The organism is Corynebacterium sp. CMW7794, assembly GCF_001563605.1.
In the GTDB taxonomy this organism is placed as follows: domain Bacteria; phylum Actinomycetota; class Actinomycetes; order Mycobacteriales; family Mycobacteriaceae; genus Corynebacterium; species Corynebacterium phoceense.
This window is the reverse complement of sequence record NZ_KQ961730.1, coordinates 1-54,553: the sequence shown is the minus strand read 5'-3', so window position 1 is coordinate 54,553 and position 54,553 is coordinate 1. Positions and strand designations below refer to the sequence as shown.

The 54,553-nt window shown below is 65.4% G+C and carries 59 protein-coding genes (1 of these 59 cut by a window edge); 38 read left to right on the top strand and 21 right to left on the bottom strand.

Translation table 11 applies throughout. From position 1 onward, the window contains the following. The 10 genes from purH to HMPREF3227_RS04710 all read left to right on the top strand — a co-directional run. On the top strand, positions 1–292 hold the 3' end of the coding sequence (gene purH / locus HMPREF3227_RS04755) for a bifunctional phosphoribosylaminoimidazolecarboxamide formyltransferase/IMP cyclohydrolase (protein ID WP_066510658.1). 1,241 nt of this gene lie to the left of the window's left edge; only the last 292 of its 1,533 coding nucleotides appear in the window; its start codon lies beyond the left edge, outside the window; it ends in the stop codon at positions 290–292. A 146-nt stretch (positions 293–438) separates the two neighbouring features. Next, a complete protein-coding gene (locus HMPREF3227_RS04750; RefSeq protein WP_066487772.1) occupies positions 439–1,038 on the top strand; it encodes a TetR/AcrR family transcriptional regulator in 600 nt (199 codons plus the stop codon). Positions 1,039–1,338: 300 nt separating this feature from the next. Then, a complete protein-coding gene (locus tag HMPREF3227_RS04745) occupies positions 1,339–2,937 on the top strand; it encodes a carboxyl transferase domain-containing protein (protein ID WP_066487774.1) in 1,599 nt (532 codons plus the stop codon). A gap of 12 nt (positions 2,938–2,949) precedes the next feature. Further along, a complete protein-coding gene (locus HMPREF3227_RS04740; protein ID WP_066510654.1) occupies positions 2,950–5,010 on the top strand; it encodes an ATP-binding protein in 2,061 nt (686 codons plus the stop codon). A 69-nt stretch (positions 5,011–5,079) separates the two neighbouring features. After that, on the top strand, positions 5,080–6,261 hold the full coding sequence (locus HMPREF3227_RS04735) for an acyl-CoA dehydrogenase family protein (RefSeq protein ID WP_066510652.1): 1,182 nt from the start codon (positions 5,080–5,082) through the stop codon (positions 6,259–6,261). A gap of 10 nt (positions 6,262–6,271) precedes the next feature. Further along, positions 6,272–6,784, top strand: a complete 513-nt coding sequence (locus tag HMPREF3227_RS04730; protein WP_066487787.1) for a MaoC family dehydratase — start codon at positions 6,272–6,274, stop codon at positions 6,782–6,784. After that, the gene (locus HMPREF3227_RS04725) at positions 6,781–7,608 is read left to right on the top strand and encodes an HpcH/HpaI aldolase/citrate lyase family protein (RefSeq protein ID WP_066510651.1); all 828 of its coding nucleotides are present in this window, start codon (positions 6,781–6,783) and stop codon (positions 7,606–7,608) included. Before HMPREF3227_RS04730 ends, HMPREF3227_RS04725 begins: the two co-directional genes overlap by 4 nt. Positions 7,609–7,626: 18 nt before the next feature. Beyond that, a complete protein-coding gene (locus tag HMPREF3227_RS04720; protein ID WP_066487797.1) occupies positions 7,627–9,333 on the top strand; it encodes an AMP-binding protein in 1,707 nt (568 codons plus the stop codon). Positions 9,334–9,336: 3 nt separating this feature from the next. Further along, entirely contained in the window at positions 9,337–9,645 is a 309-nt protein-coding gene (locus HMPREF3227_RS04715) for a hypothetical protein (RefSeq protein ID WP_066487799.1), read from the top strand. A 31-nt stretch (positions 9,646–9,676) separates the two neighbouring features. Further along, positions 9,677–10,468 (top strand): thioesterase family protein, encoded by a 792-nt coding sequence (locus tag HMPREF3227_RS04710; protein ID WP_066510649.1) that lies wholly within the window; start codon positions 9,677–9,679, stop codon positions 10,466–10,468. 243 nt (positions 10,469–10,711) lie between these two features. Here HMPREF3227_RS04710 and HMPREF3227_RS13685 read toward each other — a convergent pair whose 3' ends face one another. Beyond that, positions 10,712–11,605, bottom strand: a complete 894-nt coding sequence (locus HMPREF3227_RS13685) for a cytochrome b/b6 domain-containing protein (protein WP_066510646.1) — start codon at positions 11,603–11,605, stop codon at positions 10,712–10,714. Between the two features lie 49 nt (positions 11,606–11,654). Between HMPREF3227_RS13685 and HMPREF3227_RS13680 the strand changes: the two genes are divergently transcribed. Next, a complete protein-coding gene (locus tag HMPREF3227_RS13680; protein WP_231732321.1) occupies positions 11,655–12,287 on the top strand; it encodes a hypothetical protein in 633 nt (210 codons plus the stop codon). 230 nt (positions 12,288–12,517) lie between these two features. On the opposite strand, the gene HMPREF3227_RS04695 is transcribed toward HMPREF3227_RS13680, so the two are convergent. The 8 genes from HMPREF3227_RS04695 to rpmB form a co-directional block, all read right to left on the bottom strand. After that, the gene (locus HMPREF3227_RS04695) at positions 12,518–13,462 is read right to left on the bottom strand and encodes an electron transfer flavoprotein subunit alpha/FixB family protein (RefSeq protein WP_066510637.1); all 945 of its coding nucleotides are present in this window, start codon (positions 13,460–13,462) and stop codon (positions 12,518–12,520) included. Positions 13,463–13,471: 9 nt separating this feature from the next. Further along, complete coding sequence (locus tag HMPREF3227_RS04690) at positions 13,472–14,281, bottom strand: electron transfer flavoprotein subunit beta/FixA family protein (RefSeq protein WP_230384253.1); 810 nt, start codon at positions 14,279–14,281, stop codon at positions 13,472–13,474. Positions 14,282–14,417: 136 nt separating this feature from the next. Beyond that, the gene (locus tag HMPREF3227_RS04685) at positions 14,418–15,146 is read right to left on the bottom strand and encodes a TetR/AcrR family transcriptional regulator (protein WP_066510634.1); all 729 of its coding nucleotides are present in this window, start codon (positions 15,144–15,146) and stop codon (positions 14,418–14,420) included. Positions 15,147–15,215: 69 nt separating this feature from the next. Then, positions 15,216–15,986 carry a hypothetical protein gene (locus tag HMPREF3227_RS04680; RefSeq protein ID WP_066510627.1) on the bottom strand — a complete coding sequence of 257 codons (771 nt, stop codon included), beginning with the start codon at positions 15,984–15,986 and terminating at the stop codon, positions 15,216–15,218. A 175-nt stretch (positions 15,987–16,161) separates the two neighbouring features. Then, complete coding sequence (rpsR, locus tag HMPREF3227_RS04675) at positions 16,162–16,410, bottom strand: 30S ribosomal protein S18 (RefSeq protein ID WP_066487956.1); 249 nt, start codon at positions 16,408–16,410, stop codon at positions 16,162–16,164. 21 nt (positions 16,411–16,431) lie between these two features. Then, positions 16,432–16,737: a 30S ribosomal protein S14 gene (rpsN, locus tag HMPREF3227_RS04670; RefSeq protein WP_066487833.1), complete on the bottom strand. Its 306-nt coding sequence runs from the start codon at positions 16,735–16,737 to the stop codon at positions 16,432–16,434. Positions 16,738–16,740: 3 nt separating this feature from the next. After that, positions 16,741–16,905, bottom strand: a complete 165-nt coding sequence (rpmG, locus tag HMPREF3227_RS04665) for a 50S ribosomal protein L33 (RefSeq protein ID WP_066487835.1) — start codon at positions 16,903–16,905, stop codon at positions 16,741–16,743. Between the two features lie 3 nt (positions 16,906–16,908). Beyond that, positions 16,909–17,145, bottom strand: a complete 237-nt coding sequence (gene rpmB / locus HMPREF3227_RS04660) for a 50S ribosomal protein L28 (RefSeq protein ID WP_010187623.1) — start codon at positions 17,143–17,145, stop codon at positions 16,909–16,911. A 456-nt stretch (positions 17,146–17,601) separates the two neighbouring features. On the opposite strand from rpmB, the gene HMPREF3227_RS04655 reads away from it, so the two are divergent. The 7 genes from HMPREF3227_RS04655 to HMPREF3227_RS04625 all read left to right on the top strand — a co-directional run bounded on the left by HMPREF3227_RS04655 (position 17,602) and on the right by HMPREF3227_RS04625 (position 23,008). Next, entirely contained in the window at positions 17,602–17,874 is a 273-nt protein-coding gene (locus tag HMPREF3227_RS04655) for a type B 50S ribosomal protein L31 (RefSeq protein WP_066487837.1), read from the top strand. Between the two features lie 15 nt (positions 17,875–17,889). Next, positions 17,890–18,063 (top strand): 50S ribosomal protein L32, encoded by a 174-nt coding sequence (gene rpmF, locus HMPREF3227_RS04650; protein ID WP_066487839.1) that lies wholly within the window; start codon positions 17,890–17,892, stop codon positions 18,061–18,063. A 229-nt stretch (positions 18,064–18,292) separates the two neighbouring features. Then, positions 18,293–18,994 carry a response regulator transcription factor gene (locus HMPREF3227_RS04645; RefSeq protein ID WP_066510620.1) on the top strand — a complete coding sequence of 234 codons (702 nt, stop codon included), beginning with the start codon at positions 18,293–18,295 and terminating at the stop codon, positions 18,992–18,994. Further along, the gene (locus HMPREF3227_RS04640) at positions 18,991–20,529 is read left to right on the top strand and encodes a HAMP domain-containing sensor histidine kinase (RefSeq protein ID WP_066487844.1); all 1,539 of its coding nucleotides are present in this window, start codon (positions 18,991–18,993) and stop codon (positions 20,527–20,529) included. The genes HMPREF3227_RS04645 and HMPREF3227_RS04640 overlap by 4 nt, the downstream gene beginning before the upstream one ends. A gap of 111 nt (positions 20,530–20,640) precedes the next feature. Further along, entirely contained in the window at positions 20,641–22,131 is a 1,491-nt protein-coding gene (locus tag HMPREF3227_RS04635; protein ID WP_082723224.1) for a S1C family serine protease, read from the top strand. A 121-nt stretch (positions 22,132–22,252) separates the two neighbouring features. After that, the gene (locus tag HMPREF3227_RS04630) at positions 22,253–22,789 is read left to right on the top strand and encodes a MogA/MoaB family molybdenum cofactor biosynthesis protein (RefSeq protein WP_066487966.1); all 537 of its coding nucleotides are present in this window, start codon (positions 22,253–22,255) and stop codon (positions 22,787–22,789) included. 9 nt (positions 22,790–22,798) lie between these two features. Then, positions 22,799–23,008, top strand: coding sequence for a hypothetical protein (locus tag HMPREF3227_RS04625; RefSeq protein ID WP_066487847.1), 210 nt, complete (start codon positions 22,799–22,801; stop codon positions 23,006–23,008). Positions 23,009–23,249: 241 nt separating this feature from the next. On the opposite strand, the gene mscL is transcribed toward HMPREF3227_RS04625, so the two are convergent. The 3 genes from mscL to HMPREF3227_RS04610 form a co-directional block, all read right to left on the bottom strand. Then, the gene (gene mscL, locus HMPREF3227_RS04620; RefSeq protein ID WP_066487850.1) at positions 23,250–23,720 is read right to left on the bottom strand and encodes a large conductance mechanosensitive channel protein MscL; all 471 of its coding nucleotides are present in this window, start codon (positions 23,718–23,720) and stop codon (positions 23,250–23,252) included. 189 nt (positions 23,721–23,909) lie between these two features. Next, positions 23,910–24,635, bottom strand: coding sequence for an SAF domain-containing protein (locus HMPREF3227_RS04615; protein WP_066487858.1), 726 nt, complete (start codon positions 24,633–24,635; stop codon positions 23,910–23,912). A gap of 53 nt (positions 24,636–24,688) precedes the next feature. Further along, positions 24,689–25,267 (bottom strand): 5-formyltetrahydrofolate cyclo-ligase, encoded by a 579-nt coding sequence (locus HMPREF3227_RS04610; RefSeq protein WP_231725038.1) that lies wholly within the window; start codon positions 25,265–25,267, stop codon positions 24,689–24,691. A 58-nt stretch (positions 25,268–25,325) separates the two neighbouring features. On the opposite strand from HMPREF3227_RS04610, the gene HMPREF3227_RS04605 reads away from it, so the two are divergent. From HMPREF3227_RS04605 to glpR, 4 genes are all read left to right on the top strand, one after another. Further along, the gene (locus tag HMPREF3227_RS04605; protein WP_066487861.1) at positions 25,326–26,252 is read left to right on the top strand and encodes a UTP--glucose-1-phosphate uridylyltransferase; all 927 of its coding nucleotides are present in this window, start codon (positions 25,326–25,328) and stop codon (positions 26,250–26,252) included. A gap of 27 nt (positions 26,253–26,279) precedes the next feature. Next, positions 26,280–27,596, top strand: coding sequence for a molybdotransferase-like divisome protein Glp (gene glp / locus HMPREF3227_RS04600; protein WP_066487870.1), 1,317 nt, complete (start codon positions 26,280–26,282; stop codon positions 27,594–27,596). Continuing rightward, the gene (locus HMPREF3227_RS04595; RefSeq protein ID WP_066510617.1) at positions 27,597–28,280 is read left to right on the top strand and encodes a GNAT family N-acetyltransferase; all 684 of its coding nucleotides are present in this window, start codon (positions 27,597–27,599) and stop codon (positions 28,278–28,280) included. A 164-nt stretch (positions 28,281–28,444) separates the two neighbouring features. After that, the gene (glpR, locus tag HMPREF3227_RS04590; protein WP_066510613.1) at positions 28,445–29,734 is read left to right on the top strand and encodes a divisome protein SepX/GlpR; all 1,290 of its coding nucleotides are present in this window, start codon (positions 28,445–28,447) and stop codon (positions 29,732–29,734) included. 77 nt (positions 29,735–29,811) lie between these two features. On the opposite strand, the gene HMPREF3227_RS04585 is transcribed toward glpR, so the two are convergent. Both HMPREF3227_RS04585 and HMPREF3227_RS04580 read right to left on the bottom strand, forming a co-directional pair. Continuing rightward, positions 29,812–30,552 (bottom strand): DNA-3-methyladenine glycosylase I, encoded by a 741-nt coding sequence (locus HMPREF3227_RS04585; protein ID WP_231732320.1) that lies wholly within the window; start codon positions 30,550–30,552, stop codon positions 29,812–29,814. A 51-nt stretch (positions 30,553–30,603) separates the two neighbouring features. Next, positions 30,604–31,080, bottom strand: a complete 477-nt coding sequence (locus tag HMPREF3227_RS04580; protein ID WP_066510610.1) for a methylated-DNA--[protein]-cysteine S-methyltransferase — start codon at positions 31,078–31,080, stop codon at positions 30,604–30,606. 43 nt (positions 31,081–31,123) lie between these two features. Between HMPREF3227_RS04580 and HMPREF3227_RS04575 the strand changes: the two genes are divergently transcribed. Further along, complete coding sequence (locus HMPREF3227_RS04575; protein ID WP_066487980.1) at positions 31,124–31,537, top strand: DoxX family protein; 414 nt, start codon at positions 31,124–31,126, stop codon at positions 31,535–31,537. After that, a complete protein-coding gene (locus tag HMPREF3227_RS04570; RefSeq protein ID WP_066487882.1) occupies positions 31,524–32,216 on the top strand; it encodes a zf-HC2 domain-containing protein in 693 nt (230 codons plus the stop codon). The genes HMPREF3227_RS04575 and HMPREF3227_RS04570 overlap by 14 nt, the downstream gene beginning before the upstream one ends. Before the next feature lie 56 nt (positions 32,217–32,272). Here HMPREF3227_RS04570 and HMPREF3227_RS04565 read toward each other — a convergent pair whose 3' ends face one another. Continuing rightward, complete coding sequence (locus tag HMPREF3227_RS04565) at positions 32,273–33,877, bottom strand: dolichyl-phosphate-mannose--protein mannosyltransferase (protein WP_066487884.1); 1,605 nt, start codon at positions 33,875–33,877, stop codon at positions 32,273–32,275. A 56-nt stretch (positions 33,878–33,933) separates the two neighbouring features. Here HMPREF3227_RS04565 and rsmI point away from each other — a divergent pair, with 56 nt between their 5' ends. The 3 genes from rsmI to metG all read left to right on the top strand — a co-directional run bounded on the left by rsmI (position 33,934) and on the right by metG (position 38,933). Then, entirely contained in the window at positions 33,934–34,800 is an 867-nt protein-coding gene (gene rsmI / locus HMPREF3227_RS04560) for a 16S rRNA (cytidine(1402)-2'-O)-methyltransferase (protein WP_066487886.1), read from the top strand. A gap of 257 nt (positions 34,801–35,057) precedes the next feature. Next, positions 35,058–36,965 (top strand): BCCT family transporter, encoded by a 1,908-nt coding sequence (locus HMPREF3227_RS04555; protein WP_082750261.1) that lies wholly within the window; start codon positions 35,058–35,060, stop codon positions 36,963–36,965. Positions 36,966–37,085: 120 nt separating this feature from the next. Then, positions 37,086–38,933 carry a methionine--tRNA ligase gene (metG, locus tag HMPREF3227_RS04550; protein WP_066487891.1) on the top strand — a complete coding sequence of 616 codons (1,848 nt, stop codon included), beginning with the start codon at positions 37,086–37,088 and terminating at the stop codon, positions 38,931–38,933. Between the two features lie 82 nt (positions 38,934–39,015). Here the strand turns inward: metG and HMPREF3227_RS04545 are convergent, their stop codons facing one another. Next, entirely contained in the window at positions 39,016–39,516 is a 501-nt protein-coding gene (locus HMPREF3227_RS04545) for a GNAT family N-acetyltransferase (RefSeq protein WP_066487894.1), read from the bottom strand. Positions 39,517–39,525: 9 nt separating this feature from the next. Next, entirely contained in the window at positions 39,526–40,014 is a 489-nt protein-coding gene (locus tag HMPREF3227_RS04540; RefSeq protein WP_077210047.1) for a GNAT family N-acetyltransferase, read from the bottom strand. Between the two features lie 26 nt (positions 40,015–40,040). On the opposite strand from HMPREF3227_RS04540, the gene HMPREF3227_RS04535 reads away from it, so the two are divergent. Then, positions 40,041–40,868: a TatD family hydrolase gene (locus HMPREF3227_RS04535; RefSeq protein ID WP_066510606.1), complete on the top strand. Its 828-nt coding sequence runs from the start codon at positions 40,041–40,043 to the stop codon at positions 40,866–40,868. Here the strand turns inward: HMPREF3227_RS04535 and HMPREF3227_RS04530 are convergent. Continuing rightward, complete coding sequence (locus tag HMPREF3227_RS04530) at positions 40,858–41,571, bottom strand: sulfite exporter TauE/SafE family protein (RefSeq protein WP_066487907.1); 714 nt, start codon at positions 41,569–41,571, stop codon at positions 40,858–40,860. The two genes, HMPREF3227_RS04535 and HMPREF3227_RS04530, sit on opposite strands and share 11 nt — an antisense overlap. A gap of 369 nt (positions 41,572–41,940) precedes the next feature. Here HMPREF3227_RS04530 and HMPREF3227_RS04525 point away from each other — a divergent pair, with 369 nt between their 5' ends. From HMPREF3227_RS04525 to HMPREF3227_RS04515, 3 genes are all read left to right on the top strand, one after another. Then, positions 41,941–43,089, top strand: coding sequence for a resuscitation-promoting factor (locus HMPREF3227_RS04525; RefSeq protein WP_066510601.1), 1,149 nt, complete (start codon positions 41,941–41,943; stop codon positions 43,087–43,089). A 63-nt stretch (positions 43,090–43,152) separates the two neighbouring features. After that, complete coding sequence (gene rsmA / locus HMPREF3227_RS04520) at positions 43,153–44,013, top strand: 16S rRNA (adenine(1518)-N(6)/adenine(1519)-N(6))-dimethyltransferase RsmA (RefSeq protein ID WP_066510598.1); 861 nt, start codon at positions 43,153–43,155, stop codon at positions 44,011–44,013. After that, a complete protein-coding gene (locus HMPREF3227_RS04515) occupies positions 44,013–44,924 on the top strand; it encodes a 4-(cytidine 5'-diphospho)-2-C-methyl-D-erythritol kinase (protein ID WP_066510596.1) in 912 nt (303 codons plus the stop codon). Before rsmA ends, HMPREF3227_RS04515 begins: the two co-directional genes overlap by 1 nt. 75 nt (positions 44,925–44,999) lie before the next feature. On the opposite strand, the gene HMPREF3227_RS04510 is transcribed toward HMPREF3227_RS04515, so the two are convergent. Next, positions 45,000–46,304, bottom strand: a complete 1,305-nt coding sequence (locus HMPREF3227_RS04510) for an NHL repeat-containing protein (RefSeq protein ID WP_066510594.1) — start codon at positions 46,302–46,304, stop codon at positions 45,000–45,002. Here HMPREF3227_RS04510 and HMPREF3227_RS13850 point away from each other — a divergent pair. The 6 genes from HMPREF3227_RS13850 (at position 46,303) to HMPREF3227_RS04490 (ending at position 51,235) form a co-directional block, all read left to right on the top strand. After that, positions 46,303–46,428, top strand: a complete 126-nt coding sequence (locus HMPREF3227_RS13850; RefSeq protein WP_255357123.1) for a hypothetical protein — start codon at positions 46,303–46,305, stop codon at positions 46,426–46,428. The two genes, HMPREF3227_RS04510 and HMPREF3227_RS13850, sit on opposite strands and share 2 nt — an antisense overlap. Next, on the top strand, positions 46,421–48,229 hold the full coding sequence (abc-f, locus tag HMPREF3227_RS04505) for a ribosomal protection-like ABC-F family protein (RefSeq protein WP_066487932.1): 1,809 nt from the start codon (positions 46,421–46,423) through the stop codon (positions 48,227–48,229). The genes HMPREF3227_RS13850 and abc-f overlap by 8 nt, the downstream gene beginning before the upstream one ends. Continuing rightward, positions 48,196–49,905, top strand: a complete 1,710-nt coding sequence (locus tag HMPREF3227_RS04500; RefSeq protein WP_066510590.1) for an alpha/beta-hydrolase family protein — start codon at positions 48,196–48,198, stop codon at positions 49,903–49,905. Before abc-f ends, HMPREF3227_RS04500 begins: the two co-directional genes overlap by 34 nt. A 46-nt stretch (positions 49,906–49,951) precedes the next feature. Further along, a complete protein-coding gene (locus HMPREF3227_RS13845) occupies positions 49,952–50,077 on the top strand; it encodes a hypothetical protein (protein WP_255356849.1) in 126 nt (41 codons plus the stop codon). Positions 50,078–50,313: 236 nt separating this feature from the next. Beyond that, positions 50,314–50,892 carry a hypothetical protein gene (locus HMPREF3227_RS04495; protein ID WP_066487936.1) on the top strand — a complete coding sequence of 193 codons (579 nt, stop codon included), beginning with the start codon at positions 50,314–50,316 and terminating at the stop codon, positions 50,890–50,892. A gap of 19 nt (positions 50,893–50,911) precedes the next feature. After that, positions 50,912–51,235: a putative quinol monooxygenase gene (locus tag HMPREF3227_RS04490; protein WP_066487938.1), complete on the top strand. Its 324-nt coding sequence runs from the start codon at positions 50,912–50,914 to the stop codon at positions 51,233–51,235. A gap of 60 nt (positions 51,236–51,295) precedes the next feature. On the opposite strand, the gene HMPREF3227_RS04485 is transcribed toward HMPREF3227_RS04490, so the two are convergent. Further along, positions 51,296–52,345, bottom strand: coding sequence for a hypothetical protein (locus HMPREF3227_RS04485; protein ID WP_066510581.1), 1,050 nt, complete (start codon positions 52,343–52,345; stop codon positions 51,296–51,298). Between the two features lie 255 nt (positions 52,346–52,600). Continuing rightward, positions 52,601–53,392 (bottom strand): HAD family hydrolase, encoded by a 792-nt coding sequence (locus tag HMPREF3227_RS04480; protein WP_066510578.1) that lies wholly within the window; start codon positions 53,390–53,392, stop codon positions 52,601–52,603. Between the two features lie 46 nt (positions 53,393–53,438). On the opposite strand from HMPREF3227_RS04480, the gene HMPREF3227_RS04475 reads away from it, so the two are divergent. Then, positions 53,439–54,443, top strand: coding sequence for a 3-hydroxyisobutyryl-CoA hydrolase (locus tag HMPREF3227_RS04475; RefSeq protein ID WP_141628981.1), 1,005 nt, complete (start codon positions 53,439–53,441; stop codon positions 54,441–54,443). Positions 54,444–54,553 lie beyond the last annotated feature (110 nt).

Below are 54,553 nucleotides of genomic sequence, written 5' to 3'. Positions count from 1 at the left end.
GAACAACGCCTCCGTGGGCGTGGGTATGGGGCAGGTCAACCGCGTTGACTCCGCCAAGCTGGCCGTCGAGCGCGCCAACACCCTCGGCGAGGGTGAGGAGCGTGCCCGCGGCGCATTCGCGGCATCGGATGCTTTCTTCCCGTTCCCGGACGGCCTGGAGGTCCTCACCAACGCTGGCGTCAAGGCTGTCGTGCAGCCGGGCGGTTCGATTCGTGACGAGCAGGTCATCGAGGCTGCCAAGGCAGCCGGCGTGACCATGTACCTCACCGGTACCCGCCACTTCTTCCACTAATCCGCATTCCGGACTAGAGGAAGGCGAGGAGAGCTACGAACCCCGGTCCCACGCGTCGTTGCTGCGGCGCGTGCGGTCGGGGCTTTGTGCATGGCTATGATCGAACACTAAGACCACAGCCACGCCCGGTGAAAGGAGACCCCGCGATGACCACGGAGCGTGAGAAGGCGAAGCAACGCAAGCGCCAGGAGCTGCTCGCGGCGGCCTCTGAAATCATGGCGGACGTCGGCTTTGCGCGCACCCGCCTCAGTGACGTGGGCGCAGCCGTGGGAATTTCGGGGCCTGGGCTCTATCGCTACTTTGACAGCAAGGAGACTCTGCTTTCGGAGGTCCTCGTCGATATCTCCACGCGCCTGCTCGACGGCGCGTTGGCTATCCTTGCCGAGCACTGCACGGGGGAGGACGCGGTGCTCGATGATCCGAGCGCAGTGCTCCAGGACCTCATCGATTTCCACGTGGAGATTTGTATGACGGAGCCCGACCGCGTACGCGTGCAAGAGCGCGAGCGGTGGAATATCGTGGCCGTCGACTCGGCGAAGATTCGTTCGCTGCAGCGCAGTTACATGAACGTGTGGACCGATGTCCTTGTCCAGGTGCGCCCGGACTTGGAGCGTTCGACCGCGCGTATGCGTGTGCAGCTTACGGCGGGACTCATCGCATCGTCCCGCTACGTCAACCACTGGGCCGTGCCCGACGTGCTGCGCGCCCAGCTGCGCCAGATGGCCGTCGCTGCCATCTTGGTCTAACCGAGAGGACGCGTGCCAGCCGCGGTCCAGCCGGCAGGGGCGAGGGGGAGCGCGCGTACACCCCCGCGCAGGGGTGTAAATCTATGCCACGGATTTGTTAACTTTTGTAAATTCTCACGCAAACACGCTGATGGGGGACGTTTGGGGGATGGTGTGTCCACATTGGCAGGTGACGCATTGTACATTCTGGAAGAAAAGTGTTGAGCGACACACATAGGCGCGGTACTCTCTGGTTCTAGTTAATTGGGATTAACTGAACTTCACCAAGTTCACTCATCGAGACTTCTAGGGAGCTCATTCATGACTGCACCTACCGCCCCCGCAGCGTCGCCAGCGGCCACGAACCGCGAACGGCATGAGGCCCTCGTCGCGGATTTGCGCGAGTTGCTTGCCACCACGGCGCGCGGGGGATCGGACAAGGCTCGCGAGCGTCACCTCTCGCGCGGCAAACTGCTGCCCCGTGACCGCATTAACCAGCTGCTCGACCCGGGCAGCCCGTTCCTGGAGGTGGCCCCGCTCGCCGCGCACGCCATGTATGGCGGCAAGGTGCCTGCCGCAGGCGTTATCGCCGGCATCGGGCTCGTGGAGGGGCGCCGCTGCATGGTGGTCGCGAACGACTCGACGGTCTCCGGAGGCACGTACTACCCGCTCACCGTCACTAAGCACCTGCGCGCACAGGAGATCGCGGGAGAGAACAACCTACCGTGCATCTACCTCGTGGATTCCGGCGGCGCCATGCTGCTCAACCAGGAGGACGTGTTCCCCGGCCGCGACCACTTCGGTCGCATCTTCTTCAATCAGGCGAATATGTCCAAGCACGGCATCCCACAGATTTCCGCCGTCATGGGCTCGTGCACGGCGGGCGGCGCTTATGTCCCCGCGATGAGCGATGAGACCGTCATCGTCGAAGAACAGGGCACCATCTTCCTCGCCGGCCCGCCGCTCGTGAAAGCTGCGACGGGTGAGGAAGTCACCCCAGAGGAACTCGGCGGCGGCGCCCTTCACGCGCGAACTTCGGGTGTGGCGGACCACCTCGCCACGGATGACGCAGATGCGCTGCGCCGCGTGCGTGCCATCATTGCGACGACCCGCCCGGACCCGCAGGCCCCCTGGGACGTGCAGCCGGTGCGCGAGCCGCAGCGCCCGCAAACGGATCTTTACGACATCGTGCCGGTCGACGCGAAGGTGCCCTACGACGTCCACGAGGTGATCGAGGTCCTCTCTGACGGTGGCGAATACCAGGAGTTCAAGGCCGAGTACGGCACGACGCTCGTCACCGCCTTCGCCCGCATCTACGGCCATCCGGTGGGCATCATCGCGAACAACGGCGTGCTCTTCGGCGAGTCCGCGATCAAAGGCGCGCACTTCATTGAGCTGTGCGACCAGCGCGGCATCCCGCTGCTCTTCCTGCAGAACACCACCGGCTTTATGGTCGGCCGCGAGTACGAGGCCGGGGGCATCGCTAAGCACGGCGCCAAGATGGTCAACGCCGTGGCCACCACGCGCGTGCCCAAATTCACCGTCGTCATCGGTGGCGCATTCGGTGCTGGCAATTACTCCATGGGTGGGCGCGCCTACAGCCCGCGCTTTCTGTGGATGTGGCCCAACGCGCGCATCGCCGTCATGGGCGGACCGCAAGCCGCGATGGTCATGTCTACCGTTAAGCGCACCCAGATTGAGAAGTCAGGCGGGACGTGGTCCGCGGAAGAACAAGAGGACTTTGAGCGCCCCATCCGCGAGAAGTTCGAGGAAGAGTCCCATCCGTACTATTCCTCGGCGCGGCTCTGGGATGACGGCGTCATCGACCCGGCTGATACCCGCCGCGTCGTGGGCTTGGCCCTCGGCGCCGCGTCCAGCGCCCCACTCGGCGACCCCGGCTACGGCATCTTCCGCATGTAAGAGGAGCACATCATGACTAACCACATCGATACCGTCCTCGTCGCCAACCGTGGCGAAATCGCCTGCCGCGTCATGCGCACCCTGCGCGCGGAAGGAGTGCGTTCCGTCGCCGTGCACTCTGCTGCCGATGCCGCCGCGCGCCACACCCGCGAAGCCGACCTCGCCGTCGCCATCGGTCCGGCGCCCGCGCGTGAGTCCTACCTTGTCGCCGAGAAGCTTCTCGATGCCGCCCGCCGCACCGGCGCCCAGGCCATCCACCCCGGCTATGGCTTCCTCTCCGAGAACGCCGAGTTTGCCAAGGCCTGCGAGGACGCCGGCATCATTTTCATCGGCCCGCCGGCCAGTGCGATCGAGACGATGGGCGACAAGATCACGGCCCGCGCCGCCGTCGAGGCCCGCGGCGTGCCCACCGTGCCGGGGATCTCCCGCCCGGGACTTACGGACGAGGAGATCATCGCCGCCGCGCCGGGCATCGGCTTCCCCGTGCTCATCAAGCCGTCCGCGGGCGGCGGCGGCAAGGGCATGCACCGCGTCGAGAACCCGGAGGATCTGCCGGCCGCTCTCGTTACCGCCCGCCGCGAGGCCGCGAGCTCGTTCGGCGACGATTCGCTCTTCCTCGAGCACTTCGTCGACACCCCGCGCCACATCGAGGTTCAGATCATCGCCGATGCCCACGGCAACGTGGTCCATCTCGGCGAGCGTGAGTGCTCCCTCCAGCGCCGTCACCAGAAGGTCATTGAGGAAGCCCCCTCGCCGCTGCTCGACGAGGCGACCCGCGCCGAGATTGGCCAGGCCGCATGCGACGCCGCACGCTCGGTTGGCTACGTCGGCGCCGGCACCGTGGAGTTCATCGTCCCCGCCGCGCGCCCGGACCATTTCTACTTCATGGAGATGAATACCCGCCTTCAGGTCGAGCACCCTGTCACCGAGGAAGTAAGCGGCATCGACCTCGTCGCCACGCAGCTCGCTGTCGCCCGCGGCGAGGAGTTGCCCTTTACCCAGGACGGTATTGTGCTGCGTGGCCACTCTATCGAGGCGCGCATCTACGCCGAGGATCCTGCGCACGACTTCCTGCCCACCGGCGGCACGGTCACCCGCGTCGTCGAGCCCACCGGCCCCGGCGTCCGCGTTGACTCCGGCATCGTGGACGGCTCCGAGGTTACTTCGCTCTATGACCCGATGCTTATGAAGGTCATCGCGCACGGCGCGGACCGGCAGGAGGCCCTGGATCGCCTCGACGCCGCACTCGCCGGCACCGTCGTCGCCGGCGTGGGCGTCAACACCGACTTCTGCCGCTTCCTGCTTAACGTGCCCGAGGTTCGCGCGGGCGACCTCGACACGAGCCTGCTCGAGCGCGTCGCGCCCGACTACGCACCCACGCCGGTGCCGGCAGAGGACCTCGCCGCCGCGGCCCTTATCCTCGCCCAGCCAGGCACCGGTTCCGCTGAGGCCGCGGACGCTTGGGTCGCCGATGGCTGGCGCCTGCGTCACCCCGCCGAGCGCCACGTCCGCTTGGCCGAGGGCACCTCCGGCGTCCCCGGTACCGATGGTGTGGGCACAGTCGTCACCGTCGACCCCGCCGAGTCCACCGTCACGGTTGGTGATACCCCAGCCTTTCAGCGTGCGCTTGACATCAAGGCCGACCGCGAGCCGGAGCAGACCGAGGAAACCACCTTCACAGCGTCTATCGCGAACCTCGGAGCAGGGCAGTGGTCCGTGAACCTCGACGGCACCACGAGCCGCTGGGCGCTTGAGCGCCACGCTGACCAGATTCTGCTCACCGGACCGCGCGGTACGTGGGCGCTCACTGAACAACCCGCGGCGCGCTCGGTCTCGGCAGCGGCCGAGGACGACCACGGCACGCTCGCATCGCCGATGCCCGGCACAGTTGTGGCGCTCGCCGTCGCGGAGGGAGACCACGTCGAGCCTGGCGATGCCGTCGTGGTCGTCGAGGCCATGAAGATGGAGCACGTCCTCCGCGCCGCCGAGCCCGGCACGGTGATCTTCCACTGCGCGGCGGGCGAGACCGTGCCCGCGGGCCAGCCGCTGGCCACGGTGGAGCCAGATACATAAGCCACCACCACGGACCAATCACATCCACACAGCACCTACAGATAACACCCACAGATAAGGAGCACGACCATGACCACCACGACCGCCTCCGGCCCCGACGTCAACATCGCGGACCTTCCTGAGGAGTACCAGGAGCTGCAAAACGTCGTCCGCGAATTCGCCAACGAAGTCGTCGATCCGGTCTCGTACAAGCATGACAAGGAGCATTCCTTCCCGTACGAGGTCCAGGCACAGATGGGCGACATGGGCCTCTACGGCCTGCCCTTCCCGGAGGAATACGGCGGCATGGGCGGCGATTACCTTTCGCTTGGCATCGCGCTCGAAGAACTCGCCCGCGTCGACCAGTCCGTCGCCATGACGCTCGAGGCCGGCGTCGGCCTGGGCATGATGCCCATCTTCAACTTTGGCACTGAGGAGCAGAAGCAGAAGTACCTCCCAGGCCTGGCCTCCGGTAAGGAGCTCGCCGGCTTCGGTCTGACCGAGGCGGGCGCGGGTTCTGACGCAGGTGCGACGAAGACCACGGCGGTCGAGGACGGCGGCGACTTCGTCATCAACGGAACGAAGCAGTTCATCACGAACTCTGGCACGGATATCACGTCGCTCGTCACTGTCACGGCCGTGACCGGCCAGCGCGAGAACGGCAAGAAGGAAATCTCCGCCATCATCGTGCCCAACGGCACGCCAGGCTTCGACGTCTTACCGGCCTACGACAAGGTGGGCTGGAACGCCTCGGACACCCACCCGTTGTCCTTCCGCGACGTGCGCGTCCCGCAGGAGAACCTCCTGGGCGAGCGCGGCCGCGGCTACGCCAACTTCCTCTCCATCCTCGCCGAGGGCCGCGTCGCCATCGCCGCCGTGGCCACCGGCGCGGCGCAGGGCTGCGTCGACGAGTCCGTGAAGTACGCCAAGGAGCGCGTGTCCATGGGCAAGGCCATCGCCGAGTACCAGGCCATCTCCTTCAAGATCGCGCGCATGGAGGCCCGCGCCCACACCGCGCGCCTGGCCTGGCGCGCGGCCGCGGCCAAGATGATTAAGGGCCAGGACTTCCGCAAGGAGGCCTACATCGCAAAACTCGTCGCCTCCGAGGCCGCCATGGATAACGCGCGTGACGCCACCCAGATCCACGGCGGCTATGGCTTCATGAACGAGTACCGCGTCGCCCGCCACTACCGCGACTCGAAGATTCTGGAAATCGGCGAAGGCACCACCGAGGTCCAGCTCATGCTCATCGCCCGCGAGCTGGGAATCTAGGAGTACGCGCATGACTGATACGACCGCCAAGACCGTGGAACAGCGCGGCCTGTGGTTCGAGGAATTCGAAGAGGGCGTGCGCTACCTCCACCGCCCGGGCCGCACCGTGACGGAGGCTGACGATGTCGTCTTCACGACGCTCACCATGAACACCCAGCCGCTCCACCTCGATGCTCACTGGTCGAGCCAGCAGTCGGCATTCGATGGCCAGCGCCTGGTCAATTCCATGTGGACCGTCTCCACCGTGGTCGGACTGTCCGTCGGTCAGCTGACGCTGGGGACCATCGTCGCCAACCTCGGCTTCACCGAGGTCTCGTTCCCACATCCCATGGTCCACGGCGACACGCTCTACGCGGAGACGGTGTGCGTCTCCAAGCGCCTGAGCTCCTCGCGCCCCGGCCAGGGAATCGTCAACCTCGAGCACATCGGCCGCAACCAGCACGGCGACATCGTCTGCCGCGCCACGCGCGCCACACTCGTGCAGTGCTGTCCAGAAGGTCGACCAGAAGGAGAAGACTCATGACCTGGATGCCCGCGGGCCCCGCGATCCTCTTCGTGCCCGCTGACCGACCCGACCGTTTCGCCAAGGCGGCTTCCGCCGCGGACATGGTCATCCTCGACCTCGAGGACGGCTGCCGCCCCGAAAACCGCGCGGCCGCCCGCATCGCTATCGCCGAGTGCGACCTCGACCCGGCGACGACCATCGTGCGCGTCAACCCGCCCGGAACCCCGGAGTTTGCCGCGGACATGGAGATGGTACGCACCACCGCATTCCGCCAGCTCATGTGCCCCAAGGCCGAGGGCGCCGCGAGTATGGAGGCCTTCGCCGCCGAACTGCCTGACGCCCAGGTCATTGCGCTCGCCGAGACCGCCTTGGGGGTCATGCGTGCGGAGGAGACGGCGGCATCGGAAAGCTGCGTGGCACTCTTTTGGGGCGCCGAGGACCTCCTGGCCAGCATGGGCGGGGTCTCTTCCCGCTTTGCCGACGGCGTCTACCGCGACGTTCCGCGCTTCGCCCGGGCCCAGGTCCATCTTGCCGCCGCCGCGCACGGCAAGGCCATGCTCGATGCCGTCTTTATGGACATCCAAGACTCCGTCGGGCTGCAGTCCGAGGCTACCGATGCCGCCGCGCTCGGCTTCGCCGGCAGCGTGTGCATCCATCCCCTCCAGGTCCCCGTTATCCGGGCGGCCTACGCACCCGCCGCCGAACAAGTCCAGTGGGCCGAAGGCCTTCTCGCCGCAGCCGCCGAAAACCCGGGTGCCTTTCGCTATCAGGGGCGCATGGTGGACGAACCTCTCTTTCGCCAAGCCCAGTCCATCCTCAACCGTGCGCGCGTGAGCGCTTAAAACTCCAGGAGAACCATCATGACCATCGCTTCTACTTTCGCCACCCGTTCCACCCCGTACGGCGCCATCGCTGTTGACGCGGACGGCAATGACCTGTCCTACGTCTTTGGCAAGACCCTCGACGAGGGTGCCCCGCCGCTGCGCGAGGACACCCTCGGTGACACCCTGCGCGCCACCGTCCAGAAGTTCCCGTCGCGCGATGCCATCGTGGATGTCTACTCGGATAAGACACTGAGCTACGAGCAGTTCTACAAGCTCGTGCTGGCGCTCGCCTCCGCACTTGCGCGCAAGGGGCTGCGCCCCGGCGACCGCGTGGGTATCTGGTCCACGAACCGCTGGGAGTGGCTCGTGGTGATGTGGGCCTGCCATCACTTGGGCCTCATCCTCGTCAATATCAACCCGGCCTACCGTCAAAGCGAGCTCAACTACGTCCTCGAGAAGTCCGGCACCCGCATGGTCTTCGCCGCGCGCCGCTACAAAGACTCGGACTACCGTTCCATGCTCAACGACGCGCGCAAGCAGCGCGGCACGCAGGTCGAGGACGTCATCTACTTTGGCGGCGACGAGTGGTTCTCCTTTATCGAGGGTCCCGTCGACGACCTCTCCCAGTACACCGCGGGACTGTCCAATACCGACGTGGTCAACCTGCAGTTCACTTCGGGAACCACGGGTTTTCCCAAGGGCGCCTCGCTCACGCACCGCAATATCTTGAACAACGGTTACTTCGTTGGTGAGCTCCTCGGCTTCACCGAGGCTGACCGCGTGTGTACGCCGGTGCCTTTCTTCCATTGCTTTGGCATGGTCATGGCCACCATCGCTGCCTTTAGCCGTGGCGGCGCCATCATCATTCCCGCGCCCTCGTTCAAGCCGCGTGAGTCGCTCAAGGCGGTCCAGGCCGCGGGGGCCACGGCGCTCTATGGCGTGCCCACCATGTTCATTCAGGAGCTCACCGAGGCCGAGGACCACATCGAGTACGGTTCGCCCTACGATCTCTCGACGCTGCGCACCGGTATCATGGCCGGCTCCTCGTGCCCCTCGAAGACCATGCGCGAGGTCATCAGCGAGCTCAATATGCCGGAGGTCGCCATCTGCTACGGCATGACGGAGACCTCGCCGGTGTCCTTCCAGACGCGTGCGGACGACCCGCTGGACAAGCGCGTGGGCACCGTAGGCCAGATCATGCCGCACCTCGAGGCAAAGATCGTCGACGAGGACACCGGGGACATCGTCCCCGTCGGCACCCAGGGCGAGATCCTTGTCCGCGGCTACTCCGTGATGAAGGAATACTGGGAGCACCCGGAGAAGACGGCCGAGGCCATCGACGCCGATGGCTGGATGCGCACCGGCGACCTGGGCGTCTTCGACGACGAGGGCTACCTTTCCGTCACTGGCCGTCTCAAGGACATGCTTATCCGCGGCGGCGAGAACATCTACCCGCGTGAAATCGAAGAATTCCTGCGCACCCACCCGTCTGTCGTCGACGCCGAGGTCATCGGCGTTCCCGACGACAAATACGGCGAGGAAATCATGGCGTGGCTCATCCTTCATGAAGGCGCCGAGCACCTCACCCAGTCCGATATTGCGGAGTTCGCCCACGGCCAGCTCTCGCGCCAGAAGATCCCGCGCTACGTCCACGTCGTCGACTCTTACCCGATGACGGCCTCCGGCAAGGTCCGTAAGGTCGAGCTGCGCGAGATGGCGCCCAAGGTCCTGGGCTGGGTGTAAGCCATGACCGCGCCGAACCCCATGCCTGCAGGCTGGTCCTGCGCAGACATGGCGGCGCAGGCCGCAGACCGACCCTCTGCCCTCGTGCAGGAGCATCTTGATGCCGCCGGTGCCCCCATGTTGGGCGCCGGCTCAGCGCTGCCTCCGCCCGAAACGTGCCTCATCACTCGTTTCGCGCGCTTTGAGTCCGCCGGCGAATTTCTCATCCTGCGCGCACTCGCGCCGGGCGTCACGCTCATGGATATCCAGCGCACGACGCCGGTGGACTATATCGTCGACCTCGACACCATTACGGCCCTGCGCCGCACATAGCCCATCGATTCATTCCTTCCGAGGTGAAACTATGACAACTTCCGCACCCGATTACTTCTTTGAGCGCACCGGCCCTTCGACCTTCGCGCCCACCATCCATGGCGAAGGCGCCTGGTCCAATGAGGACTACCACTTCGCTTGCCTGGCTGGGCTTATCACGCACGTCATTGAGCAGCACCGCCTGGAACACGACGGCGGCAAGCTCGACCTTTCGCGTATCTCTTTCGACATTCTGGGCCGCCTGCCTTTCAAGGAAGCGACCATCGAGGTCACCATCAAGCGCCCCGGCCGCACCATCGAACTCGTGGAGGCCATCTGCTCCATCGGCGAGCGTCCCGTTATTATCGCGCGTGCCTGGTATCTCATCCCGGCCGATACAGCAGACGTCTCCGGCGTCGAGTTCGAACCGCTGCCAGCGCCCGCGTCCTGCCCGCCGCGTGACATGACGTCGGTGTGGAACGGCGGGCTTATCGCCCAAGTCGAGACCCGCCAGCCGCGCGCCTACCGCCCCGGGCGCGCCGCAGCCTGGATTACCTCCCCCAACCACCTCGTCAAGGACGAAGAGCCCATCGCTATCGCCGAGTTCGTCTCCCGCATTGACGTCGCCAACGGCATTGCCGTGCGCGAAGACCCCACGCGCTTCGCTTTCCCCAACGTTGACCTCACCGTGCACTTCTTCCGTCAGCCGGTGGGCGAGTGGACCGGACTCGACACCCGCGTGAGCTGGGGACCCCACGGCCTGGGACTTACTTCGTCGACGCTTCACGACGTTGAAGGCCCCGTCGGCCGCGCCGAGCAGTCGCTCACCGTCCGCGCCATGTAACTCCATGTCACCTGCGCCCTGGCTGTTCATCAGCCGGGGCGCTTTCATGTGCCCACTTAAAAAATCCCTTCAGCACATATAGTCCCGCTTTTAACCGCTCGCACGGGCCTTATATGTCCTGAATGTAGATTTACTCTTCCGGCTGAGTTAGCCGTGCGCGACGCCTTCGGAAAAGAAGAACGTGGCCTGATCGTAAAAGCCCCGCCACCGCGAGTGCGGTAGCGGGGAAATGGCCGAGGAATCCTAGCGGTTCGTGACCGAGCCAAACCCTCGGGCGATAGGAGCGACGAAGATGGCGCGGGCGAAGTACCAGCCAGCCGCCGTGACGAGCATGGCGATGACGAAGAGGATAAAGCCCAACCAGTTGTGCGCCCAGACCTCCGGGTCCACGTCGCCGCGTGCGGCGAACATGTTGTTCAGGTTGCGGAGCAGACCCGTCGCGACAACGAGGAAGACGTGGATGCACAAGAACACGATGAAGTAGACCATCGTGGGGAAGTGGATCTTGCGAGCCAGCGGCGCCGGGTAGATTTTGTTGAGCGTCGCATTTTTCGCGGGCCACATGCCGGACATGCGCACGCCAGAGATGATGGCTAGCGGTGCCGCGACGAAGACCGTAAGGAAGTACGCAATCTGCTGGAGCGCGTTGTAGTGCACCCAACCGTTTTCCGTGGGCCAGTCGAGGCTCAAGTACTGCAGACCAGACGACACGGCGTTGGGGATGACCTCCCAGCTCGTGGGCACGATCTTCATCCACTGGCCGGTGGCGAACAACAGGATAAAGAAGATGATGCCGTTGATGACCCACAGCAGATCCAGCGCCTGGTGCAGCCACAGCGTCAGACTGATCTTGCGCTTGGGGTTCCACTTCGGGCTCCAGTAAGCGGCGGGGCGACGCTCAGTGCGCACCGTCCAGCCCGTACGCACGATCAGCACCATGAGGAAAACGTTGAAGAAGTGCGACCACGAGAGCCACACCGGCGTGCCGATGGGCGCCGAGTCTGGCATGGGCGCATGTCCCGGGTACTTCGCGAGGAACTCCTCGCCGCCCGCGCTGCCCAAGTAGGCACGCGCTGCCCACACGAGGACCACCGCGACCACGGCGAGCGCCACCACGGCGCCGATCCATTGGCCCACGCTGAGCGGACCAAGCTTCTTTGGCTCCTTCTTCGCCGGGGCAGAAGACTTGGACGGCGTTTGCTTCGACGTGCCGCTGGGCTTTTGTGCCGCGGATGCCGACGCTGCAGCGACGGCTGCGCCAGCGCCCGTCGCAGCTGTTGCCGATGCCGCCGGCGCTGAGGGTGCAGCAGCTGGCACCCCAGGTGCCGCCGGAACCGCAGAGGCTGCCGGAGCCGCAGGGGCTGCCGGAGCCGCCGCAGCGCTGGGCGCGGCTGGAACACCAGCCGCCGGAGCTGCGGGAGCACCCGGCACGCCGGGAACAGCGGGCGCCGCTGGTGCGGCCGGAGCACTCGGCGCGGCCGGAACGCCTGCAGCTGGCGCTGCGGGAACTCCCGGTGCGCTCGGTGCGGCTGGTGCTACTGGCGCAGCTGGCGCAGCCGGAGCAGCGGGTGCTGCAGGAGCCGCGGGGACGCTCGAAGAAGTCGGCGCGGCCGGAACGCCAGGTGCCGCTGGGGCCGAAGTCGTGCTGGCAGTGGGGGCCGTGGGCGCTGCAGGTGCAGCGGGCGCAGTGGGTGCTGCGGAAGAGGCCGAAGCTCCAACAACGGCAGTTGCAGCGGGTGCTGCCGGGACCGCTGAGCCCGGCGGCCAGGCCGGGCCGCCCTCGGCACGGGGAAGCCCGCTGCGCAGGGTGGGAGCCTGAGCCGTCTGAGGGACTGAAGTATCGTCGGCTGGTGCAGCCGGCGCGGCGGGTGCCGTAGGGGCCGCGGGCGTGGAAGGCGCCGCGGCTGCTTCGGCGGGAGCGGAAGGCGCAGGTGGGGTGGGAGTTTCGGCGGAGGGCGCTGCGGGGGCAGAAGCGGCAGGCGGCCAAGGCTCGCCATCGGGCGTGCGCGGCAAACCGCGGCGCAAATTATCGGAACTCATAGGCGGATCCTAACCCCCGTGCCCTTTGAGGGCGGCAATTAGTTGCGGAACAACGTCAAAGACGTCGCCCACAATACCGAGATCAGCGATATCGAAGATGGGGGCATCGGGGTCTTTGTTCACAGCGATGATGTGTTTGGAGGTCTGCATGCCGGCGAGGTGTTGGACTGCGCCCGATATACCGAGCGCGATATAGAGGTCGGGGGTCACGGTCACGCCGGTCTGTCCGACCTGGGCGGTGTGGTCGATGTAGCCTGCGTCGACGGCGGCGCGGGAGGCGCCAACGGCGGCACCGAGGGCATCGGCAAGCTCGGTGACGAGTGAGAAATTCTCCGCGGAGCCAAGCCCCAGACCACCGGAGACGACGGTGGAGGCGCCGACGAGGCCGGGGCGGTCCGTCGACGCGGGCGCCGTCTCGCGCGGGGTGATAGACAGGCGTGCGCCTGACCCGGGGACATCGAGCACGGTGACGTTTTGCTCGGCAGCCGGCGCGCGGTGGTCGATGGAGCCGGGCTGCAGCGTGATGAGCGGTGCGCCGAAGGTGGGCGCGGAGACGGAAGTAAAAGTGCCGCCGAAGGCCGCGTGGTGGGCGAGCACACCCTGCCTGTCGTGTTCAAGGCCGGTGGCGCGGGCGCTCACGGGCAGGCGCAGCTGGACGGACAACAGCGCCACGACATCGCGGCCTTGGGGGGAGTGCGGCGCGAGGAGGGCGAGCGGCGGAGCGGCGGCGTAGGCGGCGCGGGCGGTGGCGGCGGCATCGGCAGGCGTGGCCCAGGTGGGGCCTTGGAAAATCTGGGTGGCGCCGAGACTCGCGAGGGCCGCGGGGTCAGCGTTGGCGGGGGCGACGGCGACGGGCGTGCCTACGAGCGCGGCGGCGCCGAGGAGCTCCGCGGTGGAGGCAGCGGGCACGCCGTCTGGCGTGAAGTCAGGGATGACGAGAATGATATCGGTCATGGTGGTCTCCTAAGACGGCTGGGCGGCAAGCTTGTGGGCGAATAGGTACTCGGCGATGGCCTGGCCGGCCGAGCCGTCGTCGGTGAGTTTCTGCCCGGCCTCCTTCGGCGGGCGCTGTGCCACGGCGGTCATGATGGTGCGGGCGACGGAAAAGTCCTCGGCGTCGAGGCCGAGCTCGGCGAGGTCGAGCGTGGTGAGCGGCTTCTTCTTCGCGGCCATGATCCCCTTGAAGTTCGGGAAGCGGCCGTCGGGGAAGGCCTCGGTGAGCGAGACGACGGCGGGCAGCTCGGCGCGGACGTCGGCGTCCTCGCAGGCACCGGTGAGCGTCGTGCCATCAAGCGTGAGGGCGGTGAGTTCGCTGAGGTGCGGCATGTCCAGCCAGGCGGCGATCATGGCAGGCACGAGCCCGCCGATGCCGTCTGTCGACGCGTTGCCCGCAACAATCAGGTCATAGGGTTCCCCGGCGTGACGTAGGGCAGCGGCGAGGGCCTCAGCAGTGAGCGTGAGGTCGGCGCCGAGGAGCGCGGGGTCGGTGACGTGGAAGGCGGCGTCGGCGCCCATGGCGAGAGCCTTGCGAATGGTGGCGGTGGCGTTCTCCGGAGCCATGGCGAAAGCGTGGACCTCCGAGGCGGGGTGATCTGCGGCGAGGGTGAGGGCGAGCTCGACGGCGCGTTCGCAGATTTCGTCAAGGACGGGGTCACTCGTGGCGCGCTCGACGAGGCCAGTGGTGAGATTGAGGGCGCGCTCGCCGAAGGTATCGGGAACCTCTTTGAGGAGGACGGCGATGCGCAGTCCGCTAGTAGAAGCTGGTGGGGTCATGGACGGCTCCGTTCGTGGCTCGAGATTTCAGTTAATCACTAGTAACTGAAGTTAGGTGAAAACTGTGACCTGTGCAACGAAAACGTAAAACGCGCTCGCACCGTGGGGGTGGGAGCGCGCGGGGACTGGCTTGAATTTACTTCGTAGCCTGCTTCTTTGTGGCCTTCTTGGTCTGCTTCTTCGCCGTGGCCGTGGCGATGGAGTCGTTGCGGTTCTTGAGCAACTCGAGGGTGGCCTCGTAACGGTCTTCGGGTGGGGTGGCGCCGAGGGCGGCCAGGGCGGCATCGGCAAGCATGACCGCGGTGTCTGGAATGGACTGGGCCGGCTCATAGGGCGGCGTGCCGTTGTTGGGGCGCATCTCGATGACAGAAAGTGCGATGTGGAAGGGCAGCTCGACGCGCGGGTCATCCTCGCCGACGATGGCGCGGGCGTGGCTACGGAAGTAGTTCTGTAGCGCGGTGCGGGCCTCGTGGTACTCAGAGAGCTCCTCCGAGTTGGCGACCGGCAGCTGGTACAGGCGGCCGACGTTCCAACCGCTGGTGAGTAGCAGGCGGGCCTCGGCGGCGACAAGTGCCCAGAGGATGAGCTCCGGTTCGGCTTCCGAGTGGTCGAGCTCCTCGGCCAGACCGAGAGAGGGCTCGATGGTGGAATTCAGGAGCGTGAGGAAGATTTCCGTCTTGGACGGGAAGTGGTAGTACAGCGAGGCCTGACGAATGCCCACGGCTTCCGCGATCTGGTGCGTAGACGTCGTGGCGAAGCCCTGCGTGGTGAAGAGCTCAGCGGATGCGTCGAGGATCTCCTCGCGCGCCGTGCTGCCGCGGCGCCGAGGGCTATGTTTACGCGGCCTACCTACAGCACCTGCCATGGTGGGACGCCTCCTTCCAGAAAACCGTTACTCTTAACACGACTACACTACCCGATAAACAAATAGAATTTAATTCTGGCTTGCCTGCAAGCCATCAAACACGGCGGCGACCATGCGGCAGGCCGCGCCGTAGGCCGTGCGGTCAAGCGGTGGGAGATCGCCCAATCGCAGCGGGTGGCCGTCCACGTGGTCGCGCCAGTTGCGCAGCTCGAGCGCAAGACCGGTTTCCCAGGCCTGCGTGAGCGCGTCGCGCTGGCTGGAGGTGAGAAGCTCACGCTCGTGGCCGATGGCGATGCGGTCTGGCGTGGGACGTGGCGCGGGGGCCGCCCAGCGCGCGATGGCGGCGATGGGGGAGAGTAGGTGTGCGCGCACGTCGACGAGGACGTCGCGATCCGGCAGGCCATCCACGACGCGCAGCGGCTGCGGACGTTGCGCGAGTGCCTCCTCGAGTAACTGCTCCTCGCCGCCGGTGCCCACGGGCAGGCCGGCATCGACACGATTGGCGGCGCTGTCCTTGCCCGTCGTGGCCTTGAGTCCGACGGATGCAAATAGCTCTTCGAGGTCTGAGTCTTCACCGAGCCAGTAGATGGTGGTCGTGGGGATGGCGTCGCCCGTGGCCGCCGCTCCGGTGAGCCGGACGGGGGAGTCCAGACCTGGGGAACGGAGGACATCGGCAAGCACGCGCGAGAACCACGCGGCGAGTGCCACCTCATCCTCGCGGTGGTCGACGGCATTGCGCACAAGGTCCTGTGCCTCCGCGAGAATACCGCGGGCGGCCGCCGGGGACTCGCAACGGGCAGCGAGTTCGCCCAAGTCCACGAGGGAAGGGTGCAATGCCATGTGTCAACGCTCCTTGATTCACTAGGCTCAGGGGGATCTGTGCTAGCAAGAAATAGTAGCACCCCGCAATGCATGCATTGCGGGGCAGAAAGAGAGGTGGAAAAGCACGACATCCCGCCGCCCACGAGGTGGGAAGCGGGATGGGTACAAACGCTGTTGAAACCCTGCTACTGATTTAGCGGGTGGTGAACGGCAGGAGAGCCATTTCGCGAGCGTTCTTCACAGCGGTAGCGACCTGGCGCTGCTGCTGCGGGGTCAGACCCGTGACGCGACGGGAACGGATCTTGTGACGATCCGAGATGAACAGACGCAGGGTCTTGGTGTCCTTGTAGTCAACCTTCTCGATACCCTCTGCCTTGAGCGGGTTCTTCTTCGGGCGACGGGACTGTTCCATGCGGAACTTCTTGGAGTTATTACGCTTCATAGCCATTGGTCGTTTCTCCCTTTACCAGCTGGACTTACGAACGCCCGGCAGCTCACCACGGTGAGCCATGCCGCGCATACGGACACGGGACAGACCGAACTTGCGGAGGTAGCCGCGCGGACGACCATCGGCCGAGTCGCGGTTACGCACGCGAGACGCGGAAGCGTCGCGCGGCTGACGGTTGAGCTCGAACTGTGCGTCCAAGCGGTCCTCGTCAGAGGTGTTCGGGTTCTTGATGATGGCCTTGAGCTCAGCGCGACGCTCCGCGTAGCGGGCGACGATTTCCTTGCGCTGCTCGTTCTTGGCGATCTTAGACTTCTTAGCCATAGATTAACGCTCCTCGCGGAATTCGACGTGCTTGCGGGCGATCGGATCGTACTTCTTCATGGAGATACGATCCGGATTGTTGCGCTTGTTCTTACGGGTCACGTAGGTGTAACCGGTGCCCGCAGTGGACTTCAGCTTGATGATCGGGCGAATGTCATTACGTGCCATCGGTTAGATCTTCTCCCCACGGGCGCGGATCTTCGCAACGACGGACTCGATGCCGTCGCGGTCAATGATCTTCATGCCCTTAGTAGAAACGGTCAGGGTGATGGTGCGGCCCTCGGAGGGCAGGTAGTAGCGACGACGCTGCACATTGGGGTTCCAACGGCGCGACGTGCGGCGGTGCGAGTGCGAGACCTGCTTGCCGAATTCCGGCTTGCGGCCCGTTACCTGGCAAATAGCCGACATGGGTCTTCTTTCTCCTAGCCGCCCACATCATGGCTTTGTTTGTCCGGCATGTATCTGCGTGAGGGGCAGCGCGCTTTAAAGTGAGGTAAGCGGCGGAACATGCTGGCAAAACGCCAGTAGACGGGGCGTTATACGTACATTGTGACAACAGCAAGGGGAAAGTCTACCGTTCGAGACGTCAATTACCTAATCGCGCCGTAGCGCAGCGTGTGCGGAGGCGATTTCTTTTAAGGTCGTGTGACCTGTATGATTGTTCAAGTTGTCGACGCGCGGGTGCTTGGCTCCTCTTTACTTAAAGGGGTACCACACCGTGTGTTCGATATCTTTAGTACACGACATACATCCCAACTCGGGCACGATCCTTGGATGCGCGTGCTGCCGGCTGGCTCCAGTGGGGCTGCGCGGCGAAGCCTCGCAAGGAACCGACCCGTAGTTCAACCCTGAGGGAAGATATATATGAAGAAGGATATCCACCCGGATTACCACCCGGTGGTCTTCCAGGACGCTGGCACTGGCCACAAGTTCCTGACCAAGTCCACTGCCTCCTCCGACCGCACCGTCGAGTGGGAAGATGGCAACGAGTACCCGCTCATCGTCGTTGACGTGACGAGCGAATCCCACCCGTTCTGGACCGGTGCACAGCGCGTCATGGACACCGCTGGCCGCGTCGAGAAGTTCAACCAGCGCTTCGGTGGCATGGCCCGCCGTAAGAAGAAGTCTGCGAAGTAAGGAGGATAGTAGAAAATGGCAACTCCTAAGTTCAAGATGTCCCGCGCGAACACGCGCGCTCGCCGCTCCCAGTGGAAGGCTGACAACGTCGCCCTTCAGGAAGTGAAGATTGACGGCCAGACCGTGCGCATCCCGCGCCGTCTGGTGAAGGCCGCGAAGCTCGGCCTCATCGACGTCGAGCAGTTCTAGTTTTGCAGGGTCATGTGCCCTGTAGTAAAAACTAGTTGACGCCTCACCTTTTGGGGGTGGGGCGTTTCTGTATTTTCGGTCGAACCTTGCACCTTAATAGTCGTATCTCTAAGGTTGTGTTTGGTCAGATGAGCTTTATGGGACGTCATCGTCGTACCGCGCCGATCGCTATCCTTAATAAAGGCTTTGGACTTCGAAAACCCAGTGTAGATAAGGAATAATGGCGCCTATGAAAATTTTGGTCGTCGATGACGAACAGGCAGTGCGTGAATCGCTGCGCCGCTCATTGAGCTTTAACGGATATGAAGTCCTCCTCGCGTCCGATGGCGCTGAGGCGATAACGATCGTCCAGGACGAGAACCCGGACATCATGGTTCTTGACGTCAACATGCCGAACATGGATGGTCTCGAGGTCTGTCGCACGCTGCGTAGCGAAGGCTGGGCTCGTCCGATTCTCATGCTCACTGCGCGTGACGGTGTCTCTGATCGTGTCGCTGGTCTCGACGCTGGCGCGGACGATTACCTGCCCAAGCCTTTCGCTCTCGAGGAGCTCTTGGCTCGCGTGCGTTCCCTCGTCCGGCGTGCCGCGGCTGATGCGAACGCGAGCTCCCGCCCGGCGGCGAGCACCAAGCTGGCGTTCGAGGACCTCAAGCTCGACGGGGACACACGCGAGGTCTCGCGCGGCGACCGCGCCATTTCGCTCACTCGCACGGAATTCTCTTTGCTGAAGCTGCTTATGGAGAACCCGCGCAAGGTGCTCTCTCGTAACACCATCCTCGAAGAGGTGTGGGGCTACGACTTCCCAACCTCCGGCAACGCACTCGAGGTCTACATCGGCTACCTGCGTAAGAAGACGGAGGCGGGCAACGAGCCACGTCTCATCCACACCGTGCGTGGCGTGGGCTACGTGCTGAGGGAGACGACTCCGTGATTCTGAGGAAGCCCGCGCCTGACGCTGTGGCTTCCGCTGAATCTGGATTTGATCCGCGTACCGAGCCCTGGGGCGAGGCGAGCGGATGGGAGCAGCGGGCGCCACTGAAGTGGCGCCTGTCACTTGTGACGGGCGTGGTCGTCGCCATCGTCGTGACCATCACGACCTTGGCGACGTACGCGGCCGTGTCTGCAATGCTCACCGCGAACGTGGATCGCATGCTTGGGCGTGACGTGACCTCGCTCCTCGAGACCACGATGAAGTTGGAATCGAACGAGCAGATTACCCAAGTCATCGACTCCTACAAGGCCTATCACCCGGACACCCGCGTGGCGTTTTCACCGCCTAACTGGGCTTTCGTGTACGGCGACTCGATACCCGTGGGCGGTGAATTTAGCTTTTCGGGCGCTGGGTCCTCCACGTCCGTGCGCACCGTGGGCGGTGAGCGCATCGTGGCCAAACGGCACGACAATGGCTCGCTCGTTGTCGTGGCCCGTGATTTGACGGATATCAACGCGCTTATCACGACGCTGGGAACGGTCCTCGTTGTCATTACGGCATTGGGCATCCTTGCCGCCATCCTTGCTGGCATGTGGGTCTCGAAGTCCGGTCTGCGGCCGATTACGCGCCTGCAGAAGGCCGCTGACTACGTGACGCAGACGGGCGACCTTCGTCCCATCCTTGTGGTGGGTAGCGATGAGATGGCGCAGCTCACCATCTCCTTCAACGAGATGCTCGTGGCGCTGCAGGAGTCTCGCAAGCGCCAATCCCAGTTCGTGGCCGACGCCGGCCACGAGCTCAAGACGCCCCTGACGTCTATGCGTACCAATATCGAGCTACTCATGATGCTCAACCGCCCGGGCACGACGGCCAATATCTCCGACCAAGACCGCAAGGACTTGGAAGACGACGTGTTGGCGCAGATGACGGAGCTGTCCACGCTCATCGGCGATCTCGTTGACTTGGCGCGCGAGGACGCGGCCGAGAAACAAACCGAGACCGTCGAGCTTCACGAGGTGCTGGAAACCTCCCTCGAGCGTGCACGCCGCCGCCGTCCGGACGTGGACTTCAAGATCCGCATTTCGCCGTGGATCATGGAGGGCGACCAGTTCGCCTTGGGCCGCGCGACGCTCAACCTCATGGACAACGCAGCCAAGTGGTCGCCGCCGCAAGGCACCGTGCGCGTGTCCATGCGCCAAATCAGCGACTACGAAATGCGCCTGCGCGTCGACGACTCGGGCCCCGGCATTCCCGTCGAGGATCGCGAGAAGGTCTTCGAGCGTTTCTATCGTTCCGCCGAGGCACGGTCTATGCCGGGCTCCGGTCTAGGCCTGGCCATCGTGAAGCAGGTTATCGAGCGTCACGAGGGCACGATTACTGTGCGCGAGTCCGCAGATGGCGGCACGCGCATGGAGGTGATCGTCCCAGGCCACCCAGGTGATGGCGAGGTCTACGAGGACGCCGGCGTCGACGCAGGAGAAACTGCCAGCGAGCGCAAGGAAGAATTCGCCAAGCGGTGGTTTAACCAGCGCTAATCTCCCGGCGCGCGGGCAGCCACAAGGCCCACAGTTTATTGCCAGTATTTCTAAGCGGACTCGCAGATTAGTTGCAGAGTTGGCTCAGCCATTCGTTGCACAATAAGTCGCATGACTTTCTGGAACAAGAACCAGAGCGAGCCGCAGGACGGCCACTCGGCGGATAATAGCGATATCACGAACTCTCACGCAGCAGAGGACACAGAGCGCGTAGCGGATAAGGAGCCCTATGGCTCCGAGGCTCATTATGGTTCGACGGCAACCCCGGCAGGGGATGCCGCAGGTTCCCGTGGTGAGCGCTTCGACGAGACCCGCGAGATAGCAGCGCAGGGCCAGCCGAGTCCCACGTATTCGCAGGGCTGGAACCAGCCGCGCACGGAGGATGCGCAGGCAGCTCAGGCGGCGCAATCGGCGCAGCGCCAGCAGCCCTACGCCGCGTGGTTGGGGCAAGGGGCGGGCGCGGGTTACGGCGCCGCCCCCACAGCCGTGGCCCCGCGTGCTGAGAAGTCGAAGAAGTCGGTGAGTCTGCCCGCCGCCTTGGCGCTCATGCTGGCCGGTTCGGTGGCCGCAGGCTCGATTACCGGTGTTGTTGTCTCGAAGAATAGCGATGACTCCGGCACCGCCACCGTCAACGAGGTACTCAACCAGCCGGTGTCGAATACCGAGCCCTCGGGCGATAGTACTAACTCTGACTCCGGCATTGAGGATGTCGCGTCCAAGGTGCTGCCGTCCGTCGTCGCCATTCAGCTCATGACGCGCACCGCTGTCGAGTCGGGCTCCGGCTCCATTATTTCGCCGGACGGCTACGTGCTCACCAACCATCACGTCATCGCGGACGCGAGCCAGGGCGAGCTCGAGGTCACCCTGAACGACGGCTCCAAGCACACCGCGCGGGTGATTGCTTCGGACGCCAACACGGACGTGGGTATTATCAAGATCGACGACGTGCAGGATCTGCCGTACCTCGAGTTCGGCGACTCCTCCTCGCTTAAGGTCGGACAACAGGTCGTCGCCGTGGGCTCCCCGCTGGGGCTAAACGCGACGGTGACCTCGGGTATCGTCTCCGCGCTCAACCGCCCAGTGCGTGCCTCCCAAGAAGGCGGCGAGTCCTCGCTCATCGACGCCATCCAAACGGACGCGGCGGTCAACCCCGGCAACTCCGGCGGCCCGCTCGTGGACATGAACGGCAAGCTCGTGGGCATGAACTCCATGATCGCGTCGCTGTCGTCCGGCTCCTCCTCGTCTGAGGCGGGGTCCATCGGCCTGGGCTTTGCCATCCCGTCCGTCTTTGCGAAGCGCATGGCGGACCAGCTCATCAACAAGGGAGAGGTCACCCACCCCATGCTCGGCGTGCAGGTTGCCGCGCAGCAGCTTTTCGATGGCGCCTATGTCGCCGGCGTCGAGCCGAACAGCCCGGCGGACAAGGCGGGGCTCAAGAAAGGCGACGTTATCACCCGCGTCAACGAACGGCTCATCGATTCTGCTGACTCGCTTATCGCCGCGACCCGTTCCCAGGAATTCGGCGCCACCGTTACCCTCGAGGTCACCTCCGAAGGGGAGGATTCTCCGCGACAGGTAGAGGTAACCCTCACGAGCGAGTAAATTAAGGAACACCGTACATCCCCTAAGAAGAGGAGGGCGCATGACGTCTCCCGTAGACACCCCGCACGCTGGCGATCCACTGGCCGGCTTGGATCTGGACGCCCAGTCCTCGCAGGCGCTCATGGACATCGCCGAGCCGGATGATGATTTCCTCATCGCCACGGAGCGTGAATCCCGCGCTCAGGCCCCGCGCCGCGCGCTCGCTGTCCTCATCACGGACCACCCGGATGAGATGACGGATGAGACCACCCGTCTCGTCACCGAGCTGCTCGTCGAGGCCGAGTTCCAGGTCGATGGGTGCCTCGTGGTGAAGTCGAAGAAGTCCAAGATTCGCCAGGCCATCGAGACCGCCGTCGTGGGCGGCGTCGATCTCGTGGTGACCGTCGGCGGCACAGGCGTGGGCCCGCGCGATAAGACGCCGGAGGCTACCCGCGACGTCCTCGACCAGATGGTTCCAGGCATCGCCCAGGCCCTGCGCTCCTCGGGCCAGGCCTGTGGCGCCGTCGACGCGTGCGTGTCCCGCGGCATCGCCGGTGTGTCCGGCTCCACCGTCGTGGTGAACTTGGCGTCCTCGCGTGCGGCCCTGCGCGATGGCATGGCCACCCTGCCGGCGCTCGTCCACCACCTCGTGGACCAGCTCCAGCGCTACAGCGTCTAGGAGGCAGCTATGACTCAGCCCCGCAAGCGTCGGCGCGCGACACGGCTTTCCGATGCCCCCAACTACGACCGCACCGCCGACCGTCCACCGTTCCAGTCGGCCTTTGGCCCCGACGGCGAGCGCGCCGTGCCCGTCGACGATGAAGCCGCTGCGGCAGGGGAGGAACTCACCGGCGAGGAGTTCTACCGCGCGCAACAGCCGCCGCACTACGGCGCCTAAACCCCTGCCCGAATCCTGTGCGCCAGATCGTCCTCACTGAAATCTCCGTTCCGACGACGGCACTGTCCCGAAAGCAATAATCCCAGGTCGCGAAGAATTTCTCCCGCGAAGGAGAAGACCGCGACCAGGGCACATGGCTTTCGGGACAGTGCTTTTGTGTGTCGCGCATAGAAAAGACCCGGGTGCTCTTCGTAGCAGAAGAGCGCCCGGGCTTGGTGCGGCAGCGCGAGTGCGCGGCTACTTATGCCTGGTGACGGCCACCGTCGAGATCGGTCTCGCGGTTGTTGGTGGCCTTCTCGTCGTACGAGACGGCGCCAGCCTTGTTAGCCTCGAGCAGGTCGCGGATCTCGGTGAGGAGCTCCTCGGTGGTCGGAGCCGGTTCCTCCGGGTCGATGCCCTTGCGACGCTGAGCGGCCTCGTTGAACTTGTTCATCGGCATGATGATGATGAAGTACACAACGGCGGCGACGATAAGGAAGTTCAGAGCAGCGGTGATGATGGCGCCGAGGTCGACGAGGGTAGCCTCGTTGCCCTCGCGGAGGTGGTAGGCGAAACCATTAACGTTGGCACCGCCGAAGAGGGCGATGATCGGGTTGATGAGGTGATCGGACACGGCGGTGACAATGGCCGTGAACGCAGAACCGATAATGACGGCGGTAGACAGTTCGATGACGTTGCCGCGGAGAATGAAGTCCTTAAAACCCTTGAGCATGGGGTTCCTTTCCATAAAAATATCCGGAACCGTTTCAATTAGTGGAAATGATTACCGGAGCATAGATTTCTTAACTTGGTAGAAGTGTAGGTTAAGCACGGCAGCAATGCTATTTATCCTCCCTGTATGCCACCTGTACGCCGCTGTGCCCGACGTAAATTCCTGCAAAAAATTTCTCAGGATTTGAGATCATCCCGTCGCTCGGGGCCCGGTGATGACGACGGTAAGGGGTCCGCTGAGGCTCGCCGCGGCGACGCGGTCAGCCTCCGTGGCGGGCAGCGCTACGAGAATCGTTCCGGGGCGCGCCTGCCCCTTACCGCCCTCGGGTAGCGCCGTCGCCACGACCCTGCCACCTGCAGCGACGAGCGCCGCTGCACTCGTCTCTGGAGTCCCATCAGTCACAGGAATTCCGTCGTCCGGACCGGCGCCCGCGACCCCAGCACCGGGTGGCGCGGCGGCCGCCGTCACGATGCTTACGGTGTCGCCGTGGTGGAGCAACGCCGCGATGTCGGGCTCGGCCAGTTTGAGAGGCACCATGTGCAATCCTGGGTCCGAAAAACTTTGTGTGGTATCACTCACCCCCAGCAATCGGGCGGGCGTGAGGACCTCACCAACGCTGCCCGCGGCGACGAGCACGGAGCCCGCCGGAGTGTCCTCCGGTCCCAGTGCTGCGGCGGGAATCACTTCCTTGGGCACGCGGCGCAGTTCGACGTCGCCGTCGCCCACCACCGAGCCCGCCGGGACGTCACGGGCAAAAACGTAGACCTGCGGGTGCTCGCGCACACTGGCGGCCGCGCTGAGCCCCGCCGCGAGCACGAGCGCCCCTGCGAACCCGCGGCGCAGGATGAGCGTGCGCCCGCGCCCCGGCGTGGACAACTGTTGGCGCGCATGCGCGAGTCGAATGGAAAGCTTCATGCCTCATTAGACTGCGCGCTCCGCCCAAAGGTTCCCGCCGCGGCGGAGGAGTTCTAGGACAGCGGCAGCGCGCGTACGCCCGACTGCGTAAGTACCGCGTTCATCACGGCATCGTGCGGCTCGGCGGGGACGTCCTCGCGCACCTCGTCGTCGAAGACAAGGACGAGGGTGTCCGTGTCCACGCCCGCGAGCGCGCGATCGTAGTAGCCCGCGCCCTTGCCCATGCGCACCCCGGCGGGGGAGACCGCGAGTGCTGGCACGAAGATAAGGTCCAACTCGGCCAGCAGGCTCGAGTCGCGGCGCGGGCCCGTGGGCTCGCCAATCCCTAGCGCGCCCGGGGCGAGCGACTCGGCGCCTTCGTAGCGTGCCCAGAGGAGCTGGCCGTCGTCGCCGGAGATGGGCAGCCATACCTCGGCCGCGCTGGCGTAGAGGGTCTCGGTAAACGCCGCGCCACCAGGTTCTGAGCCCAGCGGAGCGTAGGCCGCGACGCGCAGACCCGCGGCGCGGCGTGCGGCCTCGGCGGCGATGGCGTCATTCGCCGCGGCAAATGAGGGGGTCGCGGCGAACGCGCGGCGTGCTGCGGTGAGCTCGGTGCGCAGGCGCTTCTTCGACTCAAATTTTGCGTCAATCACACCGTAAAACAGTAGTCGGTTCACAAGATGAGAGGGCGTAGCAGGTAGGCTGGCCGTTATGGCTACTACATGTGACGAGGCTCCGCTGGGCGTGAAAACGGTCGTCGTCCCTGCCGCTGGCATGGGCACCCGCTTCCTTCCCGCTACCAAAACGGTGCCTAAAGAACTTCTCCCCGTGGTTGATACCCCGGGTATCGAACTCATCGCAGAGGAGGCCGCGTCTTTGGGCGCAGCCCGTTTGGCGATCATCACCGCTCCCAATAAGCAGGAGGTCATGCGTCATTTCGATGAGTTCCCTGAGCTCGTCGCGACGCTGCAGTCCCGCGGCAAGGATGAGCAGGCCGCCAAGGTCGAGCGCGCCGCGAAGATCATCAAGCCGGTCTCCATCCCGCAGGATAAGCCATTGGGCTTGGGCCACGCTGTGGGCCTGGCCGAGTCCGTTCTCGATGACGACGAGGATTGCTTCGCCGTCATGCTCCCAGACGACATCGTCATGCCCGCCACCGTGCTCGAGGACATGGCGCGCGTGCGTCGTGAGCTGGGGGGCTCCGTGCTGTGCGCCGTCGAGGTCTCGCGCGAAGAGACGTTCAACTACGGCGTCTTCGAGGTCGAAGACACGGACAACGACAACGTGAAGAAGGTCGTGGGCATGGTGGAAAAGCCAGAGCCCAAGGACGCCCCGTCCAACCTCGTGGCCACCGGCCGTTACCTGCTTGACCGCAAGATCTTTGATGCCCTGCGCAAGATCACTCCGGGCAAGGGCGGCGAGCTGCAGCTTACCGACGCCATCGATCTGCTCATCGACGCCGGCGAGCCCGTCCACGTGGTCATCCACCACGGCACGCGCCACGATCTCGGTAACCCGGGCGGTTACATTCCGGCATGTGTCGATTTTGGTCTGCGTTCGGACAAATACGGCCCGGCGCTGTATAAATCACTCAAGGCTATCTTGGCTTCTTATGAAGCCGAGCACGCTGCTGAGTAACACCCTTCGATAGGAGATGGATCATCCATGCGTTCAGTTGAGGAACAGCTAGAGCTCATCACACAGGTGGCGGTCACCCCGGAACCCGTGCGTATCGCGATTGCGAATGCTTTAGGCCTCATGAGCGCCGAGGAGGTCCAAGCCAATGAGCCGCTGCCGGGCTTCCCGCAGGCGGCCATCGACGGGTACGCGGTGCGCGCCGTCGACATCGGCGGCGAGAAGGGCCTTTCCGCACGCCGTCCCGCTCCCGAGGCGGAGGCCGAGGGTGAGGAGGGCGCGGCGGCGCAGGAGGCGGCATCGGCAAGCTCGGTGGAGCGCTCCCTGCCCGTCGTGGGCGAGGTCCCCGCGGGCTCGCGCCAGCCGCTGCGTCTGCAGCCCAAGCAGGCTGTGCGCGTCTATACCGGCGCGCCGTTGCCCACGCTTGCCGATGCCGTCCTTCCGCTGGAATGGACCGACCGCGGGCGCAAGCGCGTCACAGCGTTGCGTCCCGTGCGCTCCGGTGACTTCGTGCGCGGCGTGGGCGACGATATCCAGCCCGGCGATGTCGCGGTGAGTTCCGGCACGGTGCTCACCCCGGCGCACATCGGGCTGCTCGCGGCCGTGGGTCGCAGTAAGGTGCTCGTCTATCCGCGCCCGCGCGTGACGATCATTTCTTATGGCAAGGAACTCGTCGATATCGACAAGGAGACCGGCTTGGGCCAGGTCTACGACGTCAATTCCTATGCGCTCGCGGCGGCGGCGAAGGAGGCCGGAGCGGATGTGCACCGCGTGGGCCTCGTGGAGGGCGAGCCGCGCCGTATTCGCGAAACCATTGAGACGCACGTTGCGCGTTCGGAAATCGTGGTCATCTCCGGTGCCGTGGGCGGCGCTGGCGCCGACGAAATCCGTAAGGTCCTCGACCAGCTCGGCGATATCGATACGACGCGCGTGGCCATGCATCCGGGCTCGGTCCAGGGCTTTGGCGTGCTGGGCGAGTCCCGTGTGCCGACGTTCCTCGTGCCGTCCAATACGGTCTCCGCGCTCGTCATCTTTGAGGTCTTCGTGCGCCCGCTCATTCGCTTGAGCCTGGGCAAGCGCGTCGGTGCGCGCCGCGTCGTGCGTGCCCGTGCGCTCAACCACATCGAGTCGCGTCCCGGCCGCCGCGGCTACATCCGTGCGCGGCTCATGCGCGACGCCCAGACAGCGGACTACCTCGTGGAAGGCCTGGGAGGTGCTGCGGGTGCCCCCGCGCACCTGCTCGCGGGCCTGTCTCACGCCAACGCGATCATCCGCGTGCCGGAAGACGCCACGGATATTCGCCCGGGCGATGTGGTCGACGTCCTGTTCATTACGCAGCGCAACTAGATGTGGAATTTCTTTGGCCGTCGCTTCGATACCCCGGCGACTGGCCCCACTGATACGTATCACCCCGGCTGGCCGGAGGCGACGCCTGCCGTGCGCATTCCCGGCGGCGAGCTCGTGCAGCTGCGCCCCGTGCTCAGCCGCGATGGCGAGGACTGGCGCCAAATGCGCGTGCTCGACGAGTGCTATCTGCGCCCCGTCGAACCCACCGCGCCAACGGGCTGGGAGGCCGCGCACACGCGTGCGGCGTGGCACAATCACCTGTCCTTCCTGCGGTCCTCGGCCCGGGAGGGAAGCATCGTCCCACTTGCTATCACCGTAGGGGGTGACTTTGCGGGCCAAGTGACGCTGGGCAATATCCAACACGGCGCCATCCGCGAATGCTGGATTGGCTACTGGGTCTTCTCCGCGTTCCAGGGTGCCGGCGTGGCCACGGCCGCGTGCGCTCTAGGGGTCGACCATGCCTTTGATCGGGTGGGCCTCCACCGCGTCACGGCGACGTATATGCCGGGCAACCCCGCCTCGGGCGCGGTGCTTCACCACTGCGGCTTCCGCGACGAGGGCTACCTGCGCCGCAACCTCCACATCGACGGCGAGTGGCACGACCATCACCTCGTGGCCATCAACATCGATGACTACGACTCGACGGCCGCGGCACGGCTGCGTGCGGCGGGCCGGATCCTCTAGTGCGCCACGGGTGACTGCGGCGCGACACGGCGCGACGCGGGGACACCCGATCGACACACGAGTCACAAGCTTCACGACCTCGGCGTGTCGGCGCTGCGCTCCCCGCATAAGCGTGTATGTAGCACTAGACTTTTCGCCAACTGTCCGTCTAGGGAAGGTGCTCCATGTCCACCGGTGCCATCATCGTCCTCATCATCGTGGTGTGGCTATTTCTGCTTGCGCCGTGGCTGCTGCGCTCGCAGCGTCCCGTCAAGCACACCGGCGAGGCCTTTGACGACACGCGCGTGCTCTTCAACGGCGACTCCGGCGAGGTCCTCGGCTCGCGTCGCCCGCGCCTGAGCCCCCGCGACGTCCACGTCTCCGCTGATGAGCTCGATGCGGTCAACGAGTACGCGGATGACGCCGTCGCACACGACGACGCACCCGTTGACTTCAGCGAAGGCAACCCGGACGAGGCGCGCTCCCGTGATGACGCGCACGCCAGCGAAGACGGCTCCCGCATGACCATCAAGCGCGCGGCCGCTAATGCGAAGGCCGCTGCGGGTGCTCGGTTCCGTCGCGGCACCGAGCGTGACGCTGACGTCGCTTCCGACGACGCCGAAGATGATGCGCTCGTCGACGAACCGGTCTTTGAAGAGTCCATGGCCGACGCGAAGAACGCGCCCGAGCTCGACGTCGTCGCCGACGAGGTCGAGGCCTTCACGGCCCCGGCACCTGAGGCCGCTGAGGACGCCTACGCCTACGACGACTCCTATACCTCGCCAGTGGACCTGCTGTACCCGGGCGCCGTTGATCCCGCGCCCGCCGTTGACGCCGAGGTTGAGTCTGAAGCAGATCCTGTCGGGGGTGACAGCGCCGACGCAGAAGCAGAAGTTGCCGAGGAAGCTCAGGCTGACACCGCGGAGACCGAGGGCGAAGCGCACGAGGAGTCGGACACTGACCTGTCGAACGATGAGCTCGAGTTCGCGCAGCGTCGCCTGGGCCGCGGCGGCTGGGACCCGGTCGCGGATTCTGCGGCGCGCGTGACGCGCTATCAGCGCCGCCAGCGCGTGCTTGTGTTGTTCGCGGTACTCGACGTCGCCGCGGTGGCGCTTGGCATCGTGGTCGGCGGCTGGACCTGGTGGATCGCCGCCATCCTGGGCATCGCGACCGTCGCGTACCTCGTGGCACTGCGCAACCAGACACGCGCGGAGACCGAGCTGCGCCGCCGCCGCGTCAAGGCCCTACGTCGCGCGCGCTTGGGCGTGCGCACGGCTCAGGACGAGGAGCTCGCCATCCCGCGTAAGCTGCGTCGCCCGGGCGCGGTGGTCCTCGAGGTCGATGACGAGAGCCCCGACTTCGACTTCCTGCCGGTCTACGATCTGCGCGGACCCGGCGACGATGACTTGGGCGGCGCCCACGTGGTCAACCGCCGCGAGCTGCGCGACGAGCTCTCCGCACGCCGCGCCGGTTAACCCGTTCCTTGCAAGAATCCCCTCTGCGAACGCTTCGCAGAGGGGATTCTTGCAAGGAACGGGTAGCCCGCCAGAGACTAGAACTCCGGAACGTTCCAGAGTCCGGAGGTGCCGCGGCGGTGTGAGCCGAGCAGGTGCGTGTCGACCATGCCCACGGCCTCCATAAGCGCGAAGCACGTCGTGGGCCCGACGAAGGTGAAGCCGGCCTTCTTCAGTGCGCGAGCCATGGCGCGTGATTCGGTGGACGTGGACGGTACCTCATCCGCGGTGCGGGGAGCGGGAGTCTCGTTTGGGCGGAAGGACCACAGGAGGTCCGGGAGTCCGCCTTCTTCGCGCAGCGCCACGGTGGCGCGGGCGTTGGTGATCGCGGCCTCGATCTTGCGGCGGTTGCGGATGATGGCGGCATTATTCATGAGACGCTCGACGTCGTTCTCGTCGAAGGCGGCGACGGCGTCGGGGACGAAATCCGCAAAAGCTTTGCGGAAGGCGGGACGCTTGTGGAGGACCGTGGCCCACGACAGTCCGGACTGGAAGCCCTCGAGAACGAGGCGTTCGAAGAGTCCGCGCTCGTCGTAGACCGGCATGCCCCATTCCGTGTCGTAGTACTGCATGAGGACAGGATCCGTCGCCGCCCAGACGGGGCGGGCCAGGCCGTCGGTGCCCACGATGAGCGAGACCGGCGGCTCCGAGGCTGCGGTGGGAAAATCGGGCACGGGGTGGAGATGCGGACGGCGAGCGTCGGCGTCGGCGTCGCAGGCTGGGGCGTAAGCGGGGTCGAAGTCGGGGTGGTCGTTGTTGTGAGTCATGTAATCGTTCATGTTCCTATTGGACTGCGTATGACGCCAAAAAGTTCCCGGAACGGTGTCGGGTCAGCGCGCGGCGTGGGCGGACTCGTGTTCGAGGAGCCAGCGTTTGGCAGCGTCGCCGCCGAGGTAGTGGCCGAGCTGGCCGTCGGAGCGCACCACACGATGGCAGGGCACGACGATGGGGTACGGGTTGGTGCGGCAGGCCGTGCCGGCGGCACGGGAGGCGCGGGCGTTGCCGGCGGCATCGGCAAGCTGGGCGTAGGTGCGGCGCTCGCCGTAGGGGATATGGGAAAGGTGCGCCTGGCAGCTGGCGTGGAAGCCCGCGCGAGCGGGCGCGAGCGGTAAGTCGAAGTCCTGGCGGGTGCCAGCGAAGTATTCCTCGAGCTGACGGACGGCCTCCTCAAGAAGCGGCGTGCGGCAGCCCATGGCGCCTTTCGGCAAATACTCGTCGAAGCGGATATGGAGCAGGTGCTCCTCGTCCGCGATGAGCGTGAGCGAACCAATCGGGGTGTCGAGTTGCGTCCAGAACATCTGCGTCATGGGCACTCCTTTCGCGGCGGGGGTTACAGGTAGTCTAATCACCATGGATAAACCCGCCGTACGTGATGCCGCACTTCTTGTCTTTCGTGCCCTGCTGGGCGTCATCTTTGTCGCGCACGGTGTGGACAAGATGTTCTTTACCGGCATAGACGCAACGGCCGCGCTCTTTGGACAGTGGGGGATTATCCAGCCCACCCTGTCTGCGTGGCTCACGGCCATCATCGAGATGGTGTGCGGCGCGCTGCTCGTGGTCGGGCTGCTCACCACGGCTGCGGCGGGGGTGCTTGCTGTCGTTATGGCGCTTGCGGGCTACTTCGTGCATCTGAGTCAGGGGCTCTTTGCCACAGACGGTGGCTTTGAGTACCCACTGGTGTTGGTAGGGTCATTGCTGATGATTGTCGTCTTTGGCGCGGGCCGCGCCAGCCTGGATGGAGTGTTGAGCCGTGTTGAAGCATGAGGACGTGCAGGCGGCGATCTCCGCGCGCCTGGACGGCGAGGCCTACGCGCTGGAGGATGACGTCATTGACGCCCACCTCGCGGGCTGCCCCGAGTGCGCCGCCTACGCGGAGAAAGTCTCGACGCTCGCAGGATTCTTAGGTGAGTCGGTTTCGGACGGCATGTCGCCGCCGCAGGATCTTTCGGAGGTTATCCTCGCCGGCGTGGAACCGGAGTGGCGTGCCGTCTCCGCCGCGCGGCAGACGGGCCTGGCAGTAGGCCGCGTGCTCATGGCGCTCATGGGCGTCATCTTCGTCGCGTGGGCCATCGCCGTGGTGGGAAGTTCCTCCGGCGTGGCGCAATGGACGGATGGCGGCACGCTCGATCCAGGAGCCGACCCGGATAAGGCGCGCCTTCTCATCGAGGCCGCCGCCCTGCGCTTTGGCCTGGGCATGGGCTTATTCTACTGCGTGTGGCGCCCCGCGTCCGCGCCGGGCGTGCTGCCCATCGTGGGCACGATGTTCATGTTCCTGCTCGGTTTTGTGGTGCGCGACGTGGCGCTGGGCACACTGGATTCCAGCCAGGTATACGCGCTGCTCTCGCTGGCCGGGGCGATTGCCGCGTTGGTGACCACGTGGCTGGCAGACCGCGGCTATATGCTGCGCGCGCTGTGGAAGCAGGCGGCGGCACAGCCGGCGTAAAACGACTGTGGCCCGCGCTTACCGGAGGGTGGGCGCGGGCCGTAGTCGTTGAGGGCTTACTGCCAGCTGGGCAGCCACATGATCGAGTTGTAATACCAGTTCGGGATGGCGAAGCCATAGAGCAGGGGGCTGAAGACGGCGAAGAAAGCGACCACGGCGCACAGGTAGAGGAGGACGCCCGCGGTGCCCCAGCGCAGCGTGCCGCCGCCGAGGGCGTGGACAAAGCCGTTCTTCACGGGTTTGCCGGTGCCAGCTATCTGGCCCAGCGTGAGCGCCAGGAGGATGATGACGAAGGGGATAAACGTCGCGGCGTAGAAGAAGTACATCTGGCGGTCGAAGGAGGCGAGCCAAGGCAGGAAGGCCGCGGCGAAGCCGACGAGCGGCAGGAGGAAGCGGCGGTCGTGGCGGATCACGAGTGACCACAGGCCCCAGAGCAGGACGGGGATGGTGAGCCACCAGATAATCGGTGTGCCGAAGAGGAAGAGCATCTGCTTGCAGTCTTGGCCGCCCAGGCACGTGGTGTCCGTATTGGAGTAATAGAGGATGGGGCGTGCGGCAACGAGCCATGCCCACGGCTTGGAATCCCACGGATGGGAGTGGCCGGAGGACGAGGTCAGCGACGCGTGGAACTCGAGGACGGACTGGTGGTAGTAGAACCAGCCAGCGACGGGCTCCGGGAAATGCTGGAGGAAGGAGTCATCCGGGATGGTGCCGTCCACCTTGGCGTGGCGGTAGACGGAGGTCTCCGAGGCGAACCACGAGCGCCAGGACCACACGTAGACGAGCACCGGCACGAGCACGAGGGAGGCGAGCGCCGCGGGAGTATCGCGCACGAGCGTGCCCACCACGTAGCGGCGCACGCCGTAGCGGCGGCGCAGCGCGAGGTCCGTAAACACGCTGAGCAGGCCGAAGAACATGATGAAGTAGAGGCCAGACCACTTTACGGCCAGCGCCAGGCCGAGCGCGACGCCCGCGGCGAAGCGCCACCAACGGAAACCAAAGCGCGGGCCGAAGTCCGAGTCACCCATGCCGCCGGTGGCCCAGGCGGTGTGGAGGCGCATGCGCATCTGTTCGTGGTCGCGCGCGAGCAAGTAGGCGGCGAGGACGACGAAGAAGACCTGGAAGATATCGAGCATGCCGAACTTCGCGGTGACGAGCAAGACGCCGTCAAAGGCCGCGATGAGACCCGCGAAGGTCGCGACCTTCCACGAGCCGGAGAGGACGCGGGCCAGCTGCATGGTAAGGAGCACGACGCCCACGCCAAAGAGCGCTGCCATGAGTCGCCAGCCCAGCGGCGTGTAGCCAAAGACCATCTCAGACAACGCGGTGATCTGCTTAGCGAGCGGCGGGTGGACGACCAGGCCATAGGCCGGGTTCGACTCGATGCCGCCGATGAGCAGGTTGTCCCAGCTGCGCACCATGTCGTACGCCTGTGGGACGTAGTGCTTCTCGTCGAAGACGGGGGTGCCGCCAGAGACGGGGGCGGTGAGCCCAGCGAAGCGGGTGACGAGCGCCAAAAACGCTATGACGAGCGTCGAGTACGTGTCCGCCCGCGTCCACGGATAACGCCGGGGCGCAGGGATATCGCGCACCGCGTGCGCGCCGTAGAGACGCGAGCGGCGGGTGTGCGAGGAAGACTTCGAAACGGTAGCGGTACTCACAGTCTTAAGAGTCTAGGGGACACACGCCTGAGGGTGGGGCTATAGGCTGGGGAGATATGAGCGCGAATTTCACTTTCCCGAACCTTGAACCGCTGCCCCGCGGGGTTGTCCTTGCCGCCACGCCGTTGGGCAATATCGGGGACGCGTCCGCGCGGCTGATGCAGGCGCTTGCCCAGGCAGACGTCATCGCGGCTGAGGACACGCGCCGCACACGCAATCTCGCCGCGGCGCTCGGCGTGGAGATGACCGGCCAGGTCGTCTCCAACTTCGACCACAACGAGGCCGAGCGTGCCGCCGAGCTTATCGATGCCGCCCGCCGCGGCACCGTACTCGTCGTCACGGACGCCGGTATGCCGCTCGTCTCCGATCCCGGCCATTCCATCGTCGCCGCCGCGGCGGAGGCTGGTGTTCCGGTGACCTGCTTGCCTGGGCCCTCAGCCGCGCCCACGGCCCTCGCCCTGTCCGGTCTTGGTGTCGGGCATTTCATCTTCGACGCCTTTGCCCCGCGCAAGCAGGGCGCGCGCCGGGCCTGGCTCGAGTCCCTGCGCACGGAGCCGCGCGCCGTCGTCTTCTTCGAGTCTCCGCACCGCCTCGCCGACACGCTTGCCGATGCCGCCTCCATCCTCGGGCCCGAGCGTCGCGCCGCCGTGTGTCGCGAGCTCACCAAGACCTACGAGGAGGTCAAGCGCGGCACGCTGGGCGAGCTCGCCGAGTGGGCCGTCGACCATGCGCGCGGCGAAATCACTGTCGTGCTCGATGGGGGAGGGCCCGAAGAAGTGAGCCTGGACGACCTCGTCGCACGCGTTACCGAGCTCGTCGCCGATGGGGTGCGCGCGAAGGACGCGTGCAAGCAGGCCGCGGCGGGCACCGCGGTGAGCAACCGCGAGCTCTATGATGCCTACCTCGCCAGCCGCGAAGGCTAGGCCTGTGGTGGCCACTAGCGACCTCGCGCGCGCCACGATAGAAGAGGAATCCATAATCTGGCTCACAGTTTTGGGGATTGTTGCATAATCGTTATAGGTCCACGTCGCCCTTGTCCCATAAGTGCAGGTCGCGCCGAGGAGCCTGCCTTAAATTCATGGTACAAATCCTGTAATTTTCCTGGGAAAATGCGATTGGTGCAGGTCATGGCCGTGGTTTTTATTTGAAGTGTGTGCGAATTTGGCACACCCTGGTTCCTATGACTAATCGAGAGAACGAAACGAACCAGGGGGCTAGTTCCGCCGCATCTCGCGCGTCTGATGCGACGGGCGCTAGCGAGGCTGACACGCCGAACGATGCAATCTACCAAGGTCCTCTCGCAGCGGGAGACGTGCAAACGCTGCGCGAGGAGTCCCAGGCCTACGAAACGGTCGACGACAAGCTGGAGGCGCAGTCGGCGACGAGCCAGCTGCAGAATATGCTCGTCGAGTCTGACTTTGACCCGAATCAGGTGCCAGAGCAGCCCCGCGAGCTTGCCTCGGAGGCGAAGAATACGCCCATCGATTGGGGCATCGTCGGCATTGCGGGCGTGCTCGTCGCTGCCGTGGTGCTCTGGGGTCTGCTCGCCCCGGACAGCTTTGGCAATTTCGCGTCGAATGGCCTGAACTTCGTCGTGGGCGACTTCGGCTGGGCCTTCGTCCTCTTTGGCACCGTGTTTGTCATCTTCGTCGTCTGCATCGCATTTTCGAAGTTTGGCTCCATTAAACTCGGCGCGATCGACGAAGAGCCAGAATTCTCCACGCCCTCGTGGATTGCCATGATGTTCGCCGCCGGTATGGGCATTGGTCTGATGTTCTACGGCGCGTCCGAGCCGCTCAATTACTACAAGAACGGCGTGCCCGGCCATAACCCGAGCGAGGTTGGCTCGTCCATGGCGCACGCGCTGTTCCACTGGACCCTGCACCCGTGGGCCGTCTATGCCATCGTCGGTCTCGCCGTCGCCTACTCGACCTTCCGCATGGGTCGCAAGCAGCTCATCAGTCAGGCCTTCGTGCCGCTCATCGGCCAGAAGAGGGCCGACGGCTGGCTCGGTCGCGTCATCGATATCCTGTCCATCTTCGCGACGGTCTTCGGTACCGCCGCCTCGCTGGGTCTCGGCGCCATCCAGATTCGTGCCGGCCTGCAGGCCTCTGGCCTCATTGATAACCCGACGAACTCCGTCGTCATCGGCATCGTCCTCGTCCTCACCCTCGCCTTCCTGCTCTCGGCTATGTCCGGCGTGGGCAAGGGCATCCAGTACGTCTCCAACGCCAATATGGCACTCGCCGCGCTGCTCGCCATCTTCGTGTTCATCCTGGGCCCGACGGTGTCCATCCTCAACCTCATCCCGGGCTCCGTGGGCAACTACCTCCAGTATTTCACCGAGATGATCGGCCGCACCGCCGAGTCCAATAACGGCGAGGCCGCCGAGTGGCTGTCCTCGTGGACCATCTTTTACTGGTCCTGGTGGGTCTCCTGGTCGCCGTTTGTGGGCATGTTCCTGGCGCGCGTCTCCCGCGGCCGCTCCGTCCGCGAATTCTGCACCGGCGTGCTGCTCGTCCCCACCGGCGTGTCTGTGGTGTGGTTCGCCATCTTCGGCGGCACCGCCATCCACCTCGAGCAGCAGGGCAACTCGATCTCCGGCGAGTCCTCCGAGGTCGAGCTGTTCAACCTGCTCCACACCATGCCGGGCGGCTTCATCGCCGGTATCGTCGCCGTGATCCTGCTCGCGACGTTCTTCATCACCTCGGCCGACTCTGCCTCGACCGTTATGGGTTCCATGTCGCAGAACGGCGCGACGGACGCCAAGCCGTGGCTGTCTGCCGCCTGGGGTGCGCTCACCGCCGCAGTGGGTCTCACGCTGCTGCTGTCGAACCCGGACTCCCTGTCCAACCTGCAGTCGATCACCATCGTCGTTGCCTCGCCATTCCTGCTCGTCGTCATCGGCCTCATGTTCGCCATCTACCGTGACTTGAGCACTGACGTCATCTACCTCGAGTACCGCGAGTCGCAGGCCTTCCAGCGCAAGCTCGCCCGCGAGCGCCGTCTCCACCGCGAGTACCAGCGCGCCGAGGCCCTCAAGGCCCGCCGCAACGAGCTGCTGCACCTGGGCCGCAAGAAGAAGTAGCTTCTTAAGGCTCCTCGCACGACCCCGTTCTCCCGCCCCACCTGGCCGCGGCGAGCGGGGTCGACGCGTTTTTCGGACGCGACGCGAAATACCTGCAGCCGGCGCGATAGAGTAGTGGGCATGACTGAACCTAAAGACCATGTTGTAGTCAACGTCGCCTGGCCGTACGCCAACGGCCCGCGCCATATCGGCCACGTTGCTGGCTTCGGCGTCCCCTCGGACGTCTTCGCGCGCTACCAGCGAATGCGCGGCGCGAACGTGCTCATGGTCTCCGGAACCGACGAACACGGCACCCCGCTTCTCGTCCAGGCGGACAAGGAAGGCGTGCACGTGCGCGACCTCGCGGACCGCTACAACCGGCAGATCGTCGAGGACCTTGCCGGTCTGGGCCTGTCCTACGATCTCTTCACGCGCACGGCGACGCGTAACCACTACTCCGTGGTTCAGGAGCTGTTCAAGGGCCTGTACAACAACGGCTACATGCTCAAGGAAACGACGCAAGGCGCCATCTCGCCGTCTACTGGCCGCACCCTGCCGGACCGCTACATCGAGGGTACGTGCCCCATCTGTGGCGCTACGGACGCCCGCGGCGACCAGTGCGATAACTGCGGCAACCAGCTCGATCCCGTCGACCTTATCAACCCGGTCTCCAAGATCAACGGCGAGACGCCACAGTTCATTGAGACCGAGCACTTCCTGCTCGACCTGCCCGCCGTCAAGGACGCGCTTGAGGCATGGCTGAAGACCCGCGAGGACTGGCGCCCGAACGTCCTCAAGTTCTCCCTCAACCTGCTCGGCGACATGCGCCCGCGCACGATGACGCGCGACATCGACTGGGGCATCCCGATCCCGGTCGAGGGCTGGCAGGACAACAACGCGAAGAAGCTCTACGTGTGGTTCGACGCCGTCGTGGGCTACCTCTCAGCCTCTATTGAGTGGGCCTACCGCACCGGCAACCCGGACGCGTGGAAGGACTTCTGGCAGAACCCGAACGCCCGCCATTACTACTTCATGGGCAAGGACAACATCACCTTCCACTCCCAGATCTGGCCAGCCGAGCTCCTCGGCTACGCCGGCAAGGGCTCCAAGGGCGGCGAGTCGGGCGTATTCGGCGAGCTGGATCTGCCCACCGAGGTCGTCTCGTCTGAGTACCTCACCATGTCTGGCTCCAAGTTCTCCTCGTCCAAGGGCGTGGTCATCTACGTCAAGGACTTCCTCAAGGAGTTCGGCCCGGATCCGCTGCGCTACTTCATTGCGGTCGCCGGCCCGGAGAACAACGACACGGACTTCACGTGGGACGAATTCGTCCGCCGCATCAACAACGAGCTCGCCAACGGTTGGGGCAATCTTGTCAACCGCACCGTCTCGATGGCGCACAAGAACTTCGGCGAGGTCCCCGTCCCCGCGGCGCTCGAGCCCGCGGACGAGAAGATCCTGAAGCTCGCCGAGGACACTTTTGCCACCGCTGGCGAGGCACTGAGCCATTCGCGATTCAAGCAAGCCATGACCGCCATCATGCACGTCGTCGGCGAGGCCAACGCGTATATCGCAGAGATGGAGCCGTGGAAGCTCGCCAAGGATGAGACCCAGCGCGAGCGCCTGGCCACCGTCCTGTGGACCGCGCTCCAGGTCGTCTCCGACTGCAACGTCATGCTCACCCCGTTCCTGCCGTTTACCGCGCAGAAGGTCCACGAGACCCTCGGTCGCACCGGCGTCTGGGCCGCCGCGCCGGAGGTCCGCGAAGTCACCGACGATCAGCCCGTCGAGCTCGTGGGTGTGGGCCTGCCGCCGGAGGGCCACCCGTACCCTGTCATCACGGGCGACTACACGGCGCAGCAGGCCGTGTGGAAGCGCGTTGACGTTAAGCCGGGCACCGTGCTGGAGAAGCCGAAGCCGCTCATCGCGAAGCTTGACCCGGAGCTGGGCGAGACCGGCCCGGAGTGGGCGCCGGTCCAGAAGCAGGACTAAAAGTGAACTAGGCGAAGGGCACCAGTCGAGATTGTTCTCGGCTGGTGCCCTTCTTCTGGTCTACTTCTGCGCGCCGGAAGCATTAGGAACGGTCGAAGTCGCGCTGCAGGTGCACCAGCCCCAGCCGTTTGTCGCCCTTGGTGTGGATATTGGGCATGCGGCCGGTCTCCTCGAAGCCGAACTTCATGTGCAGCGCGATGGACCCGTAGTTCTCATCCACGATGTAGGTAATCATCGTGCGCACGTAGTCGTTGCCCTCCGCGTGCTCCATGAGAGCCTCCATGAGCGCAGAACCCACGCCCTTGCCCTGGGCCTCCGGCGCGATGTAGATGGAGTCTTCTGCCGTGCCGTAGTAGATGGCGGGAGTGACGAACTGGAAGTACGCCGCCCAGCCGAGGACCTCGCCGTCCTCCTCGGCGACGAAGACGGGGTAGCCCTGCGCCTCGAGGTCTTTCAACCAGTTCTCGCGGTCTTCGACGGATTCCTGCCACGTCACGAGATTGAGCGCCGGCTGTGCTGACGCCCAGTTGTAGATGGCGGAGAGGGAGGGGGCATCGGCAAGCTGGGCTGGGCGGATGAGCATGGGGACTCCTTAGAGGATGAGCTGGAGGGTGTGGAGGTCAAGCCAGGCGTCGAACTTGCGGGTGACTTCGCGCAGAGTGCCGGTGAGGACGAAACCGAACTTCTCATGTAAGGCTACCGAGGTTGCGTTGTTGGTAGTAATCCGTGCCAACAAGGTATGCACGCGCTCGTCGGCGCGAGCGGCCTCGATAAGCGACCCGAGGAGCGCCGTGCCCACCCCGCGTCCGTGCGCGGCGGGGGAGACGTAGATGGTGTCCTCATGGGCCCCAATCCAGATGGCGGGGTCGCCGAAAGGCTTGTAGTACGCAAAGCCGAGGACCTCGCCGTCCTCCTCGGCGACGAGCTGCGTGCCCGTGGCCGCGACGTGGTCGAAGAGTTCCTCGCGCTCCGCGATGCTTGCGGGGAACGCGCGGAAGATGGCGTCCGTCTCTGCGATGGCCCAGTTGAGGATCTCCGTCATCGCCGGGACGTCGGCGCGGGTGGCAACACGAATCTGCATGGTGGTTAAGACTACGCTGGGGGACCATGTCCAAGAAGAAGCCCCGCCCCACGCCCGTTCCCGTCCCCGGCCTCACCGGTCTCTTCGACGCGCATACGCACCTCTACTCGCATAAGGATGCCGACGCGGACCTCGTCGCCCGCGCCGCTTCCGCGGGCGTTGCGCGCATGGTCACGGTGGGTGATGACCTCGCCGAGTCCCGCGAGGCTCTCGCCACGGCCCAGTCCTTCGATAACGTCTGGGCCGCCTGCGCCGTCCACCCCGTGCGCGCCGCGGAGCTTTCCGATGCCGCCCGCTCCGAACTCGCCGCTTTGGTCGCCGACCCGAAGTGCGTGGCCGTGGGGGAGACCGGACTCGATAAGTATTGGATTGAGCACGCGCCGGAGACGACCGCTTCTTTAGAGGTCCAAGAGGAGGCGCTGCGCTGGCACGCGCAGCTGGCGGCGGACGCGGGCAAGACGCTCATGATCCACAACCGCGAGGCCGACGCCGATGTGATGCGTATCCTCGACGACTGCCCTTCTTCGCCCCACGTGATGCTCCACTGTTTCTCCTCGCCGCTGTCTGTGGCGCGCGAGGCGCTCGACCGCGGGTATGTGCTGTCTTTTGCGGGCAACGTGACGTTCAAGCGCAACGAGGAACTGCGCGCCGCCGCTGCCCTGGCACCGGCGGGCCAGCTGCTCATCGAAACCGACGCGCCCTACATGACGCCGGAGCCTTTCCGCGGCCGGCGTAACGAGCCGTCGCTTATCGGCCACACGTGGCAGTGCGTCGCCGACGTGCGCGGCGTGTCTGTAGACCAGCTTGCCGAGGAACTCAACGCGACGTTCGACGCGGTGTTCCTTAAGCGATAATCGACTGCGCGATGAGCGCGATCGCGGCCGTCACGGCGACGACGAGGACGATCCGGTTGAGCATGACCGTGTCGATAAACCGGTTGAGGCGCCGCGCGACGAAAAGCCCCGCGAAAGCCACCGGGAGGTAGGCCAGCGCCGTGGTGAGCTGCAGCTGCGAAATCTGGCCCGCGGTGCCCAGCGTGACAAGCGAGATGATGCAGCCGATGACGAACGTGCCCGAGAGCGTGCCGCGCACGCGTGCTGGGTCAAAGTCTTTGAGGATGAGCGCCATGGGCGGACCACCGATGGACGTCGAGGTGCCCAGGAATCCGGAGGCCACGCCCGCGGCCAGAGTGTTGGGCGTGTTGTGCTTGGGCGTCCAGCCCAAACCGGAGAGCGTCATGGCCAGCAGCACGGCGCAACCAATGACGATGCCCAGCCCGCGGTGGGAGAGCGCCGCCACCGCCCACGCGCCCAGCAGTGAGCCGGGCACGCGCGCCGCGCTCGAGAGCGCCACGATGCGCCACGCGATGGCCGCGCGGTGCTGCCACGCTGTCACCGACGCGATACACAGCGCGAGCACGAGGATGACAGCGGGGACGAGCTCCGGGGCGACCATCGCGATGATCGGCGTGGCAATCGTTCCCAGTCCAAAGCCGATGGTGCCCTGGCAGAGGGTGCCGACGAAGATGAGGACTCCCAACGCGATGTAGACGGTCATGCCCCCGCGGCTCCCTTCTTCTGTCCTGACACGGCGACCCGTCCACTCTAAACCCCGCCGCGCTGTAACTTTTCCGTGGCCCACGCTCTCGTGCGCATGCCCCGCAGCCATGGAAAGTGATCGGACTCACATGCGTATTAGTGCAGGTCAACCGATCTGCCTGTGGTGCGTGTGACAGGCGAGCTGAGCGTTTCCGGTGTGGCGAAACCCATATCGACTGCTCCGTGCTGTTACCGTATTGTTATTCATCGTTCGCCTGAGCGTCATACGTTGCGCGCGCCGCGTCCCTGCGGTGCCGTTCGACTCCCAGGCCGCGGCAGGGTCAAGATGTGGCTCGCTGCTCACAATAAAAGAGACGAAGAGAGATACATGTCTACCTCGAATCAGATCAAGCGTATTAACAACACTCGCTCCATGCCGCTGCGTCTGGCCACCGGCGGCGTGCTGGGCACCCTCGCCGTCGGCGGCGTCGTCGCAGCCACCGCGCACAAGGACATCACCGTGGACGTCAACGGTGAGACCATGCAGCTCGCGACTTTCTCCACCGACGTCAAGGGCGCCCTCGAGGCCGCCGGCGTGCAGGTCGGCGCGGATGACTTCGTCTCCGCCAACCCGGATGACGTCCTCACCTCCGGCGAGACCATCACAGTCCGCACCTCCAAGCCCGTCGCCGTGACCGTCGACGGTGTGGAAAAGCAGCTCTCTTCCACCGCGCTTACCGTCCAGGACCTCCTGGGCGACATGGGCGATATCGCGCCGGGCGCAGCCGTTAAGGCCGCTGGCGTGGATACGGACGGCGATGCCACCGTCACCGACGGCATGAAGCTCGAGGTCGTCTCCCCGAAGATCATCCAGGTCAACGACGGCGGCAAGGTCACCTACACCTCCATCGCCGCGAAGACTGTGCGCGACGTCATCGAGGCCCGCGGTATCGACGTCGACGAGGACGACCGCGTCACCCCGTCCATGGACACCCCGGTCACCGAGGGCATGACCATCAAGGTTGACCAAGTCTCCACTACGGATTACGACGCTACCGAGTCCTTCGACGCCGAGCCGAACTACGTCGACGACCCGGAGCTCGAGCGGGGCACCGAAGAGGTCCGCGTCGAGGGCACCCCGGGCGAGCGCACCGTAACCCGCCGCCTCATCATGGTCAACGGCGCCAAGGAGTCCAACGAGATTATCAACTCCAAGGAGACCCGCCCGGCCACTCCGGCCACCATCGCGCGCGGCACCAAGGAGCCCTCGGCCGCCCCGGCCGTGGCCGACGGCTCCGTGTGGGACACCCTCGCGCAGTGCGAGTCCACCGGCAACTGGTCCATCAACACGGGCAACGGCTTCTCCGGCGGCCTCCAGTTCACGGATTCCACGTGGCAGGCCTTCGGCGGCGGCGAGTACGCCTCCCAGGCCTGGCAGGCTTCCCGCGAGCAGCAGATTGCTGTCGCCCAGAAGGTTCAGGCAGCACAAGGCTGGGGCGCCTGGCCTGCTTGCACCGCCAAGCTCGGCATCGGCTAAAATTTCCCGCAAGCCCGCACCTCGGTGCGGGCTTTGCGCATTCTTGCGGCTACCCTAGAAGACATGACTGAAGCGAAAGCGGCCCTGCTCGGCCCCGTGGAAATCCGTGAGCTCGCGGCGCGTCTCGACGTGACTCCCACCAAGAAGCTGGGGCAGAACTTCCTCCACGACCCGAACACCATCCGGCGCATCGTCGCCGCCGCGGACCTCGACCGTAGCGACCGCGTCGTCGAGGTCGGCCCCGGCCTGGGCTCGCTTACCCTCGGCCTCCTCGAGGCCGTCGACGAGGTCACCGCCGTCGAAATCGATCCGCGCCTCGCCGCGCAGCTTCCGCACACCGTCGCCGAGCGCGCCCCCGAGCTCGCCGGCAACCTGAAGCTCGTCGAAAAAGACGCCCTCCGCGTCACCGCTTCAGATGTGGGCGAGCCCACCGCGCTCGTCGCTAACCTGCCGTACAACGTGTCGGTCCCCGTCTTGCTGCATTTCCTCGAGACGTTCCCCTCCCTCCGCCGCGTCCTCGTCATGGTCCAGCTCGAGGTCGCCGAGCGCCTCGCCGCCCAGCCCGGCTCCAAGGTCTACGGCGTGCCCTCTGTCAAGGCCGCCTTCTACGGCCCCGTCCGCCAAGCTGGCACGATTGGCAAGAACGTCTTCTGGCCCGCGCCCAATATCGAGTCCGGCCTCGTGCGCATCGATTGCTTTGCCGATGCCCCCTGGCCCATCACCGACGCCTCCCGCAAGGCCGTCTTCCCGCTTGTCGATGCCGCCTTCGCTCAACGCCGCAAGACCCTCCGCGCCGCGCTCTCCGGCCACTACGGCTCCGGCGCCGCCGCCGAGGAAGCCCTCGTCGCCGCGGGCATCGATCCCACGCTGCGCGGCGAGAAACTCGGCGTCGCCGACTTCGTGCGCCTGGCAGGTGTCGCATAATGGGCCAGATTTTTCGCGCCCGCGCGCATTCCAAGGTCAACCTCCACCTCGGCGTCGCCCAGGTCCGCGGCGACGGCTACCACGAACTCTCCACGGTCTTCCAGTCGCTCGACATCCACGACGACCTCACTCTCGAGCTGCTCGACGACCCCACCGCCGCGCCCATCACCCTCACGGTTGACGGCCCCTACGCCGCAGGCGTGCCCACGGACTCCTCCAACCTGGTGTGGCGCGCTGTCGAACTCGTCGCGCGCCGTCACCCGCCCGTCTCGCTGCACGTGCACAAGGGCATTCCCGCCGCGGGTGGAATGGCCGGCGGGTCTGCCGATGCCGCCGCAGCCCTCCGCCTTGCCAACGCCGCCTTCGCCGCGGGGCTCAGCGACGACGAGCTTATGAAACTCGCCGCCCAGCTCGGCTCCGACGTCCCCTTCACGCTCATGGGCGGCACGGCACTCGGCACCGGCCGCGGCGAGGAACTCGTACCCATGATGGCGCGCGGTAGCTACACCTGGGCGATCATCACCAACCGCGAGGGCCTGTCCACGCCCGTCGTCTTCGACAAAATGGACGAGCTGCGTGCGAAGAACCGCGTCGGCGATCCGCGCATGGATACCACCGCCGTAGGCCAAGCTCTCATCAGCGGCGATCCGCAGCAGCTCGCCCGCACGCTCGCTAACGACCTCCAGTCCGCCGCTCTCTCCCTGCGCCCTGACCTACGGAAGATTCTCGAATCCGGCGAGAACGCCGGCGCCCTCGCCGGCATCGTCTCCGGCTCCGGCCCCACGTGCGCGTTCCTCTGCGAGGATGACGCCCAAGCACACAACGTCATCGCCGAGGTCACCGCGGACAACCCGGGCACCCGCGGCCACATCGGCCACGCGCCCGCGCCTGGCGCCGAGCTCCTCGACTAATCCCGCGGTGTCGATGCCGTCCCGAATACGCCGAACGGCCCGCGCACTGAGCGCGGGCCGCAGGACGGGGACTGTTTAGAGCACAGCCATCTCGGTCGGGGTGATGTCGAGCTCGTGGCGGTCGACAACCTCGCCCTTGTAGAGGTCGATGACAACCAGCTCGTCCTTGTTGGCGTCGGTGATAAAAGCGTAGCCGTCCTCAGACTTGAGGATCGGTCCAGGAAGCTGCCACTCTTCCTTTTCCTTCCACTCGGAGATGGCGTCGATCTTCTTCGTCACCTCGCCGGTCTCCGGGTCGATGATGTTGAGCTTGCCGTCGTAGGTCAGCACGAGCGCCTCGCCGAGCGGGCCGCGAGCCAGGGAGCGGAACCAGTAGGAAGAACCGAGGTCGACCTTCTTAGCGGAGTAGTCGTCGGTGTTGATGAGGGAGACCGACTCTGGACGCTCGAACTCGGCGTCCTTCTCCGTCTTGTTGTCGGCCAGGATGATGGGGGACTCCTCAGAACCGGCGGAGTTGCCGGAGCGCTGGTAGCCGTCCTTGCCTGCGTAGGAGGATACGTCGATCTTGTGGAACGCCTTGCCGTCGAAGACAACGGGGCCGTCCTCGCAGCCGAAGAAGAGCTTGCCGTTGCCAGCGGTGGCCTCGCCGTGAACGCCCGGGCACTCGGTGGTCTCGGTGAGCACCTTGCCGTCCTTGTCCAGGTGCTGGATGGTATGGCGCTCGTCCTCGGTGCCCTTCGTCATGACGATGGAGCCGTCCTCGAGCGGGACCGCGACGCCGTGGTGGGCCTCACCAGACTCGAAGGTCGCGACCGGCTCGCCGCCGGTGCCGACCTCGGAGGTCTTGTAGACCTTGGCGACGCCGTCGCCGTCGGAGAATAGTGCGGTGAAACCGTCGTGGTGGACAACGTGGCCAGCGTGCGGTGCCTCGATGTCGACGTCCGTGAGCTTCGGGTCCGCGGTGTAGTAGTGGTTGTGGTCGCCGTGCGGCTTCTTAATGAGGCCGGAATCGTACGAGAGGAACTTGTCGCCCTGGGTGACCATGGCGTAGCGGCCGTCGCCAGCGTTGGACAGGCGCAGGAAGCCCGGGACCTCGTCTTCGCCGATGACCTCGCCGGTCTTCGGGTCGTAGGTCTTCAGGCCGCCGTCGTAGGAGATGACGACGCGGTTGGGCAGCTGTGCGACCTCGAGCTGGCCTTCCTCGGCTTCCATGCCGTCGTGCGAGTGGTCGTGGCCTTCGTGGCCTTCCTCGCCCTCGTGATCGTGCTCGGCGGCTGAGGTCGAGTCAGCGGAATCGGAAGAGTCGGGGCTAGAGCAGCCCGTGAGGATGAGTGCCGTAGCGCCCAAGGCTGCCAGGGGAGTCAACAGAGTTTTCTTCATGGTTTTTAAGACTATTGCTCCTGAAATTCATGTGCAATATGAAAATGTGTTGAAAACACTGTGTGCAGGGGTGCCCGACGGCGCGCGGCCCGCGCCAATTAAGATGGTGAAGCGATATGGCTAACCTCATTAACCTCGAACAAGTCTCCAAGTCCTTCGGCCTGAAAACGCTTCTCGATGGCGTCTCTCTCGGCGTGCAGACGGGGGACCGCATCGGCATCGTCGGCGTCAACGGTGGCGGCAAGACCACGCTGCTCGAGGTCCTCACCGGCATCGAACCCGCGGACTCCGGCCGCGTTTCCCAGACGAAAGATCTGCGCATGGCCGTCGTGACTCAGCGCTTCGAACTGGACGACAACCTCACCATCGGCCAATGCGTCGTTGAGCCGCTCGGCCTCGAGGTCTTCGAGTGGGCCTCGAACGCCAAGGTCCGCGACGTCTTGGGCGGCCTCGGCATCGTCGACCTCGGCCTTGAAACGCCCGTGGGCCAGCTCTCCGGCGGTGAGCGCCGACGTGTTAATCTCGCCGCCGCGCTCGTCCAGGACCTTGACCTCGTCGTCCTCGATGAGCCCACCAACCACCTCGACGTCGAAGGCGTCCAGTGGCTCGCCGAGCACTTGCTCTCGCGCAAGATTGCCCTCGTCGTCGTCACTCACGACCGCTGGTTCCTCGACACCGTCGCCACCACGACGTGGGAGGTCCACGACGGCCAGGTCGACGCCTACGAGGGCGGCTACAACGACTGGATCTTCGCCCGCACCGAGCGCGCCCGCCAGGCTGACGCTATGGAGCAGCGCCGCCAGAACCTCGCCCGCAAGGAGCTCGCGTGGCTGCGACGCGGTGCCCCTGCCCGTACCTCGAAGCCGCGCTACCGCATCGAGGCCGCCGAAGCACTCATCGCTGACGTCCCCGCGCCCCGCAACAAGGTCGAGCTCATGGCCTTCTCTAAGCAGCGCCAAGGCCGCGTCGTCATTGAGCTCGAGGACGCCACCGTCGCCACCCCAGATGGCCGCGTCCTTGTCGACCACCTCACGTGGCGCCTCGCGCCGGGCGAGCGCATCGGCCTCGTCGGTGTCAACGGTTCCGGCAAGACCACGCTTCTACGCGCGCTGGCCGGCGAGCACGAACTCACCGCCGGCAAGCGCATCGAAGGCCAGACCGTCCGCCTGGGCTGGCTGCGCCAGGAACTCGACGATCTTGACCCGTCCCGCCGGCTTATCGACGCCGTCGAGGACGTCGCCACCTACGTCCGCCTGGGCAAGAAGGAAATCTCCGCCTCCCAGCTCGCCGAACGCCTAGGCTTTAGCCCCAAGCGCCAGCGCACGCCCGTGGGCGACCTCTCCGGTGGCGAGCGCCGCCGCCTCCAGCTCACGCGCGTGCTCATGGCCGAGCCCAACGTCCTCCTCCTCGACGAGCCCACCAACGACCTCGACATCGATACCCTCCAGGAGCTCGAGTCCCTCCTCGACGGCTGGCCCGGCACCCTCGTCGTTATCTCGCACGACCGCTACCTCATCGAGCGCATCGCCGACAACACGTACGCCCTCTTCGGTGACGGCAAGCTCACCAACCTCCCCGGCGGCATTGACGAGTATCTCAAGCGCCGCGCCGCGCTCGAGGCCCAAGAAAACTCCGGCGTACTCAACCTCGGCACCCAGCTTTCCGATGCCCCCACTTCTGCCGCCCCGAAGCGTCTCAGCTCCCAAGAGGAGCGCGAGCTGACTAAGAAGATGAATGCGCTCGAGCGCAAGATGGGCAAGCTCGACCAGCAGACTGAGAAGCTCAACGAGAAGATGGCCGCGGCCGCCGAGGCCGTGGACACCGAAGCGCTCACGAAGCTCGACGCCGAGCTCAAGGACGTCGCCGCCCAGCGTGAGGAATTGGAGATGGAATGGCTCGAACTCGGCGAGCAGCTCGAGGGCTAGCGCGGCTTTTCCGCACGCTCGACCTCTGGGGCGCCGTCGTCGCGCTCGTCTTCTTCGTCCTCACGCTTACCCCCTCGTTGCTGCCGCGCACGTGGTTCTACCAGGGGATCATCGGCGGTTGGGCCGCGGGCATCGGCTACCTCGTGGGCCTCGCCTTGCGCTGGGTCTACCGCCGCTACTTGCACCGGCTGCACCCGCTCGCGAACCCCGACACCTGGCCGCCGCGCGTCGCGCGGTGGGTGGCCCGCTGCGTCATCGCCGTGGGCGCCCTCTGGGCGTTGGTCATGGTGTGGTGGTCGCACCGCTGGCAGGTCACGCTTGCTGACCTCGCGGAGCAAACCCGCCCGAGCTACCTCGACGTCGTGCTCGTTCTCCCGCTCGCGATCGCCTCGTTCACCGTCTACCTGCTTATCATCCGCTTTCTCGTCTGGGCCGCCGATACCGCCCAGGCCATCGGCCCACGCCGCGTGCGGCCCCGCGTCCGCAGCGTCTCCGCCTGGGTGCTCGTCCTGCTCGCCTGGTTTTGGTTCGTCTCCAACGCCGTGCCTGGTGCCATCGTCGGTCTCGGCGAGAAATTTTTTACCGAGCAGAATAAGGATCCGGACCCGGCTGTCACGGCGCCCACGGCGCCGGAGCGCTCTGGCTCGCCTGACTCCGCCGTGGACTTTGGAGGGGTGGGCTTTTATGGCTCCCGCTTCGTCGCGGGAGGGGCATCGGCAAGCGAGCTGACAGCGGCGACGGGCAAGCCGGCCAAGGAGCCCATCCGCGTCTACGCCGGGCTTGGCAACGCGGCGGACACGGCCGAGCGCGCGGACCTGCTCATCTCCGAGCTCGAGCGCACCCACGCCCACGACCGCAAGGCCCTGCTTTTCCTCATGACGACGGGTACCGGCTGGGTCTCCGACTACGCGACGCAGAGCTTCGAGCTGCTCTACGGCGGCGATACCGCCATCGCCGCCGGACAATACTCCGCGATGCCCTCCGCCCTGCACTTCCTGGCGGGCGGCGACCAAGTCCGCGCAGCCGGCCAAGAACTGCTCGGGCCGCTCATTACGTGGTGGAACGAGCTGCCCGAAGACCATCGGCCGAAGCTCTACCTCTACGGTGAGTCGCTGGGCACCACCGGCGTCGAGGCCGCGTTCTCCGGCCTGCGCGACGTCGTCAACTCCGTGGATGGCATCCTGCTCACCGGCCCGCCGCATTTCAATCCGCTGCGTACGCAGTTTGTCACGCGCCGCGACCCCGGCTCGACGGAGACGGCGCCGGTCTACGCGGACGGCCTCGTGGTCCGCTTCGCCAACGACGAGGAACACGTGCGCCAGTGGGCGACCACGCGCGACCCAGGTTGGGGCCCGGCCCGCATGCTCTACGTCCAACACACCTCGGACCCTGTCGCGTGGTGGTCTTTTGACATGATTCTCCGTGAACCGGACTGGCTGAGCGAGCCTGCCCCGCCGGGCCATGAGCGCGAGATGACGTGGATGCCCTTCGTCAGCTTCCTCCAAGTGAGCGCGGACCTGCCCGTCGCGGCGCAGGCTCCCATCGGCTACGGCCATAATTACGGCGACTCGGTGCTCGCCGGATTCGCCGCCATCGGCGACGTCGACCTCACTCCCGCGCGGCTTACGGAGCTGGAGAACCAGCTCGTGTCTATCCGTGGCGATAACCCCAAATAGCGCCGGAGGTTATCCCGCGACCTCGGGCTTTCTCGGCCGGGTATTCGTGCGGTCCCTCGTCGCGGAGCACGGCGGCGACGCGGAGAACATGTGGGGCAGCGTCCTCAACGGCGCGGCCCTGCGCGAGACGCCCCTCTTCGTGGGCAACTCGCTGGGCGTCCCCGTTCGGTGACGACTTCAATGACAACTGGTTCGGCCAAGTCGGCCTGGAAATCCTGTCGAATATCGTCAGCAACTACTTCGTGTGCCACGCGCTGGCCGCGCACTCCTACGTCAATGTCGCGATCGAACTCTACGCCGGCTGGGAGTCCACTCGGCCCCGCCCTGGGGGTGGATTAACGTCACGAAGTGATAAACATCGGGGGTTCGCCTTTCCCAGGCGCGCGTGGCTGTGGCACGGTGGAGTGTATGACTTTGAAGCGTTCCACGTTCGTAGCCGTCTCCGCCGCCGCGGTGCTCAGCCTTGCTGGCACCGGCGTCGCCTCCGCCGCTCCGGCGCTGCCCGCCGGCTCCTCCCTTCCCACAGTTGAGCAGCTGTCCTCGCAGGTACCGCGCGTCGAGCTGCCTAACGAGGCCTATGACCTCGCCGATCAGTTCGGCGTTCAGCTCCCGGAGTTCCTCGCCCGTCCGGGCGTGTCGAACGCTGAGCTCAACCGCGTCTCCACCGACGTGACCGCCGCGACCGCCGCGCACCTGCGCAAGCAGGGCCACAAGGACGACACGAACGCTCAGAAGATCGCCCAGGAGTGGGCGAACCAGGCCAAGGACGGCAAGGTGAAATTCGAGGGTAACGCGGGCGACGGCACGACGCACCTGAACGAGGGCTCCGGCAACGTCTACAAGCTCACCCTCCAGGAGGCCAAGGACCGCCTCGCATGGCTCCAGCGCGATGTCCCGGTGCAGAAGTCTCCCAACGCGAAACCCTTCGGTGTAGCATCGGCGACCGACGGCGAGTTCGTGTACCTCGCCGAATACTTCTTTAACTAACGCGCCCTAAGGAGCTCCCATGATCCTCATTAACGTTTCTTTCCACGTCAAGCCGGAGTACAAGGACACCTTCCTCGACGAGGTGCAGTGGTACACGGATGCGTGCAACGCCGAGCCCGGCTGCCTGTTCTTCAAGTGGTACACCGACCCGCAAGATGACCAGCGCTTCTTCCTCATTGAAGGCTACGCTGACGGCACGGATGTCGACCACGTCAACACCGAGCACTTCAAGCGCAGCTGTGAGGAAATGCCCAAGTACCTGCTCGAGACCCCGGACATCATCAACACCAAGATCCCGGGCAAGACCGAGTGGGACAAGATGGCCGAATACAAGGCCGAGTAGCCCACCGCACCCCACGCCCGCGTCCGTCCCGGACGTGGGCGTTTCGCGTTTGAGCACGCGCTACGGCCGGAAGAACGCCTGGGAGTCCGGGAGATCCCACTTGGCATGCGTGCCCACGCGGATATCCACCTCGACGCCCTCCAAGCCTTCTGCAGTAAGGCGGCTTGTGAGGTTGAAAATGCTCCGCCCCACGGTCCGGTCGTCGATGACGAGGCACGTCCGGCAGATGTCCTCCAGCGTGCCCGCGATGAACGTAAAGAGCGTCTCGATGTCTTCATCGGGAACCTCGACCACCGAGTCCCGCGGAGTCCACACCATGATGTGCGCCTCCTGCGAAATGAGGTAGCGCTTGACGCTCTTCTTTAGCGTGCTGACGTTACGCTCGCGCGCGACCTCTTTGATAAGCGAGTCGATGACCTTCACCGAGTCGAGCATGAGCTCGACAGCGCTGCGGGATTCACCCAGGTAGTCGAGCGTCGAGCCGTACGTGTCATCCCACGCGCCTTCCAACGCGAGCCGGTAGATGTAGTCTTCCGCATCGGGGAAGTAGGCCAGCGGCGAGTCGGGGAGAGCGATGCGGTGCAGCTCGCCCGTCGCGGGCAGCGCGCCGGCGCACAAGCCGCCGATGCGCACCCCCTGCGCCGTCACCCGCACCTTCGGCGTCTCCTCCGTGCCGGGAGAAGGGTGCGATGATGGCGGCGCGAAGGTCACGCGTAGCGAGCTGAAGAGGTATTTCTCCGTGGTCCACTGCAGGTGGCGGTGGCCGCGTAGGCGCAGGTGTTCGCTCACGATGGACCGCACATCGCGGCTGAGCACACGCAGTAGTTCGACGGCATCGGCGCGGTGCGCGTCCGGGCACTCGACCGTGAAGGCGAGCTGTGCGCCGCGCTCGGCGATATAGCCAGCGATTTCCTCATCGTTGGCGCCGAGCAACGCGAATTCCTCGACGATGGCTCCCACGCACTCGTCGATGGCGCGCAGCGCCGCGTGGCGCACGCTCCGGTAGGGAGCCGTGCTGGGGAGCAGACGATTGAAACGGCGGTCCAGGTCGGCCAGAGCGACGGCGCCGCGGGGATTATTAGGCAGATAGGTATACGTAGACGAAGACAAGGGGGAATTCGCTTTCTTCCTCGCGCGCCGTAGGGAGGCGTGCAGTGAGGATCCGATGGGGTGGGCAGGGGCAGGCAAACGACGCAGCACGAAGCCGGTCGCGTGATCTCAGATACATGCAACCCCATTGCGGGCACGGGCGCGATCACGGCCACTCATGCACCCCATCGGGAAGGGGAGGACGCTCAACGCCGTTCTGGTCCAGCGTGAGGCGATGGTGCCCAGTATAGCGCCCCGCCCTCACCCGTGCCGCGGTTAAGCTCCGAGCCACTCCTCGAGCACCGTGAGCACGCCGTACTCCGTATTCGGCGGCGCAATCCGATCCGCGATCTCTTTGAGTCGGGGGTGCGCGTTCTCCATCGCCACGGCATACCCGGCTGCCTCCAACAACTCGTAGTCGTTGAGGAAGTCTCCGAACGCTGCGGTGTCTGCGACCGCAACACCGGTGGCATCGGCAAGCTGGCGCAAGCCCGCTCCCTTGTTGCCGTCAGGCGACATGATGTCGAGCCAGACCTGGCCCGACACCGCGACGCCCAGGTGACCCACCGTGCTCGCGAAGGTGGGGTAGAGGTGCTTCTCCGAGCCCCGGCCGCAGAACACGGCGACCTTGATGACGGGGTCCGTGACCGCGCGCAGGTCCTTGATGTACGTCACCGACTTGTAGTATTTCTCCAGCTCCGCCTGAGCCGCCTCGTCGAGAGAAGCTGGCACCACGTAGGCGGTCTCCGGCGTGCACAGCAGCAGCGTGTGCGCCACGGTAAGCGTGTCCGCTGCGTCGAGAATCTCCGCGACATCCGCGGGCGCAATCTCCGTCGTGGAGACCACCTGGCCCTTGTGCATGATGACCGTGCCATTCTCCGCGAGGAACGTGTCGCGGTCTGGGAACATTGCGCGCAGCGTCGCGAGCTGGCGGCCTGACGCTGGCGCGAGAATCATCCCCGCGGCCTCCGCGCGCGCCGCGACCTCCGGCCAGCGCGGCGGCAACGCCCCCGAACCGTCGAGCAGAGTGCCGTCCATGTCTAACGCGACGAGCCGGGGAGTGCGCATGAAGAAATCCTCGCAAACAAAGTAGTGATGTGAAACACTGGCTTACATGACTGTGACTAATGAACACGACGCGCCAGTGTTGCTTTCCGTTCGCCACCGTACCGGACTCATCGAACTCAACCGGCCTAAGGCCCTCAATTCGCTCAATCCTGAGATGATCGACATCATCACGAAGGCCCTGCGTATGTGGGGTCCGGACGACGATATCGATCAGGTCGTGGTCTTTTCCTCACACCCCAAGGCCTTCTGCGCCGGCGGCGACGTCCGCCACGCCCGTTCCGAGGTCCTCGAGGGCGGCGACCCGGATTCCTTCTTCGCGGCCGAGTACGCTCTGAACGCCGCGCTCTCCGAGTTCCCCAAGCCATACATTGCGGTCCTCGACGGCGTCGCGATGGGCGGCGGCCTGGGCATTTCGCTCCATGGCTCGCACCGCATCGTCACCGATAAGGCGTTTGCGTCTATGCCGGAGATGGCCATCGGCTACGTCACGGACGTGGGCGTGCCGTACATGTCCCAGCGCACCATGTCGCCGGCGCTCGCGAAGTTTTGGGGTGTGACCGGCTACCGCATGTACGCCGCGGACCTCCTCTACACCGGTCTTGCGACCGGCTATACCGAGGATCCTGCCGCCTTTATCGAAGACGTCGTCGCTCACGGCATCTCGTCTGCCCAGCTTTCCGATGCCGCCGCCCGCGGCCCCGCACCCCTCGCCGCCCTTGCTCCCGCCATCGAGGAGGCCTTTGCCCATTCGACGTGGCCAGAGATCCTCGCCGCCTGCACGCCGGAGCTGCGTGAGATTGTCGACGAGCTCACCGCGGCGGCGAGCCCCACGTCTATCGTCGCGGCGCTCGAGCTTTATGACTTCGAGTCCCGCGCCGCCGATATCCGCGAGGCGCTCGCCGCGGAGCTGCGCCTGGGCATGCACCTTATCCGCCGGCCGGACTTCGCCGAGGGTGTGCGCGCCGTGCTCGTGGACAAGACGAAGGACGCCGCGTTTAACCCTGCGACCGTGGAGGACGTCGACGTCGCAGCTCTCCGCGCGCAGCTTTAGGTCTACCCCGGTCGGCTACCCCTGTTCGACAAATGTATTTGTCGAACAGTTGCCGGGGTCCTGCGGCGTCTTTAATCTCCGTGGCATGACCGTCTCGATCTTCGATGCTC

Excerpts from the sequence above, each read along its gene's own strand:
- HMPREF3227_RS04750 (WP_066487772.1), top strand. The coding sequence starts at position 439 with ATGACCACGGAGCGTGAGAAGGCGAAGCAACGCAAGCGCCAGGAGCTG.
- HMPREF3227_RS04745 (WP_066487774.1), top strand. The coding sequence starts at position 1,339 with ATGACTGCACCTACCGCCCCCGCAGCGTCGCCAGCGGCCACGAACCGC.
- HMPREF3227_RS04740 (WP_066510654.1), top strand. The coding sequence starts at position 2,950 with ATGACTAACCACATCGATACCGTCCTCGTCGCCAACCGTGGCGAAATC.
- HMPREF3227_RS04735 (WP_066510652.1), top strand. The coding sequence starts at position 5,080 with ATGACCACCACGACCGCCTCCGGCCCCGACGTCAACATCGCGGACCTT.
- HMPREF3227_RS04730 (WP_066487787.1), top strand. The coding sequence starts at position 6,272 with ATGACTGATACGACCGCCAAGACCGTGGAACAGCGCGGCCTGTGGTTC.
- HMPREF3227_RS04725 (WP_066510651.1), top strand. The coding sequence starts at position 6,781 with ATGACCTGGATGCCCGCGGGCCCCGCGATCCTCTTCGTGCCCGCTGAC.
- HMPREF3227_RS04720 (WP_066487797.1), top strand. The coding sequence starts at position 7,627 with ATGACCATCGCTTCTACTTTCGCCACCCGTTCCACCCCGTACGGCGCC.
- HMPREF3227_RS04715 (WP_066487799.1), top strand. The coding sequence starts at position 9,337 with ATGACCGCGCCGAACCCCATGCCTGCAGGCTGGTCCTGCGCAGACATG.
- HMPREF3227_RS04710 (WP_066510649.1), top strand. The coding sequence starts at position 9,677 with ATGACAACTTCCGCACCCGATTACTTCTTTGAGCGCACCGGCCCTTCG.
- HMPREF3227_RS04695 (WP_066510637.1), bottom strand. The coding sequence starts at position 13,462 with ATGACCGATATCATTCTCGTCATCCCTGACTTCACGCCAGACGGCGTG.
- HMPREF3227_RS04690 (WP_230384253.1), bottom strand. The coding sequence starts at position 14,281 with ATGACCCCACCAGCTTCTACTAGCGGACTGCGCATCGCCGTCCTCCTC.
- HMPREF3227_RS04685 (WP_066510634.1), bottom strand. The coding sequence starts at position 15,146 with ATGGCAGGTGCTGTAGGTAGGCCGCGTAAACATAGCCCTCGGCGCCGC.
- HMPREF3227_RS04680 (WP_066510627.1), bottom strand. The coding sequence starts at position 15,986 with ATGGCATTGCACCCTTCCCTCGTGGACTTGGGCGAACTCGCTGCCCGT.
- rpsR (WP_066487956.1), bottom strand. The coding sequence starts at position 16,410 with ATGAAGCGTAATAACTCCAAGAAGTTCCGCATGGAACAGTCCCGTCGC.
- rpsN (WP_066487833.1), bottom strand. The coding sequence starts at position 16,737 with ATGGCTAAGAAGTCTAAGATCGCCAAGAACGAGCAGCGCAAGGAAATC.
- rpmG (WP_066487835.1), bottom strand. The coding sequence starts at position 16,905 with ATGGCACGTAATGACATTCGCCCGATCATCAAGCTGAAGTCCACTGCG.
- rpmB (WP_010187623.1), bottom strand. The coding sequence starts at position 17,145 with ATGTCGGCTATTTGCCAGGTAACGGGCCGCAAGCCGGAATTCGGCAAG.
- HMPREF3227_RS04655 (WP_066487837.1), top strand. The coding sequence starts at position 17,602 with ATGAAGAAGGATATCCACCCGGATTACCACCCGGTGGTCTTCCAGGAC.
- rpmF (WP_066487839.1), top strand. The coding sequence starts at position 17,890 with ATGGCAACTCCTAAGTTCAAGATGTCCCGCGCGAACACGCGCGCTCGC.
- HMPREF3227_RS04645 (WP_066510620.1), top strand. The coding sequence starts at position 18,293 with ATGAAAATTTTGGTCGTCGATGACGAACAGGCAGTGCGTGAATCGCTG.
- HMPREF3227_RS04635 (WP_082723224.1), top strand. The coding sequence starts at position 20,641 with ATGACTTTCTGGAACAAGAACCAGAGCGAGCCGCAGGACGGCCACTCG.
- HMPREF3227_RS04630 (WP_066487966.1), top strand. The coding sequence starts at position 22,253 with ATGGACATCGCCGAGCCGGATGATGATTTCCTCATCGCCACGGAGCGT.
- HMPREF3227_RS04625 (WP_066487847.1), top strand. The coding sequence starts at position 22,799 with ATGACTCAGCCCCGCAAGCGTCGGCGCGCGACACGGCTTTCCGATGCC.
- mscL (WP_066487850.1), bottom strand. The coding sequence starts at position 23,720 with ATGCTCAAGGGTTTTAAGGACTTCATTCTCCGCGGCAACGTCATCGAA.
- HMPREF3227_RS04615 (WP_066487858.1), bottom strand. The coding sequence starts at position 24,635 with ATGAAGCTTTCCATTCGACTCGCGCATGCGCGCCAACAGTTGTCCACG.
- HMPREF3227_RS04605 (WP_066487861.1), top strand. The coding sequence starts at position 25,326 with ATGGCTACTACATGTGACGAGGCTCCGCTGGGCGTGAAAACGGTCGTC.
- glp (WP_066487870.1), top strand. The coding sequence starts at position 26,280 with ATGCGTTCAGTTGAGGAACAGCTAGAGCTCATCACACAGGTGGCGGTC.
- HMPREF3227_RS04595 (WP_066510617.1), top strand. The coding sequence starts at position 27,597 with ATGTGGAATTTCTTTGGCCGTCGCTTCGATACCCCGGCGACTGGCCCC.
- glpR (WP_066510613.1), top strand. The coding sequence starts at position 28,445 with ATGTCCACCGGTGCCATCATCGTCCTCATCATCGTGGTGTGGCTATTT.
- HMPREF3227_RS04585 (WP_231732320.1), bottom strand. The coding sequence starts at position 30,552 with ATGAACGATTACATGACTCACAACAACGACCACCCCGACTTCGACCCC.
- HMPREF3227_RS04580 (WP_066510610.1), bottom strand. The coding sequence starts at position 31,080 with ATGACGCAGATGTTCTGGACGCAACTCGACACCCCGATTGGTTCGCTC.
- HMPREF3227_RS04575 (WP_066487980.1), top strand. The coding sequence starts at position 31,124 with ATGGATAAACCCGCCGTACGTGATGCCGCACTTCTTGTCTTTCGTGCC.
- rsmI (WP_066487886.1), top strand. The coding sequence starts at position 33,934 with ATGAGCGCGAATTTCACTTTCCCGAACCTTGAACCGCTGCCCCGCGGG.
- HMPREF3227_RS04555 (WP_082750261.1), top strand. The coding sequence starts at position 35,058 with ATGACTAATCGAGAGAACGAAACGAACCAGGGGGCTAGTTCCGCCGCA.
- metG (WP_066487891.1), top strand. The coding sequence starts at position 37,086 with ATGACTGAACCTAAAGACCATGTTGTAGTCAACGTCGCCTGGCCGTAC.
- HMPREF3227_RS04545 (WP_066487894.1), bottom strand. The coding sequence starts at position 39,516 with ATGCTCATCCGCCCAGCCCAGCTTGCCGATGCCCCCTCCCTCTCCGCC.
- HMPREF3227_RS04540 (WP_077210047.1), bottom strand. The coding sequence starts at position 40,014 with ATGCAGATTCGTGTTGCCACCCGCGCCGACGTCCCGGCGATGACGGAG.
- HMPREF3227_RS04535 (WP_066510606.1), top strand. The coding sequence starts at position 40,041 with ATGTCCAAGAAGAAGCCCCGCCCCACGCCCGTTCCCGTCCCCGGCCTC.
- HMPREF3227_RS04530 (WP_066487907.1), bottom strand. The coding sequence starts at position 41,571 with ATGACCGTCTACATCGCGTTGGGAGTCCTCATCTTCGTCGGCACCCTC.
- HMPREF3227_RS04525 (WP_066510601.1), top strand. The coding sequence starts at position 41,941 with ATGTCTACCTCGAATCAGATCAAGCGTATTAACAACACTCGCTCCATG.
- rsmA (WP_066510598.1), top strand. The coding sequence starts at position 43,153 with ATGACTGAAGCGAAAGCGGCCCTGCTCGGCCCCGTGGAAATCCGTGAG.
- HMPREF3227_RS04515 (WP_066510596.1), top strand. The coding sequence starts at position 44,013 with ATGGGCCAGATTTTTCGCGCCCGCGCGCATTCCAAGGTCAACCTCCAC.
- HMPREF3227_RS13850 (WP_255357123.1), top strand. The coding sequence starts at position 46,303 with ATGGTTTTTAAGACTATTGCTCCTGAAATTCATGTGCAATATGAAAAT.
- HMPREF3227_RS04510 (WP_066510594.1), bottom strand. The coding sequence starts at position 46,304 with ATGAAGAAAACTCTGTTGACTCCCCTGGCAGCCTTGGGCGCTACGGCA.
- abc-f (WP_066487932.1), top strand. The coding sequence starts at position 46,421 with ATGGCTAACCTCATTAACCTCGAACAAGTCTCCAAGTCCTTCGGCCTG.
- HMPREF3227_RS04500 (WP_066510590.1), top strand. The coding sequence starts at position 48,196 with ATGGCTCGAACTCGGCGAGCAGCTCGAGGGCTAGCGCGGCTTTTCCGC.
- HMPREF3227_RS04495 (WP_066487936.1), top strand. The coding sequence starts at position 50,314 with ATGACTTTGAAGCGTTCCACGTTCGTAGCCGTCTCCGCCGCCGCGGTG.
- HMPREF3227_RS04490 (WP_066487938.1), top strand. The coding sequence starts at position 50,912 with ATGATCCTCATTAACGTTTCTTTCCACGTCAAGCCGGAGTACAAGGAC.
- HMPREF3227_RS04480 (WP_066510578.1), bottom strand. The coding sequence starts at position 53,392 with ATGCGCACTCCCCGGCTCGTCGCGTTAGACATGGACGGCACTCTGCTC.
- HMPREF3227_RS04475 (WP_141628981.1), top strand. The coding sequence starts at position 53,439 with ATGACTGTGACTAATGAACACGACGCGCCAGTGTTGCTTTCCGTTCGC.